This is a genomic window from Enterobacter sp. Bisph1 (assembly GCF_000814905.1).
Taxonomy (GTDB): Bacteria; Pseudomonadota; Gammaproteobacteria; order Enterobacterales; family Enterobacteriaceae; genus Kosakonia.
The window spans coordinates 1-57,436 of the sequence record NZ_JXAG01000031.1 but is presented as its reverse complement, the minus strand read 5'-3'; the positions used below and the strand labels follow the sequence as shown (position 1 = coordinate 57,436).

Below are 57,436 nucleotides of genomic sequence, written 5' to 3'. Positions count from 1 at the left end.
CAGCACGGCGGTAAACGGCATCACTTTCAACATGCCGCACACCACATTGATATTGCGGGTGCCATATTTCAGCAGCACATTGCCGGAGCCGCAAAACAGCAGCGTTTTCACCAAGCTGTGATTAAGGGTATGCAGCAGCGCCGCCAGAATGCCGAGCGGGCCGCCGATGCCCAGCGCCACCGCCACCAGCCCCATGTTTTCGACGCTGGAGTAGGCCAGCAGGCGTTTCATATCCTGCTGCACGAGGATGAAAAACGCCGCAACGCCCACCGACAACATGCCGAAAATCAGCAGCAGCGTATTGGGGAAGCTGTCGCCAATGGCGCGGCAAATAATGATGTAGTAGCGAATCAGCACCAGCAGCGCACAGTTGAGTAGCACCGCCGAAAGCAGCGCGCTCACCGGGCTTGGCGCTTCGCTGTGGGCATCCGGCAGCCAGGCGTGCATCGGGAACAGCCCGGTTTTGGTACCAAAGCCAATCAGCACAAACACAAATGCCAACACCATCAGCGTCGGGTCGAGCAGGCTGCTCTCTTTTAGCACCTCGGTCCAGAAAATGGCGTTCTCCGGTTGCGCCATAAAACTGGCGGCGTTGGCATACACCAGCACCGTGCCGAACAGGCCAAACGCCACGCCGACGGTACAGATAATGATGTATTTCCACGCCGCTTCCAGCGACGAGCGCTGGCCGTAAATGCCCACCAGAAACGCCGAACTGAGGGTAGTGGCTTCAATCGCCGCCCACATCACAATCAGGTTATTACTGGTGACCACCAGCAGCATGGTGAACAAAAACAGATGGAAAAAACCGTAGTAGTTGCACAGCGTCGGTACGCTGATTTCACCGTGATCGACTTCGTGGCGCATATAGCCAATCGAATAGATGCCGGTGATAAAGCCGATAATTCCCAGCAGCGACAGGAACAACCCGCTCAGGCTGTCGATATGCAACCAGCGGTGCGCGGCGAAAATTTCTCCTTCGCGCACCGCTTCAACCACGGTCCACAGGGCGATAATCATCAGCAGGGTGATCCCCACAGCGTGCACCAGCGTGACCAGACTGTGCGCCCCATTGCCCCGCAGACGACAGCTAAAACAGAGGGCGGAAACCAAAAGCGGCGTCAATATTAACAGGGTGAACATCAAGGTATGGCTCATGGTATTACCCCTTCAGCGCCGTGAGTGTGTTCACATCCAGCGTACCGTGGGTGCGCCAGATTTTTCGCGCCAGCAGCACCATCACAATCACCGCAAAGATAGCGTCGGTAGCGATACCGATCTCCACCAGCTCCGGCGCGCGCCAGGCGAGCAGCGCCAGCACCAAATGCGAGCCGTTCTCCATCAGGCAGTAGCCAAAAATTTGCCGCAGGATATTGCGCTGGCTGATAATGCACAGCAGCCCGAGCAGGAAGTGGCCGAGGGCCACCGCCAGCGCCGGTTTTAACGGCGCGAGCATTGGTAACTGCACCGGGCGCACCACAAACCAGCACAGCAGCACAATTGCCGCCGCCATTAGCATCAGCGTCGCCGGGCCAAACAGACGCTCGCCAACATCGGTGGCGGCCATCTTGCGAAACATGTAGCCCATAATCAGCGGCACCAGCAGCACTTTGGTAATCAAGGCGCTGAACGACCACATCAGCAGTTGGCTGGCGTCCAGCAATTGCGAGAGGGTGAAAAATATTGAAACCAGCACCAGTGATTGCAGGGCATACAACCAGCAGGAGACGGAGTAGCGTCTGGCGCAGATCACCAGCAGCGAGGTAAACATCATTAGCCCCGCCAGGTTATTAACAAGCAGTGTTCCTGTCATTCTCGACTCCCTTATCCAAGCCACGCCGCAGCGATCACGCTTGAGCACAGCGACATCACCATCAATATCACCAGCACCAGTTTCATGGCGTAAGGCAGCGGTGCCGCCTGTGCCACCTCTTCACTCGGTTCGCCCGGTACCACGCGCCCGAACCAGTAAATAAACCAGCCAAAGCTGGCCACCGACTCCACCAGCGCCAGAATCATCACCGGCAGCAGCAGCGGATAGTCACTGGAGAGGGAAAACCCGGCGGCGAAGAGGGGGAATTTGCTAAAAAAACCGTTAAACGGCGGCACGCCGGTAATCGCCAGCGCGGCGATGCAAAAGCCGATACCGGCCAGCGGTAACGTGCGCATTACGCCTCTCAGGCGCGGCATCAGACGCGTACCGCAGCTGTAGCTAACGGCTCCGGCCACCAGGAAGAACAGGCTCTTAGCAAAAGCGTGGTTGAAGATGTAAACAATCCCCGCTTTGAAGGCCAGCGGCGAGCCGAGGGTGGAAATAGAGAGCGCCAGAAAAATCCACGCCAGTTGGGAAATGGTCGACCAGGCCAGCAGCCGCTTCATATCTTTTTGCGGCAGGTACATCAAAAAGCCGTACACCAGCGTCAGCGTTGCCATACCGACGCCAATCCAGCTAATGAGGTGCGGGACCTGGCCGCCTTCTGCGATAGCGCGGGCAAAAATGTACACCCCCACCTTCACCATTGACGCAGCGTGTAAGTAAGCGCTCACCGGGGTAGGCGCTTCCATCGCATCCGGCAGCCAGGCCTGTAAAGGCAACTGGGCCGATTTACCCCAGGCGGCAAACAGAATGCCGCCATAGACCAGATATGCCGCCGGGCCCTGCAGCTGGCTGATGGCGCTAAGGGAAAAGGTGTGAGTATTGAGAAACAGCGTCGCCGCCGCCAGGTAAAGCCCCAGCGAGCCAACATGGGTTATCAGCAGCGCCTTCATTGCCGCGCGCTGGGATTTTTCACTCTGGTAGTAGCTGATTAATGCCCATGAACAGCCGCCGGTAATTTCGAAAAACAGCAGTTGACCGAGCAGCGTCGAGGAGAGCACTAAGCCGCTCATCGCGCCGATAAACACTAGCAGAAAGGCGTAGTAGCGATTGCTACCATCGTGGGGATGTTCGCGGTTGCCGCGTGTCAGGTAGCCCGTTGAATAAACCGCCACCAGCAGCCCAAGAAACACCACCACAAACAGGATCAGCGTGCTGATTCGGTCGACTAACAGGCCGAACAGCACCACCTGGCCTACCGCCAGCAGCGGCAGATCCGCCGTTTCGCTCCCCGCCTGGTAAAAACGCCAGGCCAGTAGCACGGTAGCAAGGGTCGAGAGCAGGGCGAAGATCACCGCCATCCGCGGCGCGGTGTTTCGCGGGCAAAGCGAGACGACAAGCGCGCCAATAAAGGGCAACAGCAGCGTCGTCAGAGCAAGAGTTTCCATTATGTTTCCGCGCTCCTTACAGACCGGTTAACCAGAAAACGTAGGACAGCGCAGCCAGACTGAAGCCGAGCCAGGTAAGGTGGTGCGTCAGCAGGAAGCGTCCGCGCGCCAGCGAGTTCTCAACAATCGACGCCAGCACAAACACCACCAGCAGTTTCAGTAGCGTTATCACCAGCGAAAACGCCATCGCGCCCGCCGTCAGCGTGGCGGCATTACCGAAGGGGAAAAACAGCGCCACAAACAGCGAGGCCATCACCACCTGTTTCAGGCCAATACCCCATTTCACCAGCGCCAGATCCGCGCCGGAGTACTCCGTCAGCGGCCCTTCCTGTAACTCCTGTTCGGCTTCCGCCACGTCAAAAGGAATTTTGCCCATCTCAATAAAACAGGCGAAACCGGCCGCCAGCATCGCGAGCAACGTCGCCACCGGTGACAGCCAGCCGGCAGCAAGCGTGTTGCTGATGGTGCTGATTTGCGTGGAGCCTGCCAGTAATGCCAGCACCAGCAGAGAGAGGATTAGCATTGGTTCGACCAGAATCCCCAGCGTCATCTCGCGGCTCGCGCCGAGACCGGCGAAGGGGCTGCCGGTATCGAGACCAGAAAGGGCAAAAAAGAAGCGGAACAGGGCAAAGAGGTAAATCAGGGTGATTAAATCGCCCGCCCCGGCAAAGGGCGAGGTGCGGATAAACAGCGGTAGCGTCATCGCTATCAGCAGCATGCTACTAAGCAGCACCCACGGCATCGCGCGAAACATCAACCCGGATGATGCCGGTGCCACCGCCTGACGTTTAAGCAGTTTTTGTATATCACGGTAATCCTGCCAAATTCCCGGCCCCTGGCGGGAGTGCATACGGGCGCGGATTTGCCGGGAAATACCGGTAAACAGCGGCGTCAGTGCCAGCAGCAGGGCTGACTGGCAGAGGGCGAAAAGCCCCAGTGACCACGCAGAAGTCTGTTCTAACATTGTTCTTCTCTCCTCACAGCGCAATCGTCAATAACAGGACCACCAGCGCGGCGATGACATACAGGCAATAGAGGCGAAAGTCGCCGCTTTGCAGGTATTGCACGACGCGCGCCGTGCGCTGTGTCGCGCTGACCAGCGGGCGAATAATCTTCTCGTCCCAGAACGGTTCCGTACGCGTGGCGGCATGGGTTATACCGGTAAGGCTGCGTTGCAGCGGCTGGGCCGGATCGAGGGTTTTTCGCAGCTGATACAGCGGACCAAACATCACCCGCAGCGGCTGGGTAAAACTGCCTGCCGAAGGCGCCATGCCTTTTTCCCATGCGTAGCCGCAGGCCCAGGCATCGCCGCTGCGGCGAAATCTACCGCGCGTCTGACGGTTGATAAACCACAGCGCGGCGGGCAGCAGCGGCAGCAGCAGGAGCAGCATGAAAACGGCGGAGGGAGTGAGCATCGCCTGTTGCGCATCGCCGGGGATAAGGGTTGCGCCATTGGCCGCAGCGAAGATTGCCGACGGCGTTAAGCTCAGGGCAATCTGCATCAAATGCGGTGCGACCCAGCTTGCGCCTACGCCGAGCACCACGCACAACAGCGCCAAAACCGCCATCGCGGCGACCATCGGCCACGGTACTTCACGCGCCTGGTCAGCCTTTTCGCTGCGCGCGTTGCCGCAAAAACTGATGCCGTAGACTTTGACGAAGCACATCGCCGCCAGCGCCCCGGTAATGGCCAGCATCACAATGGCGATAGGCCCGGCAAGGCGCGGCACAATGGCGTCGATACGCGTCAGAGAGAACAGGGACTGATAGGTGTACCACTCGCTGACAAAACCGTTCAGCGGCGGCATGGCGGAAATGGCGAGGCAGCCCACAAGAAACGCGCCTGCGGTCCACGGCATCCGTTTTGCCAGCGCGCCCATTTTTTCCATATCGCGGGTATGCAGACGAAAGATAATCGCCCCGGCACCGAGAAACAGCAGGCCTTTAAACAGGGCATGATTGAGCAGATGGAACAGCGCGCCGAGCAGACCGACGGCGGCAATCACCGGCTGCTGTAACGCAATGCCCGCCATACCGACGCCGACGCCCAGCAAAATAATGCCGATGTTCTCCACCGTGTGCCAGGCCAGCAAGCGTTTGATGTCATGCTCGGCGAGGGCGTACAGCACGCCAAGCACCGAGGAGACAGCGCCAAACGCCAGCACCAGCACGCCCCACCACAAGGGGATGCCGCTATGGCCGAGCAGGTCGATGCCGACCTTGATGATGCCGAAGATACCGATTTTCACCATCACGCCGGACATTAACGCTGAGGCGTGTGAAGGTGCCGCCGGGTGGGCACGGGGAAGCCAGCTGTGTAGCGGCAGCATCCCGGCTTTGGCACCGAAACCGAAGAAGGCCAGCAAGAACACCGCCGACGCGATGCCCGGCGAGAGCGAGAGTTCGCGGAAACTGGCAAAATCCAGGCTGCCGCTCTGTCGCCACAGCAGGAAGAAGGCGATCATGATCAGCACCGATCCGGCGTGGGCGATAAAGAAGTAGAGCATCCCGGCGTGAATCGACTCTTCATCCTGGTCGGTAATCACCAAAAACCATGAGGCGAGAGACATCATTTCAAACAGCACGATAAACCAGAAGGCGTTATCCATCACCACCAGGCCGACCATCGAGGCGATAAACAGGTTCATAAAGAAGCCCATTGCGCCGACGCCTTTGCCGATATACTCCCGCACATAGGCCAGGGAGTAGAGCCCGCACAGCGTGACCAGCAGCGAGATCACCAGCAGCATAAACGCGCTCAGGCTATCCATACGCACCACAAAGTGGGCGAAATCGAAGGGACCGACTGCGGCAAAGCTGAGAGGAATACCGCCGCGTAAGGCGCTTATGGCGCTGGCAATCCCCAGTATCCCGCCGATCATCGCCGACATGCCCGCGACGTTGATCGCCAACGCCTCGCGGCGGGCCAGCAACAACGAGCAGAAGCCGCCGACAACATACACCACGATTGACCACATCAATAATTGCAGGGCATCCATTAGCGTTGCTCCGGCGTAGAAGGTAGAGGAGGGAAGGTCATCTCTGTCGAACTCAGCGCGGCGAGCTCGCGACGGGCTTTAAGCTGTTTCTGCAGCGCGCTTTCCGTCTCGAGATGCAGCGCGTTGGTCGGGCACGCACGTACGCAGGCGGGGCCTTCCGCCAGGAAATAGCAGAGATCGCATTTCACCGCGATGGCCTGTACGCCCGCGTTCCAGCGTAAAAAAGGGTGCTCGCCGGGGGCGCTGCCGGGGACATCGCGCAGCTGCTCTTCGGGGAGGTGATGTTGGTAGCGGGCTGGCGTATCAAGCGGACGGCTGCCGGCGGGAGTAATCGCACCAAACGGGCAGACCAGCCCGCATAGTTTGCAGCCAATACACAGAGTTTCGTTGAGATAGACGGCATCGCCCTGTAACGAAATGGCATTAACCGGACACACCTGCTGGCACGGCGCGTCATCACAGTGGCGGCAAAGTATCGGCGCAGTTTTGTTTTCGGTGCGCACCAGCGTCAGCCGCGGATGCTGCTGCAGTCCCTGGCTTTTATGCACATCCGAGCAGGCGGCAAGGCAGGTATTGCATCCTATACACCACTCGGGATCGGCAATCACAAAGCGGTTCATTTAGGCTCCCTGAATAGAGGTAAATACATTGAGCCTGCTTTAGCATAAGCTGTGCCAAAGTTATAAAATTAGCTAAATCAAATGGTTAATAGATTTTGGTCCGGCAAGGATGAACAAAAGTGATGGTCAGCGTAGAGCAAAAAATAACCTGTCGGCACAAGTGTCGACATCGTTAAATGAAATGTGATGGGCGTCAAAAAGCAGGGCGGGATCGGTAAAACACAGGGCGAATCCAAACGGCCGCCCTGAGGAAGACGGGAGCGTAATCAGGCGTTTTCTTTTAGCCAGTTAACCACAATGTCGTGGTGGTTGCTGGTTTTGAAGTCGTCAAACACATGTTCGACTTTGCCGTCCGTATCAATAAGGAAGCTAATACGGTGAATGCCGTCGTAGGTTTTACCCATAAAGGATTTTTCACCCCAGACGCCAAACTGCTGGCAAACCTGATGATCTTCATCGGAGAGCAGCGTGAAGTTAAGCAGCTCTTTTTCGGCAAAGCGGGAAAGTTTTTCTGGTTTATCGGTGCTGATACCCAGCACTTCAACGCCCGCTTTCTTTAACTCTTCCATGTTATCGCGCAGGCCACAGGCCTGGACAGTACAGCCTGGTGTCATGGCTTTCGGGTAGAAATAGACCAGAACACGCTGTCCCTGGAAGTCGGCCAAATTTACTTGTTCACCGTCTTGATCGGGCAAGCTAAATTTCGGTGCAATATCACCGGCTTTCAGTGGATTCATTACTTAACTCCATCCTGTTCATCATGCTGAGAATAGTTGACGATGTTTATACTGCCCTGCGCGTTCAGTTCTGTACATAGTGCTTTGAACGCCTGCTCAATATTTGACGCGTCTTGCGACGCGGGGCTGTGAGCGGTTATCTGGATAAATAACGTCGGCGCAACGTCGAGATTGCCGGGCTGCGTGCGGGAGACTAACTCCGCGATATTCATCTTGTGCGCGTCGAAAAGCGCGGTAAAACGTTCAATCAGATGGGGCGAATCAGGGACTTCAACCTGCACCCACACGGTCGCTGGCATATCGGGACGCAGACGAGCATCGGTGCGTTTCATCACTATCAGCAAATCCAGCTCGGCACCTTTTAGCGGCAGCGTAGATTCGATAAGGGTGATGGCGTTCCACGAACCCGAAAGTAGCATTATAAACGTGAACTCTTCCCCCAGCATCGCCAGACGGCTGTCTTCGATATTACAGCCGCAGCTGCTGACGTGGCGTGTGATCGTGTTCACAATGCCTGGCCTGTCGGCCCCCAGCGCAGTGATAACCAAAAAGTGTTGTGATGAGGTTGTCAAACCTGAGCTTCCTGTCAAACATGAGGTAATCATAAGGAAAGCATAAAAAAAACCGGCATACAACCGCCGCAGGGCTTAAGGTCTCTTGCTTTTCTGACGGCACCGCACGTACCATTGAGAATCTTGTTTGCACAGAGGATGGCCCATGTTCACGGGAAGTATTGTCGCGCTTATCACGCCGATGGATTCGCAAGGTAAAGTCTGCCGGTCAAGCCTGAAAAAACTGATTGATTACCATGTCGCCAACGGAACCACGGCGATTGTCTCGGTAGGAACTACCGGTGAGTCCGCCACCCTGAGCCATGACGAGCATGCCGACGTGGTGAAGTTGACGGTAGAGCTGGCCGACGGGCGCATTCCTGTGATTGCCGGAACCGGGGCGAACGCGACGGCGGAAGGCATTAGCCTGACCCAATGCTTCAACGGTAGCGGTGTGGTGGGCTGTCTGACGGTGACGCCTTACTACAATCGTCCGACTCAGGAAGGACTGTTCCAGCACTTTAAAGCTATTGCCGAACATACTGACCTGCCGCAAATTCTGTATAATGTGCCGTCGCGTACCGGCTGCGATATGCTGCCGGAAACCGTGGGCCGTCTGGCTGAAATTAAAAATATTATCGGTATTAAAGAAGCGACCGGGAACTTAAGCCGTGTTCACCAGATCAAAGAGCTGGTTTCAGACGACTTTATCCTGCTGAGCGGCGACGATGCCACCGCGCTGGACTTTATGCAGCTCGGCGGCAGCGGCGTGATTTCAGTGACCAGCAACGTGGCGGCGCGCGATATGGCCGATATGTGTAAACTGGCGGCCGAAGGAAACTTTGCCGAAGCGCGCGTCATCAATCAGCGTCTGATGCCGTTACACAACAAACTATTTGTCGAACCCAATCCGATCCCGGTCAAATGGGCATGTCAGGAGTTGGGGCTTGTAGCAACCGACACGCTGCGTTTGCCGATGACGCCTATCACCGACCACGGTCGTGATGTTGTCCGCACTGCGCTTAAGCATGCCGGCCTGCTGTAAAGTTTAGGGAGATTTGATGGCTTACTCAGTACAGAAGTCGCGCCTGGCGAAGGTTGCGGGTGTTTCACTAGTGATGTTGCTCGCCGCCTGTAGTTCCGATTCACGTTATAAGCGTCAGGTTAGCGGAGACGAATCCTATCTGGATGCGGCGCCGCTTGCTGAACTTCACGCTCCCGCGGGAATGATCCTGCCGGTGCAGAACGGTGATTACACTGTCCCTGTCGGTAACGGCAGCGGTGCCGTAGGCAAAGCGCTGGACATTCGTCCGCCTGCTCAGCCGCTGGCGCTGGTAAGCGGTGCGCGCACCCAGTTTACCGGTGATACCGCAACGCTGATGGTCGAAAACGGCCGCAGCAGTAACCTGTGGCCGCAGGTGGTAAGCATACTGCAGGCGAAAAACTACAGTATCGACAAACGTGACGATGCCGCGCAGTCGCTGACCACCGGTTGGGTTGACTGGAACCGTCTGGATGAAGATCAGCAGTACCGCGGGCGTTATCAAATCTCGGTGAAACCGCAGGGCTATCAGCAGGCGGTTATTGTTAAGCTGGTGAATCTGGAACAGGCGGGCAAACCGGTTGCCGATACCGCATCGCTGCAGCGCTACAGCACCGAAATGTTGAACGCTATCTCCTCCGGTCTGGATAAAACCGCGACCGCTGCGCAAAACGCAGCGGAGAACCACAGCGTTTCAACGCTGAACGTCCAGAGCGCCGCCGATGATACCGGTCTGCCGATGCTCGTCGTGCGTGGGCCGTTTAACGTGGTGTGGCAGCGTCTGCCAACCGTCCTGCAGAAAGTGGGCATGAAAGTGACCGATAGCACCCGCTCCACCGGCAGCATTGCGGTGACCTACAAGCCGCTGTCTGACAGCAGCTGGCAGGAACTGGGCGCGCGCGATCCGGGTCTGGCCTCCGGTGACTATAAACTGCAGGTCGGCGATCTCGATAACCGCAGCAGCCTGCAGTTCATCGATCCGAAAGGTCATACGCTGACACAATCGCAGAACGACGCGTTAGTCGCTGCTTTCCAGGCGGCGTTTAACCAGTAATCCTCAGGGCCGGATATTCCGGCCTTTTTTTATTATGGTGACGCAAACGTGTGCGTCGGCGTAAAATAGTCAAATTAGCCTTGTAATCACACCTGGAGTAATAAAGATGCAAAAGCAAGCTGAGTTGTATCGCGGCAAAGCGAAGACCGTCTACAGTACGGAAAACCCGGATCTGTTGGTGCTCGAATTCCGTAACGATACGTCAGCAGGTGATGGCGCGCGCATTGAACAGTTCGATCGTAAAGGCATGGTGAATAATAAGTTCAACCATTTCATTATGAGCAAGCTGCAGGAAGCGGGCATCCCGACGCAGATGGAAGCGCTGCTGTCTGATACCGAATGTCTGGTGAAAAAACTGGATATGGTGCCGGTCGAGTGCGTGATCCGTAACCGTGCGGCAGGCTCGCTGGTGAAGCGTCTGGGCATTGAAGAGGGCATTGAGCTGAATCCGCCGCTGTTTGATATGTTCCTGAAAAACGATGCGATGCATGACCCGATGGTCAACGAATCTTATTGTGAAACCTTTGGCTGGGTGAACAAAGAGAACCTGGCACGGATGAAAGAGCTGACTTACAAAGCCAACGAAGTGCTGAGCAAATTGTTTGATGACGCCGGGCTTATTCTCGTCGATTTCAAACTGGAGTTTGGTCTGTTTAAAGGCGAAGTGGTGCTCGGCGACGAATTCTCCCCGGACGGCAGCCGCCTGTGGGACAAAGAGACGCTGGATAAGATGGATAAAGACCGCTTCCGCCAGAGCCTGGGCGGCCTGATCGAAGCCTATGAAGCGGTGGCACACCGTCTTGGCGTCAAGCTGGACTAACTTTTTTGCCGCATAATCCCAGGGGATCTTCGCATCCTCTGGATTTCCACCCCCTTTTTCCTGTGCTAATCCTTCCCTCTACGCCTACGATCATATATACACTGAGGCCATTATTGGGATAGTGAGGTAGTTATGCGCTGGCAAGGCCGTCGAGAGAGTGACAATGTTGAAGACCGACGTAATGAGTCGGGCAGGCCGATGATGCGCGGGCCTGGATTCCGTTTGCCCGGAGGCAAAGGCGGAATCATTCTGTTGTGCGTGGTCATTGTGGCAAGTTATTACGGCGTCGATCTGACGGGGTTACTGACCGGACAGCCCGTTAGCTCGCCAACACAGCAACAGCGCGTCGCCAACCCGAATGAAGATGAGGCTGCACACTTTACCCGGGTTATTTTCGCCACCACCGAAGAGACGTGGGGGCAACTGTTTGAAAAAATGGGCCAACATTACACGCAGCCTACGCTGGTGATGTACCGCAATCAAACCCGTACCGCCTGCGGTACCGGGCAGTCGATTATGGGGCCGTTTTATTGCCCGGCGGACAGCAAAATCTATATCGATCTCGCCTTTTATGACGAGATGAAAAACAAACTCGGTGCCGGCGGCGATTTTGCCCAGGGCTATGTGATTGCCCATGAAGTTGGGCATCACGTGCAGAAACTCCTCGGCACCGAAGCGAAAGTACGTAACCTGCAACAAAACGCCAGCAAGCAACAAGTAAACGCGTTGTCAGTACGTCTGGAACTGCAGGCAGACTGCTACGCTGGCGTCTGGGGCCACAGCATGCAGCAGCAGGGCGTGCTGGATCCCGGTGATGTAGAAGAGGCGCTGAACGCCGCGCAGGCGATTGGCGATGACCGCTTACAAAAGCGCAGCCAGGGCGTGGCATTCCCGGATACCTTTACCCATGGCACTTCGACGCAGCGCTATACCTGGTTTAAACGCGGGATGGACAACGGCGACCCGGCGCAGTGCGATACCTTTAGCGGAGCGCTTTAACCTCTCTGATGCAAACGCTAACGGAACTAAGCGTGCGTATGGCGCGGGAAGGCATTCGCCGCTTGCTGGTCATTACCGGCGCGCCCGCATGGTGTGAAGCACAGGCGACAGCCCTGCGCGACGCGCTTCCCGGCGACTGGCTGTGGGTCGGTGAAAAAAGCGACTGGCCGCAGCACTGCAGCCCGCGCGCGTTAACGACGCTGCTGGGGCGGGAATTTCTCCATGCCGTGTTTGATGCCCGCGCAGGGTTTGATGTGGCGGCATTTGCCGCCCTCGGCGGCACGCTAACGGCCGGAAGCTGGCTAGTGTTGCTCACGCCTGATTTTTCCCGCTGGCGAGGGCTGCCGGATGCCGACAGCCTGCGCTGGAGCGATAGCGCCGAGCCCATCGCCAGCCCGGCGTTTGTCGACCATTTTTGCCGCACGCTGCTTAGCGATCCACAAACCCTCATATGGCGCGAAGCGTGCGCTTTAACCCTTCCCGACTTTCCTCCACGTCCTGCGTGGCACGCAGCGACCGGCCAGCCAGCGCACGAGCAGGCGCAGATCCTCGAACAGCTGCGTGATATGCCGCCGGGCGTTGCCGTGGTGACAGCCCCGCGCGGGCGCGGGAAATCGGCGCTGGCGGGGATGCATATTGCCAGCCTGGAGCAACCCACTATCGTTACGGCTCCCGCACGCGCCGCCACCGATGTGCTGGCGCACTACGCCGCAGAGCATTTCAACTTTATCGCCCCGGATGCGCTGTTGCAGCAGATTAAAGAGCAGGGCAGGCAAGCGGGCTGGCTGGTGGTGGATGAAGCCGCCGCTCTTCCTGGTCCGCTGCTGCATGAAATGGTTAGTGCTTTTCCTCGCGTACTGTTACTCACCACCGTGCAGGGATATGAAGGCACCGGGCAGGGGTTTTTGCTTAAATTTTGCGCCGGGTTTCCTGGGTTACGCCATTTCACCCTTGATACGCCGCTGCGCTGGGCAGCGGGCTGTCCGCTGGAGCAGGCCCTTAACGCACTGTTACTGCTGGATTCGACACCGATAAACTCGCCCCCCGGCGGAGAAGTCGTTATCCAGCCTTTGCCTGCTGATGCCTGGCAACAAGCCCCTGCGCAGCCGACGGCTATTTATCGCCTGCTGGCGAGCGCCCACTATCGAACCTCGCCCCTCGATCTGCGCCGCATGATGGATGCCCCCGGGCAACATTTCTGGCAGGCAATGCGGGCTGGCACGCTGGTGGCGGCATTGTGGCTGGTGGACGAGGGTGGCTTAAGCGCCGGATTGAGCCAGGCGGTGTGGGCGGGCTTTCGTCGTCCGCGCGGTAACCTGGTCGCTCAATCTCTCGCCGCGCACGGCGGAAGCCCACTTGCGGCAACGCTTCGCGGGCGGCGCGTCAGCCGCATTGCGGTACACCCTTTTTGCCAGCGCGCCGGTATCGGCAGCGCCTTACTTATCCATGCGCGGGCGCAGCTTACTGAATGTGATTATCTCTCGGTAAGCTTTGGCTACACGCCGCAACTCTGGCGCTTCTGGCAGCGCTGCGGCTTTTCGCTGGTGCGCCTGGGCAGCCACCGGGAAGCCAGCAGCGGCTGTTTTACCGCGATGGCGATAATTCCCCTTACGCCGGCGGGCGAGGCGCTGTTAGCGCGCGAACAGGCACGGCTGGGGCGCGATCTGCCCTATCTTCGTCACTGGCGTGAGGAAAAGCTGGCGCTGCCGGTGATGGGGACGACTACGCTTAATGAAGAGGACTGGCTGGAGCTGGCCGGTTTTGCTTTTGCGCACCGGCCCCTTTCAGCGGCGTTCGGCGCATTATGCCGTTTGCTGGCCCATAGTGATTTGCCGCTGCCCGCGCTGCGCGGTCAGCTGCATGAGGGCGTAAGCGAACAGGCATTGTGTGAGCGTTTATCCCTCAGCGGGCGTAAAGCGCTGCTGGCGCATCAGCGGCAGGAGTGTGCGCAGGCGCTACAAACGCTGGATGAGTCGCGTGGGGCAAACCTAAAAGACAGGGTGCAGAAACTGCAATTTTTTTAACTATCTCATTCAGTTAAATGGCATGGTCATTATTGCTCCCCGGCGTAAACTGCACTCATCAAATGAAGGAGACAACCATGAAACATGACCATTTTGTTGTGCAAAGCCCGCAAATGCCGGCCAAACAACTGCTGCTGTTGTTTCATGGCGTTGGCGATAACGCGGTAAATATGGGCCAGATTGGCCGCTGGTTTGCACCGCAGTTTCCTGATGCGCTGATTGTCAGCGTCGGAGGAATAGAAGCCAGTTCAGCCGCACAGGGCCGTCAGTGGTTTTCCGTGGCCGGTGTGACGGAAGAGAATCGCCAGCAGCGCATTGATGCGGTGATGCCGCAGTTTGTCGATATTGTGCGTTACTGGCAGCAGCAAAGCGGCGTCAACGGGCTGGCGACGGCGCTGATTGGTTTCTCGCAGGGCGCTATTATGGCGCTGGAAGGGTTAAAAGCGCAGCCGGATCTGGCCTCGCGGGTGATTGCCTTCAACGGCCGTTACGCCACGCTGCCGCTGTCGGTTTCAAGCGGGCAGACCATTCACCTGATTCATGGCGGCGACGACCCGGTTATCGATCTGGCCTGGGCGGTGCAGGCGCAGGAAGCGATACAGCTGCTGGGCGGCGATATTACGCTGGATATTGTCGATGATTTGGGGCATGCCATTGATGACCGGAGCATGAGCCTTGCGCTCAATCATCTGCGCTATACCGTACCGAAGCACTATTTTGACGAAGCGTTAAGCGGCGGGAAGCCCAATGATGATGATATTGTTGAGTTTCTTTAAATGAAAAAATTCACCCCCGCAAGGGGGTGGATCGTGAAGCTTACTTTTTCGGCCCATCCTGCTTTGGCCAATTGTCATCGTCATCCCACTTATCGTTGAAATCACGATGCGGCGGCAGATCGGGTTTGTTGGCGAGGAACTTTTTATGATCGACCCGGCTCAGATCTTTGATCACATTAATCAGTACACCCACTAAAAACACCAGTACCAGAATCCACCAATATTTTGCCAGCCAATCCATGTCATCCTCCAGGCCATCAGGCGATGAGTTGTTCCATAATGCGTTGATACATCCGGGCCAGCAGCTGTAAGTCTGCTGCGTTTACACATTCATTAATTTTATGAATGGTAGCGTTCACCGGCCCGAGTTCAACCACTTGTGCGCCCATACGCGCGATAAAACGGCCATCAGAAGTACCGCCCGTCGTTAACAACTGCGGTTTGATCTCATTATAGTGCTCAATCGCATTGACCACCGCATCCACCAGCTTGCCGCGCCCGGTGAGGAACGGCTGGCCGGAAACCCACCACTCCACGCTGTAGCGCAGCTGATGCTTCTCCAGCAGCGTCTCCACCTGCGCTTTGATCATCTCGTCCGTCAGTTCGGTGCTAAAGCGAAAGTTAAACTGTACAAACAGATCGCCGGGGATGACGTTGTTGCTGCCGGTACCGGCTTTGATATTGGCAATCTGCATGCTGGTCGGCGGGAAATAGTCATTGCCATGATCCCACTGAATCGCCACCAGTTCATTAAGCATAGGGGCGGCACGGTGCACCGGGTTATCCGCCAGATGTGGATAAGCGACGTGGCCCTGAACGCCATGAATGGTCAGGTTGCAGGTCATCGAACCGCGACGGCCGTTTTTTACGACGTCACCAACCACTGCGGTACTCGACGGTTCACCGACCAGACAGTAATCCAGGCGTTCGTGACGGGCCATCAGGGCTTCAACGACTTTGACGGTGCCGTTGGTGGCGCTGGCTTCCTCATCAGAGGTAATCAAAAACGCCAGACGACCTTTATGCTGCGGATGCTGGGCGACAAAGCGCTCGGCGGCGACCACCATTGCCGCCAGCGACCCTTTCATATCCGCCGCGCCGCGGCCAAACAGCATGCCGTCGCGAATGGTCGGTTCAAAAGGCGGATTGATCCAGCGATCTGCATCCCCCGCTGGCACCACATCCGTATGGCCGGCAAAGGCCAGGGTTTCGCCCTCACCGCGCCATGCCCAGAAGTTTTGCGTGTCACCAAAATCCATCGGTTCAACGGTAAAGCCGATAGCGCGCAGACGCTCAATCAACAGCGCCTGACAACCTGCATCATTGGGGCTCTGAGAAGGACGACGAATAAGCTGCTGTGTCAGCTCAATAACCGGGCACGACATAAACTACACCTCGTTGATAAACTTCTCATAACTGGATTCATCGAAACCCAGCAGCATAGGCTTACCCGGCGCGCAGAGCAATGGGCGTTTGATGATTGCTGGCATTTCAACCATCAGCGCGACGGCGGCGTCATCGTTAGTAATGCTGGCGCGACGGGCTTCATCCAGTTTGCGCCAGGTCGTTCCCCGGGTGTTTAACAGCGCTTCGCGCCCAAGCGCATTAACAAATGTACGCAGTAAATCTGCATGAATACCGTCGACGCGGTAATCATGGAAGCGGTACTCCACCTGCTGCGCCTCCAGCCAGCGGCGCGCTTTTTTGATAGTGTCGCAGTTTTTGATACCGTACATGACGATCATGGTGAATCCTTTTGTCTCATTTTAGATTATTTGTACAAGAAATTAGAATAACGGATTTTAATAAGTCATTCGTTTGCCTGTTAACTAATTTTTAACGGATATAACCCTGTTGTTCAAGTTTGAATAAACTCTCAGATGTTGCGCATACCATTCCGGTGGTTAAAAAACGGAAACCACATTGTTGATAAAAACCTGTCTTTTCCGGCACCGAATAAATAAATATTTTACCGCACGGTAATAATGTTTTGACAATGTCAGACATCAGCTGTTTTCCATAACTGCGTCCCTGCATCGCGGGCGCGATAACAATATCGGCGACGTAGCTTGCCCAGGTCAGATCGCTGATAGCGCGCGCGGTAGCGACCAGTTCACCATCGTGATAACCAAACCAGCAAAAGGTACTGTTGCGCCACGCCTGCTCGACCTGCTGCGGCTCGCGCTGGTTAAGCCCGCCTGCGGCAAGTAGCGCCGTTAACGCCTGCCAGTTCACCGCTTCAATGGCAGATTTATCAAACAATGTGATCGTCATTTCATTTAGCCCTAAAGTTTTAATGGAATATTGCCGTTATTCACAGTTAATGGCGCAGCATCGGTTCATAGTTATCGCAAGAATTAAAAATACCCCGTTAACAACGATGAGAGCAATTGATTAAAATTTCTTTAAAGTCGTCTAAACGTTGAGTAGAATTGCGAGAATAATAAGAGAGGTTGTTATGATTGAACACGAAGTGGGGAACTGGAAAGACTTTATCGAAGGCATGCTTCGTAAATAATTTCCTGACGAATGATTAAGCAGTGATGGCTTATAAATTGTATTTTTAATCTACACATGAAAAAGGCGACTTGACGGTCGCCTTTTTGTTACGCCCGCATTATTGCCCTCGCTCCTTTAACGGGAAGCGGCGACGCACCAGCACAAAGAACAGCGGCACAAAGAAAATGGCCAGCACGGTAGCGGCAATCATGCCGCCGATAACCCCGGTGCCCACCGCATGCTGGCTGCCGGAGCCTGCGCCGGTGCTGGTGGCCATCGGCAGCACGCCAAATACAAACGCCAGCGAGGTCATCAGGATTGGCCGTAACCGCTGGCGACAGGCATGCAGGGTGGAAGCCAGCAGATCTTCGCCTTTCGCATTCATATCATTAGCAAACTCAACGATAAGAATGGCGTTCTTCGCCGACAGGCCGATTACCGTCAGCAGCCCGACCTGGAAATAGACGTCGTTTTCCAGCCCGCGCATCCACGTTGCCAGCAGTGCGCCAATCACCCCAAGAGGCACCACCAGCATCACCGAGAACGGCACCGACCAGCTTTCATACAGCGCCGCCAGGCATAAGAACACCACCAGCAGAGAAACCGCGTACAGGGCCGGAGCCTGCGCGCCGGAGAGGCGTTCCTGGTAAGACATCGCCGTCCACTCCAGGCCGAAGCCGCCGGGCAACTGCCTCACCAGTTTCTCCATCGCATCCATCGCGGTACCGGTGCTGACGCCGGGAGCAGATTCTCCGACAATCTCTAACGCCGCATAACCGTTGTAGCGTTCGAGGCGCGGCGAGCCGGTTTCCCAGCGCGAGGTGGCAAAAGCCGAGAAGGGCACCATTCTGCCTCTGCTGTTGCGCACGTACCAGAGGTTGATATCGTCCGGCAGCATGCGGTATTTCGCCGCCGCCTGCACATACACCTTTTTGACGCGCCCGCGATCCATAAAGTCATTGACGTAGCTGGAGCCCCAGGCGGTTTTCAGCGTGTCGTTAATATCATCGATCGACACACCTAATGCTTGTGCTTTGCGCTGATCAATATCGATTTGCAGCTGCGCGCTGTCATCAAGGCCATTGTGGCGAACGCGGGTCATGGCGGGATCTTTCGCTGCCAGTTCAAGCAGACGATCGCGCGCGGCCATCAGCGCGTCATGGCCTGCGCCGCCATGATCCTGCAGTTCCATATCGAAACCGGCCGAGCTGCCCAGGCCGCTAATGGCGGGCGGGCTACTGGCGAACACGCGGGCTTCATTAATATGGCGAAACGCTTTCGTCGCACGCTCGATAATAGCAAACGCGCTGCCGCTCTCCGTGTCGCGGTCTTTCCAGTCTTTGAGGCGCACAAACAGACGCGCCACGTTCTGCCCATTGCCGCCAGGGCCGGAGCCGACGGTGGCGAAGACCGATTCGACATTGGCTTTTTCATGGGTAAAGAAATAGTCTTCCACTTTTTGCACCACTTTCAGCGTCTGCTGCTGCGTAGCGCCGCTCGGCAGCTGAACGGAGGTGGCGAACATGCCGCGATCTTCAAGGGGCAGAAACGAAGTGGGCAGCTGCATAAACAGGATAACCATGCCGCCAAGCAGCAGGACATACAGCACAATCCAGCGCAGGCTGCGGTTTAAAAGCTTGCCGACGGCGGTTTTATAGCGTTCGGCATTACGGTCGAAAATGCGATTGAACGCGCCAAAAAAGCCTTTCTGCCCGTGCAGCTCGCCTTTATGCAGCGGCTTGAGTAGCGTGGCGCACAAGGCCGGCGTGAGGATCATCGCCACCAGCACCGACAGCACCATCGCTGACACAATGGTAATCGAGAACTGGCGATAAATCGCACCGGTGGTCCCGCCAAAGAAGGCCATCGGGACAAACACCGCCGACAGCACCATCGCAATGCCCACCAGCGCGCCCTGAATCTGCCCCATCGATTTGCGTGTCGCTTCCCGCGGCGACAGCCCTTCGGTGGTCATAATACGTTCAACGTTTTCCACCACCACAATCGCATCATCCACCAGCAAACCGATCGCCAGCACCATCGCGAACATCGTCAGGGTATTTATGCTGTAGCCAAAGGCGTATAGCACGGCAAAGGTGCCGAGCAGTACCACGGGGACGGCAATGGTCGGGATAAGCGTGGCGCGGAAGTTTTGCAAGAACAGATACATCACCAAAAACACCAGCGCGATGGCCTCAAGCAGGGTTTTCACCACATCGATAATTGACGCTTTTACAAACGAGGTGGTTTCGTAGGCGACTTTATATTCCAGCCCGTGGGGAAAATAGTGCGATAGTTCGTTTAAGCGATTAATGACCAGCTCCGACGTTGCCATCTCATTGGCGCCGGAAGCCAGTTTTACCCCCAGCCCCGAGGCGGGTTTACCGTTGAAGCGGCTTAAATAGTCATATTTCTCAGCGCCCAGTTCGATGGTCGCCACATCGCCCAGCCGCACTTCTGAGCCATCCTGGTTAACCCGCAGCGTGATAGCGCGAAACTGCTCCGGGGTTTGCAATAACGATTGCGCATTAATGGTAGCGTTCAGCGCCTGGCGATCGACAGAAGGGGTGCCGCCAAGCTGCCCGACGGCGATTTGCGCATTTTGTGCCGAAATAGCGCGGGTGACATCCGATGTGGTGAGCTGATAGCTATTAAGCTTTGCCGGGTCGAGCCAGATACGCATCGAATATTGCGAGCCGTAAGCATCAACATCGCCGACGCCGTTTACCCGACTTATGGGATCCTGAATATTACTCGCCACATAGTCGGCGATATCCTGCTTATCCATCGAACCGTCGGTGGAGACAAAGGCGAGGGTCAAAATATTGGTGTCACCGGTTTTGCGCACCGTTACACCTTGCGTCTGCACGGCCTGCGGCAGCTTACGCATCGCCGATTGCAGCTGGTTTTGTACCTGCTGTACGGCTTCATCAGGATCGGTCCCGGCTTTAAAGTTAAGGGAGACGCTGGCCTGCCCGGTGGCGCTGCTTTGCGAGGACATATACATCAAATTATCGAGCCCGGTCATATTCTGCTCGATAATTTGCGTGACGGTATTTTCCAGTGTTTGTGCCGATGCGCCGGGGTAATTCGCACTAATACGCACGTTTGGTGGCGCTAAATTGGGATATTGCTCGACGGGTAAAGAGATAATGGCAAGTGTCCCCGTAAGACAGATCAGAATCGCCAAAACCCATGCAAAAATGGGGCGATCGATAAAAAAATTCGCCATCAGAAATCAAACCTCATATTGCTATGCATCGTTATAGTTACATTACCCGCATCAATGTAACGGTAACAGACAAAGCAATCGTGGAGAAAAAAAGGAGATAATGTAAATTATCATGCCTGAGTAAGGCATAAAGATGCCTCTCGCCGATTAAGACAAACTTCCACATCGTAGAACGTTTTTTACTTTAATTTTTTTACGCTTACTGACCTTTAGCCCATGGCAGATCTCATACGCGAAACATCACCTGCGAACCGCTCGATACCGCGCTAAGCAGTACGCTACTCTTTTCCGACTTTAATGTCGCCTGCCAAAAAACGCTATTGGCACCGGCGTCGAATGAAATAAATTTTCAAAAATCCTGAAATAAATTGATCTGCTACAAGCTGGTGACAAATAGATAACCTTCCTGGGCATTTGAACATTGCCTGCGTGATGCTGCCCCGGTAAATACAAGGGTCAAAGAAAAAATAGGGTTAATGAGTCCAGCAAAGAAGGGTGCCATGAATCGTTTTATTATGGCGAATAGCCAGCAATGTATTGGGTGCCGTGCCTGCGAAGTGGCATGTGTGATGGCGCATAATCATGAGCAACATGTGCTGAGCGCCGATCATTTTCATCCGCGCATCACCGTGATAAAGCAAAAACAGCATCGCAGCGCGGTGACCTGCCATCACTGTGAAGCCGCGCCCTGTGCCCGCAGTTGCCCGAACGGCGCGATTGCGCGTGAAAATAACGCAATCCAGGTTAACCAGCAGAAATGCATTGGCTGTAAATCCTGCGTCGTGGCCTGCCCCTTCGGCACCATGCAGGTGCTGGTGACACCCACGGGCGACGGCCAGGTGAAAGCCAGCGCCCACAAATGCGATCTCTGCCAGGGCCGGGCGGAAGGCCCGGCGTGCGTGCAAAACTGTCCGGCCGATGCGTTAAAACTGGTGAGCAATGACGCGCTGGAGGCGCTGACCAAATCACGTCGTCTGCACACCGCCAGCCAGCAGGCGCAGCCATGGCACAGTATTGCGACCCTCGCGCCCGCGTTTAACGATGGCAAAGTGCGGCAAATGCGTAAAACGCCGCCGCGCGGTGAGCCGGACAAACTGCCGCTGGCGGCACGCAAAACCGGTTTCGATGAAATCTACCTGCCTTTTCGCAGTGAACAGGCCGATCGGCAGGCCGGGCGCTGCCTGAGCTGCGGCGACCACTCAATTTGTGAATGGAGCTGTCCGCTGCATAATCATATCCCGCAGTGGATTGCGCGGGTGAAAGAGGGCGATATCGCGGCGGCGGTCGAGCTTTCCCATCAAACCAACTGCTTGCCGGAAATCACCGGCCGCGTCTGTCCGCAGGACCGGCTGTGCGAAGGTGCCTGTACGGTGCGCGATGAATATGGCGCGGTAACCATTGGTAATATTGAGCGCTATATCTCCGATCGGGCTCTGGCGCAGGGCTGGCGACCGGATCTACAGCATGTGGCTATGACGGATAAACGTGTGGCGATTATCGGTGCCGGTCCGGCGGGGCTGGCCTGCGCAGATGTATTGGCTCGCCACGGCGTTAGCGCCACGGTATTCGATCGTCACCCGGAAATTGGCGGCTTACTCACCTTCGGTATTCCCTCGTTTAAACTCGATAAGTCGCTGTTGGCGCGCCGGCGTGAAATTTTCAGCGCCATGGGCATCCGCTTTGCGCTTAACTGCGAGATTGGCAAAGATATCGCCCTTGATACGCTGCTTGAGGATTACGACGCGGTATTCGTCGGCGTCGGCACGTATCGCTCGATGAAAGCCGGTTTGCCGAACGAAGACGCGCCGGGCGTTTTTGACGCATTGCCGTTCTTGATTGGCAATACCCGGCAATTAATGGGGCTGCCGGAAAGTGCCGATGAGCCGTTTATCAACACTGCCGGGCTTAATGTTGTGGTGCTGGGCGGCGGCGACACGGCGATGGACTGCGTGCGTACCGCCCTGCGCCACGGCGCACAAAAAGTGACCTGTGCTTACCGCCGTGATGAAGCCAATATGCCCGGCTCGAAAAAAGAGGTTAATAACGCCCGCGAGGAAGGCGCTGCGTTTGAATTTAACGTGCAGCCGGTGCAACTGGAGCTGGATAGCAGCGGTAAGGTTTGCGGCATTCGCCTGCTGCGCACCCGGCTCGGTGAACCGGACGCTAAAGGTCGTCGTCAGCCGGTGCCCATTGAGGGCAGCGAGTTTGTGATGCCTGCCGATGCGGTGATTATGGCCTTTGGCTTTAATCCACACGCTATGCCCTGGCTGGAGCGCCACGGCGTACGCGTCGATGACTGGGGGCGCATTGCCGCCAGCGTCGACAGCCGTTATCGCTACCAAACCACCCATCCGAAAATTTTTGCCGGCGGCGATGCGGTACGCGGCGCGGATCTGGTGGTGACCGCGATGGCGGAAGGCCGCCATGCCGCGCAGGGTATGATGGACTGGCTGGGGGTAAGCGCGCCGGGTCAACATTAACCCTTTTATGCTAAACAGGCTTCACGGCACGACGCTTCGCAGCGTAGTATTACGCCATGTTGTTAGCGCCCTGGAGCCTGTATGTCGCTAAAAATTAACGTTATCAAAGATAAAATCCTTTCTGAAAATTACTTTGTCCTGCGCAATATTACCTACGATTTGACCCGTCAAAACGGTGAAGTGGTGCGCCATAAGCGCGAAGTGTATGACCGTGGCAACGGCGCGACTATCCTGTTATACAACCGTGAAAAACAGAGCGTGGTGCTGATTCGCCAGTTCCGTATCGCCAGTTGGGTTAACGGTAACGAAGATGGTCGCCTGATTGAAACCTGCGCCGGGCTGCTCGATGACGACGAGCCGGAAGTGTGCATCCGCAAGGAAGCGATAGAAGAAACGGGATATCAAGTAGGCGAGGTCCGTAAGGTCTTTGAGCTGTATATGTCGCCGGGCGGGGTCACGGAAATTGTCCACTTCTTTATTGCGGAATATCACGACGGGCAGCGCGCGAATAATGGCGGCGGCGTGGAAGATGAAGATATCGAAGTGCTGGAGCTGCCTTTTAAACAGGCCTTAGAGATGGTCAAAAGAGGCGAGATCCGCGATGGCAAAGCGGTGATTTTACTGCAATATTTGCACACATCTGGCTTAATGGACTGAAATGTATAGCGTTAATCCCTGAATTTGCCATCACGCTATGCGACAAATCTGATTGAGTAACCCTGGCGGGAAATAGAACATACACCCGTTATGCATCTTTTCTCCCGGGGTTGTGCCTTCATGCGTTACCGCAGCGTTCTGACTTTGCTCTTCGGCCTACTCGCCGCGCCATGGCTCAACGCTGCGCCCGCGCAACGCTCCTTTTCCGACTGGCAGGTTACCTGCAACAACCAAAACTTCTGCGTGGCGCGCAATACCGGTGCCCATCACGGTCTGGTCATGACCCTGGAGCGCAGCGCCGGTGCGCGTACCGATGCGCGGCTACGCATTGATTACGGCGGTATTGCGGCCCCGGTGACCAAAGAGCCGCCTATCGTCGGGCGCTTACACCTTGATGGTCAGCCATTAACGTTTGCCAGCGAGCGCTGGCAAATTACGCCGTGGCATTTGATGACGGATAACAGCGAAGCCATCACCGCGTTTTTGCAAAAAGTACAGGAAGGGCAGGCGTTAGCATTGCAGGGCAGCCAGAGTGCCATTTCGCTGGTGGGACTGAAAGCGGCGCTGCTGTTTATTGATGCCCTGCAAAAACGGGTCGGCAGTGAAACCGCGTGGATCAAAAAGGGCGATAGCCCGCCGCTGAGCGTTCCTCCCGCACCAGCGTTAAAAAAGGTGGCGCGCGCCCATGCGCTGCCCGCGCCGCTGACACAACAAGAGCTGAACGATCTGCTGGATTACGGTACCTTGCGCATGAACAGCAGCCAGTGTTCGCTGGATCCGTTGCGCCGTCAGGTGCGGGTTAGCGCGCTCTCCGATGATAAAGCGCTGTTGCTGATCGATTGCGAAGCGGGGGCCTATAACATGGTCGAACGCGCCTGGCTGGTCTCGCGGGACAAACCCTTTTCCGCCCGTCTGGTGCGCCTGCAGCTGCCTTTCACGCCGGGGAACGGTGATGATGACATGGAGCTAATGAACAGCGCCTTTGATGAGAAAACCCGCGAACTCACTACCTTATCCAAAGGGCGCAGCCAGGCGGATTGCGGCGTCTCCAGCCGGTGGCGTTTTGATGGTCAACGTTTTCGTCTGGTACGCTACGCCCAGGAACCTACCTGCGATAACTGGCACGGTCCCGATGCCTGGCCGACGCTGTGGGTGACGCGCTAGCCCTTCGCTAACTATAATCCCCCCGACAATTTTACCGGGACGGGAATAATGAAACGTTTTAACCTACTTTGGCTTAGCGCCTGCTTGCTCTTTTTTATGCCAGCGCTGGCGCAGGCTGAGTTGAGTACCAGCGATAAGCAGGCGATTACTCAACTGGTTGAAGGCTGGAATCAGCATCTTAATGGCGGCACTTCACCCGCCGGGCAGGATCTTTACGCTCCGCAGGTCGAATGGTTTGGTCAGCACCTTGAGCGCGACGATGTTCTGCGCCGCCAGCAAGCCTTCACGTCTCACTCCCCGGACTATACGCAGCGCATTATCAGCACGCTGGATATGGTTGAAGATGAGACGGGCCATATTCAGGTTGAATTCGTCAAACAAGCCGGACTGGAGGCCAAACAACTCAAAAATTACCCGGCGCAGCTTACGCTGTCTAAACAGCCAGCGGGTTGGCGGATAAGTGGCGAAACGGATCTGCTTACCCGGCTCAATCAAAAAGAGACCTCGGTTCAGGGCTTGTTGGCCAAAGGCAAGTTTGACGGCAGTAACAAAGATGTGGTCTGGGTCAACGCTCGCGATCCTAAAACCGGCGGCAGCTGCGATGAGGAAGGGGATTGCGATTGCAAACTCTGGAGCAGCAACCCGGAGGTACAACCGGCGGTAGTGCCGCAATGTATTGGCGGTGCGGTAGAAACGCTGTCGCAGCTGGATGATAGCGGGCGAGACAGGGTGGTGGTTTTCCCGCAGTGGTGGACCAGCGCGTGGCGCGTGGTTTATGTTTTTGATATTCAGAAGGGACAATGGACCAAAGCGCTGCCGTCGTTTCCAATGAACATTAATATCCAGGAAGAAGATGACGCCGCGACGCTGGTAAAACGCGATACGCAACACAGTGGCAATGTGCTGGTGAAAAAAGCGCTGTGGGATGAAAAGCAAGAGGATATCGTTACGCCGCAGAAGAGCGAACCCCTGCTGGTGGCGAAATAATACAGCGCGCCGCGTTAAAGGCGGCGCGCCATTGACTTATTTCTTCAGGACCGCTTTGGCTTTGGCGACCACGTTCTCAACGGTGAAGCCAAAGTACGGGAACAGCTTCTCGGCAGGTGCCGATTCGCCATAACCGGTCATACCAACAATCGCCCCTTTCAGGCCGACATATTTGTACCAGTAATCGGCAATCCCGGCTTCGACCGCTACGCGCGCGCTGACCTCAGAAGGCAGCACCGACTCGCGCCATGCTTCATCCTGCGCGTCGAAAATATCCGTCGACGGCAACGATACCACGCGCACTTTATGCCCTTCAGCGGTGAGCTGTTCCGCCGCGTTGACGGTGATTTCCATCTCGGAACCGGTGGCAATCAGGATCAGATCCGGCGTGCCGTCGCAATCCTTGAGAATATAGCCCCCGCGGCTAATGGCCTGCACCTGCTCCGGCGTACGATCCATCTGTGTGAGATTCTGGCGCGAAAGGATCAGCGCCGTCGGGCCATTATGACGCTCAATCGCCAGCTTCCAGCCCACGGCAGCCTCTACCTGGTCACAGGGACGCCAGGTGCTGAAGTTCGGCGTCAGGCGCAGGCTGGCGAGCTGTTCAACCGCCTGGTGCGTCGGTCCATCTTCCCCCAGACCAATGGAGTCGTGGGTATAGACCATTATCTGCCGCGCTTTCATCAGTGCCGCCATGCGCGCCGCGTTGCGGGCATACTCGACGAACATCAGGAACGTCGCGGTATAAGGAACGAAACCGCCGTGATGGGCAATACCGTTAGCAATCGCCGTCATACCAAATTCACGCACGCCGTAGTGAATATAGTTCCCGGCCAGATCCTCTTTTAATGATTTGGAACCGGACCAGATGGTCAGGTTACTGGGGGCGAGGTCGGCAGAACCGCCCAGCAGTTCCGGCAGAACAGGCCCATAGGTATTAAGGGTATTTTGCGACGCTTTACGGGTAGCAATTTTCGCCGGATTGGCCTGCAGATTATTGATCCACTCGCTGGTGGTTTTTTCCCAGCTTTCCGGTAGCCCACCGCTCATGCGGCGTTTAAATTCCGCCGCCAGTTCGGGATACTCTTTTTCCCAGGCAGAGAGTTTATCATTCCATGCCAGTTGCGCTTTGCCGCCGCGCTCGCGGGCATCCCACGCCTGGTAAATCTCTTTCGGGATCTCGAAAGCGGGATATTTCCAGCCCAATTTCTGCCGGGTCAGCGCCACTTCTTGTTCACCGAGGGCCGCGCCGTGCGACTCCTCTTTGCCGGCTTTGTTCGGCGAACCGAAACCAATCACCGTACGGCAGATAATCAGCGACGGTTTGTCTTTCACGCTTTGCGCTTCTTCAATTGCTTTCTTAATCGCTTCCGCTGAATGCCCGTCGATATCGCCAATCACATGCCAGTTATAGGCTTCAAAGCGTTTCGCGGTGTCATCGGTAAACCAGCCTTCCGTTTCACCATCAATCGAGATGCCATTGTGATCGTAAAAGCCGATCAGCTTGCCCAGCCCCAGCGTCCCCGCCAGTGAGCAGACTTCATGAGAGATGCCTTCCATCAGACAGCCGTCACCCATAAACACATAGGTGTAGTGATCGACGATGTCATGGCCGGGACGGTTAAACTGCGCCGCCAGCGTCCGTTCGGCAATTGCCAGCCCGACGGCGTTCGCCAGCCCCTGGCCGAGCGGGCCGGTGGTGGTTTCGACACCCGGCGTGTAGCCAATTTCCGGGTGCCCTGGGGTTTTCGAATGCAGCTGGCGGAAGTTTTTCAGTTCTTCAAGAGGCAGATCATAGCCGCTCAGATGCAGCAGGCTGTACAGCAGCATCGACGCGTGACCATTGGAGAGAATAAAACGGTCGCGATCGTACCAGGTGGGGTCCGCCGGGTTATGGCGCAGAAAATCGTTCCACAAGACTTCGGCGATATCCGCCATGCCCATTGGCGCACCGGGGTGGCCGGAATTGGCTTTTTGCACCGCATCCATACTCAGGGCGCGAATAGCGTTAGCAAGCTCTCTACGAGACATAAATCACTCCATGGCAAAAGTTAAAGTTTAGCGGCGAGCAGATCTTCGAGTTTGCGCTGATCGACGGCGAACTGGCGAATACCGTCAGCCAGTTTCTCAACCGCCATCGGATCCTGATTGTGCTCCCAGCGGAATTCCGCTTCGGTGAGAGGTGTCGGGCGATTGAAGGTTTGACGCGAAGGCACCAGTTTGCGCTCAATGGTCCCTTCCTGCGCCTGCAGATCTTTAAGCAGCGCCGGAGAGATAGTGAGTCGGTCGCAGCCCGCCAGCGCGAGGATCTGCTCGGTGCGGCGGAAACTGGCACCCATCACAATGGTTTGATAGCGATGCTGTTTAAAATAGTCATAGATATTACGCACCGATTTCACCCCCGGATCTTCATCCACCACATACGGGTCGAGGGGTTTGCGATCGTTATACCAGTCGTAAATACGCCCAACGAATGGCGAGATCAAAAAGACGCCCGCTTCGGCGCAGGCGCGCGCCTGGGCAAAGGAGAAGAGCAGCGTCAGGTTACAGTTGATGCCCTCTTTTTCCAGCTCTTCTGCGGCGCGGATCCCTTCCCAGGTTGACGCAAGCTTAATCAAAATACGCGACTTATCGATGCCCTGCTCCTGGTACAGTTCCACCAGGCGATGGGCTTTGGCGATACTCTTCTCTTTGTCGTAGGAGAGGCGGGCATCCACTTCAGTAGAGACGCGACCCGGGATGCTTTTCAGAATTTCCGCACCAATATTGACCGCCAGTTTGTCGCTGGCTTCCGCGACTTGCTGTTCTTGCGTGGTGCCGCGCGATTTACCGTAGGCGATAGCATCGTCAATCAGATGGGCAAAGTGGGCCAGTCCCGCTGCCTTCAGCAGCAGAGAGGGGTTGGTGGTCGCATCTTCCGGCTGATAGTGACGAATGGACTCTATATCGCCGCTGTCGGCGACCACTGTGGTGAATTGTTTCAGGCCGTCTAAATGATTCATTAAAATAACTCCTTTAAAACAACGGATTACGCGAGTGCTTTGGTTCGCACTTTTGTGAGGATGAGAGGTGCATAACAAAAAAGCATAGCAGACGCGCCCCGGCTGTGCGTTTTGCTACGGGTAACAAAATTGCGATAAGTTGATAACAATTTTGTTTATTTGATGGCGAGAGTTTGGCTATGTTCAAAGTTTAGGCCGCCGACAGAGGCCATACTAAGCGCCGCATCGGGATAGAAAATGCACGTTTTACTTTGCAAACAACGTGAAAGGAACCTCTAATGGATGACCAATTAAAACAAAGTGCCCTCGATTTTCACGAATTTCCCCGTCCGGGAAAAATTCAGGTCTCGCCAACAAAACCGCTGGCAACCCAGCGCGATTTGGCACTGGCCTACTCGCCAGGCGTTGCCGCACCGTGCCTCGAAATAGAAAAAGATCCGCTGGCGGCCTACAGATACACCGCGCGCGGCAACCTCGTCGCCGTGATATCCAACGGTACGGCGGTACTCGGCCTCGGCAATATTGGCGCGCTGGCGGGTAAACCGGTCATGGAAGGCAAAGGGGTACTGTTCAAGAAATTTGCCGGTATTGATGTTTTCGATATCGAAGTCGACGAGCAGGATCCGGACAAATTAATTGATGTCGTCGCCGCGCTGGAGCCGACGTTTGGCGGTATCAATCTCGAAGATATCAAAGCGCCAGAGTGCTTCTATATTGAAGCGAAACTGCGCGAGCGCATGAACATTCCGGTCTTTCATGATGACCAGCACGGCACGGCGATTATCAGCACCGCCGCCATTCTTAACGGCCTGCGGGTGGTAGAAAAGAATCTCTCTGATGTGCGTATGGTGGTTTCGGGTGCAGGTGCGGCGGCCATCGCCTGTATGAACCTGCTGGTGGCGCTGGGCATGCAGAAACACAACATTGTGGTCTGCGACTCCAAAGGGGTCATTTACACAGGCCGCGAGCCCAACATGGCGGAAACCAAAGCCGCTTACGCCGTGGAAGATGACGGCAAGCGCACGCTGGCGGAGGTGGTGGCCGGTGCGGATATCTTCCTCGGCTGTTCAGGGCCGAAAGTGCTGACGCCGGAAATGGTAAAAGAGATGGCGCGCCAGCCGCTGATCCTTGCGCTTGCCAACCCGGAGCCGGAAATTCTGCCGGATCTGGCGAAAGCGGTGCGCCCGGACGCCATTATCTGCACCGGGCGTTCCGATTACCCGAACCAGGTTAATAATGTGCTGTGTTTCCCGTTTATCTTCCGTGGCGCGCTTGATGTGGGCGCAACGGCGATTAACGAAGAGATGAAGCTGGCGGCGGTCAATGCCATTGCCGAGCTGGCTCACGCCGAGCAGAGCGAAGTGGTGGCGTCGGCCTATGGCGATCAGGATCTGAGCTTTGGCCCGGATTACCTGATCCCGAAACCTTTCGATCCGCGTTTGATCGTTAAAATCGCCCCAGCCGTGGCCAAAGCGGCGATGGATTCTGGCGTCGCCACGCGACCGATCGCCGATTTTGACGCCTATATCGAGAAGCTGACGGAGTTTGTCTACAAAACCAATCTGTTTATGAAGCCTATTTTTTCCCAGGCCCGCAGTGCGCCGAAGCGCGTGGTGCTGGCGGAAGGGGAAGAGCCGCGCGTGCTGCATGCCACGCAGGAGCTGGTGACGCTGGGTCTGGCGAAACCTATCCTGATTGGCCGCCCAAGCGTTATTGAAATGCGTATTCAGAAACTCGGTTTGCAGATCCGTCCGGAAATTGATTTCGAGATCGTTAATAACGAGTCCGATCCGCGCTTTAAAGAGTACTGGATGGAGTACTTCAACATCATGAAGCGCCGCGGCGTTACCCAGGAGCAGGCGCAGCGCGCGGTGATCGGTAATACCACCATTATCGGCGCGATTATGGTTCACCGGGGCGAAGCGGATGCGCTGATTTGCGGCACCATCGGCGATTATCATGAGCATTTCAGCGTACTGCAGCCGATCTTTGGCTATCGCGAAAATGTGCATGTCGCCGGGGCGATGAATGCGCTGCTGCTGCCAAGCGGTAACACCTTTATTGCCGATACCTATGTCAATGAGGATCCGAGCGCGCAAGAGCTGGCGGAAATTACCGTTCTGGCGGCGGAAACCGTGCGCCGCTTCGGCATTGAGCCGCGCGTGGCGCTGCTGTCCCATTCGCAGTTTGGTTCATCAAACGCGCCTGCGGCAGTAAAAATGCGCGAGACCTTAGCGCTGGTGCGTGAGCGCGCGCCGGATCTGATGATCGACGGTGAAATGCACGGCGATGCGGCTCTTGATGAGAGTATTCGTCAGGAACGTATGCCGGACAGCCCGCTGAAAGGGGCGGCGAATATTTTGATTATGCCAAACGTGGAAGCGGCGCGAATCAGCTACAACCTGCTGCGTGTCTCCAGTTCAGAAGGGGTGACCGTTGGTCCGGTGCTGATGGGCGTGTCGAAACCGGTACATGTGCTGACGCCTATCGCTTCGGTGCGGCGTATCGTCAATATGGTGGCGCTGGCGGTAGTGGAGGCGCAGACGCAGCCGCTGTAACGTTAGTGGCCGGGCTTGGCCGGCCGCTGTTCAGATCCATTCCCGCACTTTAATAAACTCGCTGAGGGCGGCTTCCGGGCTGCCTTCTGTGGGCTGATAGTTATACTCCCAGCGCACCAGCGGCGGCATGGACATCAAAATCGATTCGGTGCGCCCGCCAGTCTGTAAGCCAAACAGCGTGCCGCGATCCCACACCAGATTAAACTCCACATAGCGGCCACGGCGATAGAGCTGAAAGTCACGCTCACGCTCGCCATACGCAATCTCTTTGCGGCGCTCAACAATCGGCAGGTAGGCGTCGAGATAGCCGTTGCCCACCGCCTGCATAAAGTCGAAGCAGTGGTCGAAATCGGGGGTATTAAGATCGTCAAAAAACAGCCCGCCAATACCGCGCTGTTCATCGCGATGCTTCAGGTAGAAGTAGTCGTCGCACCACTTCTTATAACGCGGATACACCTCGTCACCGAAGGGCAGACAGATATTGCGCGCCGTACGGTGCCAGTGAATGGCGTCCTCTTCAAAACCATAAAAGGGCGTTAAATCAAAGCCGCCGCCAAACCACCATACCGGATCCGCCCCGGGTTTCTCGGCGATAAAGAAACGCACATTGGCATGGCTGGTGGGCACATACGGGTTACGCGGATGCACCACCAGCGAAACGCCCATCGCTTCAAAACTGCGTCCCGCCAGCTCCGGGCGGTGCGCGGTGGCCGAAGCGGGCATCGCCTCGCCATGCACATGGGAGAAATTAACCCCCGCCTGTTCAAACACGCCGCCGTCGCGCAGTACGCGGCTGCGTCCGCCGCCGCCTGCGGCACGCGTCCAGGCATCTTCAACAAACCCGTTGCCATCAATGGCGCTTAGCTGCTGACAAATTTTATCCTGCAGGCTCAGCAGGGCGTTTTTTACCGGGTGAATATCAGGGGTGGTCATCCGCGTCTCTTGGTATGGGCTTTGTGATTATCGAACCAGCTAAAGTAGCTGAGAATGCCGTCGGCAATGGCGTTAGCGATTTTCTGGCGAAACGCCGCCGTGCCGAGCAGCTTCTCTTCCGCCGGGTTGGTGATAAACGAGGTTTCTACTAAAACCGACGGGATAGAGGGAGATTTTAGCACCACAAAAGCGGCCTGTTCCGTATTGCGGCTGTGCAGACGGTGTACCGGCTTGATCTGCTTAAGAATATGCGAGCCGAGAGTCAGGCTGTTTTTGATGGTGTCGGTTTGCACCAGGTCGAACAGTACTTGCTGAAGCAGGTGATCTTTGTCCCGCGCTTTTTTCCCTGCCAGATCGTCGGCGGCGTTCTCTTTATCGGAAAGATATTTAGCCATCGCGCTACTGGCACCGCGGTTGGAGAGGGCAAAAACCGACGCGCCCGCCGCGCTCGGGTTGGTAAAACCGTCGGCGTGAATCGACATAAACAGATCCGCGCCGTGCTGATGGGCAATCTCCACGCGATCGTAGAGCGGGATAAAAGTGTCGCCGCTGCGCGTCAGCCGCGCGTCAATGCCTTGAGCACGCAGCTGGGCGCGGACGTTTTTAGCAATCGCCAGCACCACGTGTTTCTCTTTTGAACCATTGTGACCAATGGCCCCGGTATCAATCCCCCCGTGGCCCGGATCGAGCATCACAATGCGTTTAGCGCCGGCTTTTTTGGCTTTCGGTTTGCTATGCCCGGTGGTGGTTTTCAGCGGCGTCTCTTCTTTCGCAATGGCCCGAGACATACCCGTTAAGGTGAGGGCGGCCAGGCCTGCTTTCAGCACCTGGCGACGCGAGGTGAGTATTTTTAAAGGTTTTGAGGTGCTCATACGCCTGAGTTGTCTTATTCGTGGTCTGAGGTGTTATATCGTATCGCGTTAGCCGTTACGACTATCGCTGGAGAACAAATGTTTTACTTTTCATTTCAATACGTGACAGAGTGACATTATGCCAAATTTCCGCGTTAAAAAGGCTGGATATTGGCGACGAGGGCGCTTAGGGCCATAATCACGGTTTACACAGCTGAAAATGACGGGGAATACCATGGAGATACGCGTTTTTCGCCAGCAAGATTTCGAAGAAGTGATCACCTTGTGGGAGCGCTGTGAGCTGTTGCGACCGTGGAACGATCCGGAAATGGATATCGAACGCAAAGTGAATCACGATGTGAGCCTGTTTCTGGTGGCGGAAGTGGCCGGCGAAGTGGTGGGCACGGTGATGGGGGGCTACGACGGCCATCGCGGTTCGGCGTATTACCTTGGCGTGCATCCCGAGTTTCGCGGACGCGGTATTGCCAACGCCTTGTTAAACCGGCTTGAGAAAAAGCTTATCGCCCGCGGCTGCCCGAAAATTAATCTGATGGTGCGTGAAGACAACGATATGGTCATCGGCATGTATGAACGTATCGGCTACGAGCATATGGATTCAGTAAGCCTCGGTAAGCGTTTGATTGAAGATGAAGAGTACTGAGATCTCCCCCGCCGATTACGACAGTCACGGTCGACTTAAACTCCCTTTCCTGTTTTGGTGCGTGTTGCTACTGCAGGCGCGCACATGGGTGCTGTTTGTCATTGCCGGTGCGTCGCGCGGGCAGGGCGACGCGCTGCTGGCGCTGTTTTACCCCGATCACGATGACTTCTGGCTGGGCTTGCTGCCGGGCCTTCCGGCGGCCTTCGCCTTTGTACTGAGCGGTCGTCGCGATCGGTTTCCCCGTTTATGGCGTACGTGCCGTTCGCTGCTAATGCTGGCGCAACTGGCGCTCATGCTGCTGCAGCTCTGGCGCTGGCTTAACGGCGAAGCGCTCTCCGGCGTGGGGATTTTGTTGGTTATCCTCGATATTTTTGCGCTGTGGTGGCTGGCGACCAACCGCCGTCTACACGCCTGTTTTTCTCTTGCTCATCTTTGAGCGGCACTTTTTTCGCATCCGGGACTCCAACTGGCGTTCAATGAATAAAAGGAAGCATCTATGAAATCCCTGCGTACCGTTATCTGTGTTATGCCGCTGCTGTTAACCGGCTGCTCGACGCTCTCTTCCGTAAACTGGTCGGCGGCGTATCCGTGGAACTGGTTTGGCTCATCGATTGAGATGAACGAAAACGGCGTCGGTCAGCTCAACGCCAGCACGCCCCTTAACGAACAGGCGATTAATGACGCCTTAGGCGGGGATTATCATCTGCGTAGCGGAATGAAGACGGAAAAGGGCGCTATCGTTCGCTATTTTGAAGCCTTAAAAAGTGAGCAACTGGCGCTGGTGGTCAACGGCGAGAACGGCACCGTCAGCCGCATTGATGTGCTGGACCACGATATCGCCACCGATAAAGGGGTTAAAATCGGCGCGCCGTTCAATAGCCTGTTTGATAAAGCCTTTGGTAACTGCGTCAAAGGCGCGGGCGATGACAATGTGGGCGTCGAATGTAAAGCTCCAGGCAGCCAGCATATCAGCTATCTGTTTACCGGCGAGTGGAGCGGCCCACAAGGGTTGATGCCGTCTGACGATGCGCTTAAAAACTGGAAAGTAAGCAAGCTTATCTGGCGTCGTTAATTTGATCTCAACTCGCTGCCGCTGGGTTAAAAACAGGTACAATAGCGCGATTATTGCCACGGTTTTGTGGTCTGTTTTTTCCAGGAGGAGTAATGTCCCAGGTTCAAAGCGGCATTTTGCCAGAACATTGCCGGGCGGCGATTTGGATTGAAGCCAGCGTGAAAGGCAACCCCGATGCCCTGCGTGCGGCGAGCCGCATGTTCGCCGATAAGCTGACGACCTTCCAGTTAACCTTTCCTGATGCGGCGCTGGGCGCGACGGTGGCCTTTGGCAATAACACCTGGCGCGCCCTCAACGGCGAAGAAAGCGCGCAGGAGCTGAAAGATTTTCCGGGGTACGGTAAAGGTCTCGCGCCCGCCACGCAGCACGACGTCTTAATCCATATTCTCTCTTTGCGCCATGATGTGAATTTCTCCGTGGCCCAGGCCGCGCTGGCGGCATTTGGCGACGCCATTGAGGTGAAGGAAGAGACCCACGGTTTCCGTTGGGTAGAAGATCGCGATTTAAGCGGCTTTGTCGACGGGACGGAAAACCCGGCAGGCGAGGCGATACGCCGTGAAGTGGCGATTATTCAGGACGGTGTCGACGCGGGCGGTACTTATGTGATGGTGCAGCGCTGGGAGCATAACCTTAAGCAGCTTAACCGCATGAGCGTTGGCGATCAGGAGATGATGATTGGCCGTACCAAAGAAGCTAACGAAGAGATTGACGGTGACCAGCGTCCTGTGACTTCGCATCTGAGCCGCGTCGATCTTAAAAAGCAGGGAAAAGGGCTGAAAATTGTGCGCCAGAGCCTTCCCTACGGCACCGCCAGCGGCACGCATGGCCTCTACTTTTGTACCTATTGCGCCCGTCTTTACAACATTGAGCAGCAGTTGCTGAGCATGTTTGGCGATAGCGACGGTAAGCGTGACGCGATGCTGCGTTTTACCCGCCCGGTGACCGGCGGCTATTACTTCGCACCGTCGCTGGATAAGCTGCTAACGCTGTAATTAACTCTTCAACATTAACAGTACGATGAAGGGCGAATGCCTGATGGCATTAAGCAAACCAAAGCGCCTTCATCGTGTTGTTATGCACCTTTTGCCAACGGTTGTGCTGTTTTCATCACGCTGTCCCTGCGCCTATTAAATGCTTCTTATTATCCCGATCCGCACCTTTAATGCACGCCAGCACGGCGAAGCAAAGTCGTGTCGAGACGGCATTCGCAACAGTCATTCCCCGGCAATACTGTGTGCACACCTCGCTAAAATGTATTCCTGCAAACGTACCTGTATTGGTAGCCATCATTAATATAAGAAAATAGATTAATGCTGATTATTACTTAATGGTTTTTAAACGAATGCTGATGGTTGCTGCATTCATTTTTTTTCACATGACTAACCGCATTGCTGTCTGTAAAAAATAATCTAACTCTTTTATTTAATAAAGGTTTACATTCATGTTTAAGTTTTTATCGAGCTGCGGTCGTCAATTAAATAAGATAGATCGAATATTGACAAAACGCGCGTTAGGGCAAAATGAAATATGTTCACCCACTCTGGGTTATGTACCTTATTTTAGACAGTCAGGAGGAGGCGGTTGCTTTGGGGCATCGCTTTATTGGGTCTCTAATGTGTTAAAAAAAAGCCGCAAATCGGCTTTGCCATTTAAAGTGCAAAAGAGTGCATCAGGAAAGTATGTTGGGAACACTATCAGCACCGATTTTTACAATTTAAGTCTGAATCTCCAGGATGCTTATGTTTTCATTTTTGATAAAGAAAAAAGTGTTGATGCAGTAATAAATTTATTAAATGACCAGGAGAGAAGGTTATACAAATATTTAAAAAAATCAGAACCGTTGCTACGTTACAAACGTGTTATGGTAGACAGAACTATTGAAGTAGTAGAACAGATGCTTTTAAAAAATATTCGCTACCAAAATAGTGCTATTATATTGTCAACATCATTAGAAAAAATGACGGCGAGGGGGAATAAAGGACATGTGTCGGTGCTTTTATATTACGCTAACGATCTCTACTTCTTTGATGTCAACTGTGGGGTTTATTATATTGCGGAGCCTGAAAATTTACACTGGTCAAGTCTGGTTTTAACGATAGCAAAAAATATGGGGATCGGTGATTCAGAAGATAATAAGTATCAATTAGATGATGAAAGTAATATTTTTATTAGAATCACCGCTTAGCAGCATAGTATGTTCATCGTAATAAATAAAATATTTATGAACGATAAAGTGTAATAAATACCATAAGGTGACTTACCTGATTTTTTGTCATCGCAATGCGTTTCTGAAAGTTGTTGATTTCATATTTATTCACATAACTCCCTGTATTTGTCTATATAGAAAACGGCAATGCTATTTTGAATGATAAAGGAATATATAAATGCAAAAAAAACCAGATGAAAGTGCTACCGAGGCCCCATCGGTAAGTGCCGTTGAATTCGATAACACTGGACAGCTTTTTTTCAAAAGAGCGCTGGTAAGCGAAGATATATGTTCTTCGACGGAGGGCTATTTTCCTTTTATTCAACGTAACAAGGGAGGGATATGCTTCGGAGCCGCGCTTTATTGGATTTCTGATTCATTTAAAAAAATCAGGGAAAATGCATCGCCACTTTACGTTAGTAATGACGGGCAGGGGCCTGATATGCTCAAAAAAATGGACGTTAAATTTTATGATTTCAGCCATGGTTTACAAATGGCATATGAGCATCTTTATATTAAAACACTGTCCATGGAGTTAATAGTAAATAACCTCAATGCGCAGGAAGAATTTTTATTTGCTTCTTTAAAAGAGAAACAACCGAGATTGCATTATTCATCTGTTAATCGTGTTAACGCGGTAGAAATAGCACAGCGTATCCTTTTAAAAAATGAAAGCTACCAAAATACTGCCATTATTTTATCAACTTCTCTGGAATACAGTATAAGGAGGGGACCCTGGCGGCACTCAACGGTACTGATGAATTATAAAGGGCGTCTTTTTTTCTTTGATGCTAATAAAGGTATTTATTTTATCTCCGGAAAGCAAACCTTGCACTGGACAAGTTTATTGTCCACCTTAACAACAACACTTGGACTTAATGAGTTGAAAGATAACCATTATGGAATAGATGATAATTGCAATATCTTTGCCAAAATCGTTGGCTAGCCGATCGCAATAGTCATAACATTTATATTGCAGCCTAAAGTGAGCAAATAATAGCTTCTAATATCGTTTATACGCTGTCTGCACAATATCTTAACCCTGATACTGCTTTTAATATCGGTTAGTAATATGGCCGCTCCCCCTCACGGATGAGTACAGTGAGTAATAATCGAAAGAGGGATTTTTATGAATTATTTTCAATCACTTAGTGAGTATGAGTTTGCAACAAATGGACGTATCTTCATTAGAAGAGCACTGGATAGCGAAGAGTTATGTGTCTCAATGGAGAATTATCACGCCTATTGCGATCGTTATAATCTGCCGGGACTCTGCTTCGGTACAGCACTATGTTGGGTGTCTCATTCATTGAGGGATATCAAAGAAAATCCATTGCCATTTAATGTCGGGCAGACAGGAGTGCGGTTCTATGATCTCGGCAAGTTTGACGATAATTTTTTTTATTTTAGTGCTTATGTACAAAAAGCATACACTGAGATTGTAGTAAAAACAAAGTCGCTAGCTGCCGTAGTCCAAAGTATAAATGCGCAGGAAAAATTTTTATCTTACTCAGCGAAAAGCACATCTTCAGTTTTACACTATTCCTGGATTGTTGATGATAGAATGGCTCAGGATATTCTCCAGTCCATGCTGTTGAATTATACTGGATATAAAAATACTGCTATGTTGTTATCGACTTCTGTGGAGGATAGTTCAGAGAAAGAGCGTTACTTCCACACTACTGCACTGATTAATTATAACGGGAAGTTATTTTTCTTTGATGCTAATAAAGGTATTTATCATATTTTTAATCCTCATAAATTACACTGGTTAAGTTTTCTTACTACCATAACGGAAGGGTCTGGAATGAGTGACGAATTGATGCAGAAATATGTCCTGGACACCCACTCCAGTATCTTTGTTACCCTCTCGAAATAGTCTTTTTTATAACTTAATAATTTTTGCAGGGATGAGGATTTTTTATTATTTTCATGGCAATTTATGGGTAAATGAGAATTATTATACTGGACACGTTTGCTTTAACTATTGTTAAAGAATAGGGGGTATAAATCTGAGGAGTAATGTGTGCATCCTTAACCCCGATGTTGATATGTTTATCGAGAGTGTCAGTGCTAATTCGCTATGCTCGGTTAAATAACAGTAGATTAGATTCGAATTAGTTTCAGATTTATTTTGTTTTGTTTAATGTGAAGGATGATTTTCATTACTAATGACTGTTTTTCATTTTTAATCATATGACTCACTACGCTGATGTTTGTAATGATATGCACTCCGGATATTTCTAAATAGAGGAGTGCTCAAATGAAAGGACATCCATCCATTTCCTCGAATACGGTTGTGGGCCAGGGTAAGGGCTTGATAAAAAGAGCGCTGGATGATAAGGAGATCTGTGCGCCAACGGTGGGGTATGATCGTTTCTTGTTCGAAAACGCTTCTGAGGGTATCTGTTTTGGTGCAGCGCTTTTTTGGGCTACACAATCATTAAAGAAGGTCAGGACACATAAACTTCCATATTGTGTAAAAACGAAAAAACCTACAGAATTGACCCCGACGAAGTTTAAATTAGAATTCTACGAATTTTGCGCCAACTTACAATATTCATTTGATAATGGCTTTGTGAAGCAGTTGGGAGCACAAAAGCTTGTCAAGCTACTCAATCAACAGGAAGAGCGCTTACAGCGTAATTGTAAAAAAAGGTTAAAGAAACCTGCTTCCCGGTTACATTATACCGGTGTAAACCCGCAGCGGGTGGCAGAAATAGCAGAGGGTATGTTTAATAACAAACTCATTTACAGTAATAGTGCTCTTATTTTATCGACGGCGCTTAAGCTTCCTGTTACCAGTGAAAAGATGGAGCATGCTTCGGTACTCTTGCATTTCAATAAGCGCCTGTTTTTCTTTGATGTCAATAAAGGTATTTACTATATTGTCCATCCGGAAAGATTGCACTGGACAAGTTTGTTATTAACCCTTGCCGAAAACTTCGATATTGCTGAACCCTATCAGGAGGATTATTTAATCGCTCCTCTTTATAATATCTTTATTAAGGTTAATTAAATTAACCGCAAAGGAATAACATCAGCAGCTGTCGTTAAGCAATCTGGTTTAATGATCAGAGCAGAGCATTAAATAGGTAATAATCACTATTCGTTATCACAGTCGGCTGCTGACTCATAGAAAAATTATGAGGAGACATCATAGCCAGAAAAACAGACTGATAGTTAATAGCCAAAATAAGAGTAACGAATATTCATTCACACTAGCCTTTATGCCCGGCTAACTTACCGACAGCATTGCTGTAAGGCTTGAACATCCCTGGCTCGGAGATAGACGACGCAACTGTTGTGCTAACGAAAGCCCTGCCCATATCAATGACGAGAATCTTACCGACGACCGGGAGAACGTCAGCGGCATTTCATCCCTGGCGAAAGCCTGCATCCGTCTCTTACGATGGTACATCACAGGCTTTGTACTCGCGACAGGCCATCAACCTGCCACCGGGCCGCAGTCTTATTCCCTTTTCTGCTTCCAAATCACCAAACGGTATATAAAACCTGTACGCCTAACCAGAGCGTTATAAATATTATGTTCATAAGATAGTCATCACATAAATAAGGGCGCGCAATGGCCGTTACTGTACTGAACAAAGCATCGCTGGCGCTGGCGGGTTTACTGCTCATGGCGCAGGCACAGGCGACCGAGCTGCTGAACAGCTCCTATGATGTTTCCCGCGAACTGTTTGCCGCCCTTAACCCGCCGTTTGAACAGCAGTGGGCGCAAGAGAACAACGGCGACAAATTGACGATTAAGCAGTCTCATGCCGGATCATCCAAGCAGGCGCTGGCAATTTTGCAGGGTTTGAAAGCGGATGTCGTCACCTATAACCAGATTACCGATGTGCAGATCCTGCATGACAAAGGCAAGCTGATCCCGGCGAACTGGCAGAGCCGCTTACCCAATAACAGCTCGCCGTTCTACTCGACGATGGGTTTTTTGGTGCGTAAAGGAAACCCGAAAAATATTCACGACTGGAGCGACCTTGTGCGTTCTGATGTGAAGCTGGTTTTCCCGAATCCAAAAACCTCCGGTAATGCGCGCTATACCTACCTGGCGGCATGGGGCGCGGCGGACAAGGCGGACGGCGGCGATAAAGCCAAAACCGAAGCCTTTATGACGCAGTTTCTGAAAAACGTCGAAGTATTTGATACCGGCGGACGCGGCGCAACCACCACCTTTGCCGAACGCGGGCTGGGCGACGTACTGATTAGCTTTGAGTCAGAAGTGAATAACATCAGCAAGCAGTACGCTGATCAGGGTTTTGAGGTGGTGATTCCAAAGACCAACATCCTGGCTGAATTCCCGGTGGCGTGGGTGGATAAAAACGTTGCCGCCAACGGCAGCGAGAAAGCGGCGAAAGCCTATTTGAATTATCTCTATAGCCCGCAGGCGCAAACGATCATTACCGATTACTACTATCGCGTAAACAACCCAGAACTGATGGACAAGCTGAAAGATAAATTTCCGCAGACCGACCTGTTCCGCGTGGAAGAGAAGTTTGGCAGCTGGCCGGAGGTGATGAAAACGCACTTTAGCAGCGGCGGCGAGTTAGACAAACTGTTAGCGGCGGGGCGGAAGTGATGTTTGCTGCGTCAAAACGCGTGCTGCCCGGTTTTGGTTTAAGCCTCGGCAGCAGCCTGTTTTTTGTTTGCCTGATATTACTGCTGCCGCTGAGCGCGCTGGTGATGCAGCTCGCCCAGATGAGCTGGTCGCAGTACTGGGAAGTGATTAGCAATCCGCAGGTAGTGGCGGCCTATAAAGTCACGCTGCTCGCGGCCTTTGTCGCCTCCATTTTTAATGGCGTATTCGGCCTGCTGATGGCGTGGATTTTGACACGCTACCGTTTCCCGGGCCGCACGCTACTGGATGCGCTAATGGATTTGCCCTTTGCGCTGCCGACGGCGGTGGCGGGTCTTACGCTGGCCTCGCTCTTTTCCGTTAACGGTTTTTACGGCGAATGGCTGGCGAAGTTTGATATCAAAGTGACCTATACCTGGCTTGGCATTGCAGTGGCAATGGCCTTTACCAGTATTCCGTTTGTCGTGCGGACCATCCAGCCGGTACTGGAAGAGTTAGGGCCGGAGTATGAAGAGGCGGCGGAAACCCTTGGCGCGACGCGCTGGCAAAGCTTTCGCAAAGTGGTGCTACCGGAACTCTCTCCGGCGCTGATGGCGGGCGTGGCACTATCGTTCACCCGCAGCCTGGGCGAATTTGGTGCGGTGATCTTTATCGCCGGGAACATCGCCTGGAAAACCGAAGTCACTTCGTTGATGATTTTTGTGCGACTGCAGGAGTTTGATTACCCGGCGGCAAGCGCGATCGCCTCGGTGATCCTCGCGGCCTCTCTGCTGTTGCTGTTTTCCATTAACACCCTGCAAAGTCGCTTTGGTCAACGTGTGGTAGGTCACTAATGGCGGAACTTACTGAATTGAAACGCTATGACAAGCCGCAGGTGAACTGGGGCAAATGGTTTCTTATCGGCACGGGCGTCGTCGTTTCGGCGTTTATCCTGCTGGTGCCGATGATCTACATCTTTGTGCAGGCCTTTAGCAAGGGGCTGTTGCCGGTGCTGCAAAATCTCGCCGATGCCGACATGCTGCACGCTATCTGGCTGACGGTGCTGATTGCGCTGATCTCGGCGCCGGTCAATCTGGTGTTTGGCACGCTGCTGGCCTGGCTGGTAACACGTTTTAACTTCCCCGGCCGCCAGCTACTGTTGACGCTGCTGGACATTCCGTTTGCGGTTTCGCCGGTGGTCGCCGGTCTGGTCTACCTGCTGTTTTACGGCTCCAACGGCTCGCTGGGCGGCTGGCTGGATACTAATAACCTGCAAATTATGTTTGCCTGGCCGGGCATGGTGCTGGTCACCGTGTTTGTCACCTGTCCCTTTGTGGTGCGTGAACTGGTGCCGGTGATGTTAAGCCAGGGCAGCCATGAAGATGAAGCCGCGATCCTGCTGGGCGCGTCGGGCTGGCAGATGTTTAAGTGCGTCACGCTACCCAATATTCGCTGGGCGCTGCTTTACGGCGTGGTGCTCACCAACGCGCGCGCGATTGGCGAGTTTGGCGCGGTGTCGGTGGTCTCCGGCTCGATTCGCGGCGAAACCCTGTCGCTGCCGTTGCAAATTGAATTACTGGAGCAGGATTACAATACGGTGGGTTCGTTTACCGCCGCGGCCCTGCTGACCTTAATGGCTATTTTGACGCTGTTTTTAAAGAGTGCGTTGCAGTGGCGTTTGAATAATCAAGAAAAACGCCAGCAACAGGAGGGAAATCATGAGCATTGAGATTGCCAATATTAAGAAATCTTTTGGTCGCACCCAGGTGCTGAACGATATCTCACTGGATATCCCTTCCGGCCAGATGGTTGCGCTGCTGGGGCCCTCCGGCTCCGGTAAAACAACTCTGCTGCGTATTATTGCCGGTCTGGAGCATCAGAGCAGCGGGCGTATTCGCTTTCACGGCACCGATGTCAGCCGTCTGCATGCCCGCGAACGTCGCGTCGGTTTTGTATTCCAGCATTACGCCCTGTTCCGCCATATGACGGTATTCGACAATATTGCTTTCGGCCTGACGGTGCTGCCGCGCCGTGAACGCCCGAATGCAGCGGCGATCAAAGCAAAAGTGATGCAACTTCTCGAGATGGTGCAACTGGCCCATCTGGCGGATCGTTTCCCGGCGCAACTCTCCGGCGGTCAGAAACAGCGTGTGGCGCTGGCCCGTGCGCTGGCGGTGGAACCACAAATTTTGCTGCTCGACGAACCCTTTGGCGCGCTGGATGCGCAGGTGCGCAAAGAGTTGCGCCGCTGGCTGCGTCAGTTACATGAAGAGTTGAAGTTTACCAGCGTGTTCGTCACCCACGATCAGGAAGAAGCGACGGAAGTCGCCGATCGCGTGGTGGTGATGAGCCAGGGCAATATCGAACAGGCGGATGCGCCGGATCAGGTGTGGCGCGAACCGGCAACGCGCTTTGTACTGGAGTTTATGGGCGAAGTGAACCGCCTGAAAGGCACCGTGCGCGGCGGGCAGTTCCACGTTGGCGCGCATCGCTGGCCGCTTGGTTATACGCCCTCTTACCAGGGTGATGTCGATCTGTTCCTGCGACCGTGGGAAGTGGACGTGAGCCGACGTACCAGCCTTGACTCGCCGCTGCCGGTGCAGGTGCTGGAAGCCAGCCCGAAAGGCCATTACACCCAACTGGTGGTGCAGCCGCTGGGCTGGTACACAGAACCGTTAACGGTGGTGATGCGCGATGATCCGGCACCTCAACGCGGCGAACGCCTGTTTGTCGGTTTGCAGCATGCCCGCTTGTATCACGGCAATGAGCGCATCGAAGGCCGCGCGGAACTTGCTCTGGCAGAATCTGCCTGATAGGTTAAACAGACGTGGTTTCTGCTGGATAGCTTTAGGCTTATCCGGCTCTCAAGCCCGGTATGCAACGTGCGACCGGGTTTTTTATTGGACAGCGATCGTGAACACATTAGAACAAACCATTGGCAATACGCCGCTGGTCAAATTGCAACGCCTGACGCCGGATAACGGCAGTGAAATCTGGGTCAAACTGGAAGGCAATAATCCGGCTGGCTCGGTAAAAGACCGCGCCGCGTTATCAATGATTGTGCAGGCGGAAAAACGCGGTGAGATCAAACCCGGCGACGTGCTGATTGAAGCCACCAGCGGCAATACCGGCATCGCGCTGGCGATGATCGCCGCGCTGAAAGGCTATCGCATGAAGTTACTGATGCCGGACAATATGAGCCAGGAGCGCCGGGCCGCCATGCGCGCCTACGGTGCCGAGCTAATTCTGGTCAGTAAAGAGCAGGGGATGGAAGGCGCGCGGGATTTAGCCCAGGCGATGGCCGAGCGCGGTGAAGGCAAGCTGTTGGATCAGTTCAATAACCCGGATAATCCCTACGCACATTACACCACCACTGGCCCGGAAATCTGGCGGCAGAGTGCCGGGCGCATGACCCACTTTGTCTCCAGCATGGGCACCACCGGCACCATTACCGGCGTCTCGCGTTTTCTCCGTGAGCAAGCATCAAACGTGACCATCGTCGGCCTGCAGCCGGAAGAGGGCAGCAGTATTCCCGGTATTCGCCGCTGGCCCGCTGAGTATATGCCGGGCATCTTTAACGCCGCGCTGGTGGATCAGGTACTGGATATCCACCAGCGCGAAGCGGAAAATACCATGCGTGCGCTGGCGGTGCAGGAGGGGATCTTTTGCGGCGTCAGCTCCGGCGGTGCGGTTGCCGGCGCGTTACGGGTGGCGAAAGCGCAGCCCGGTGCGGTGATCGTGGCGATTATTTGCGATCGCGGCGATCGCTACCTTTCTACGGGCGTATTTGGCGAAGAGAGTTATTCGCAGGGGGCGGGGATTTAACCCGTTAAGGAGATCCAATGGAGATGATCCTGTTCAGGGATAAAAGCCGGGCGCAGCAGGCCGATATTATCGCCGTGCAGTCGCAGGTGGTTTACGGCAGCGTCGGCAACAGTATTGCGGTGCCGAATATTCGCCAGCACCAGTTGAACGTGCTGGCCGTGCCGACGGTATTGTTTAGCAACACACCGCACTATGACACTTTTTACGGCGGGGTGATCCCCGATGAGTGGTTTAGCGGCTATTTGCAGGCGCTGGAAGAGCGTGATGTTCTGCGTGAGGTGAAAGTCGTGACCACCGGTTATATGGGCAGCGCCAGCCAGATAAATTTGCTGGCGCAGTGGCTTAAAACACTGCGCGAAAAGCATCCGCAGCTGGTGATTCTGGTCGATCCGGTGATCGGCGATACCGACAGCGGCATCTATGTAAAAGAAGAAATTCCTCAGGCTTATTGCGAGCATCTGCTGCCGCTGGCGCAGGGGATCACGCCGAATGTGTTCGAGCTGGAAGTGCTGAGCGGTAAACCCTGCCCGGATCTGCAAAGCGCGATTGCGGCGGCGCAAAGCCTGTTGTCAGACACCCTGCGCTGGGTAGCGATTACCAGCGCGCCGGTGGAGTCGCAGGATGGCAACATTCATGTTGTGCTGGTGACCGCCGATTCGGTGCAGGTAAGCGGCTATGCGCGCGTCGCGACGGATCTGAAAGGGACCGGCGATCTGTTTTGTTCGGAATTAGCCAGCGGCATTGTGCAGGGGAAAGCGCTTGATGCGGCAATTCGGGCCGCAGGCGATCGCGTAGTAGAAGTGATGGCTTATACCCTGGAGAAGGGTTATGACGAGCTGATTCTGCCTTTGCAGTAGAAACAAAAATGGCGCCTTGCGGCGCCATTTTCTTATGCATTACGCATTACTTTTTGATGCGGATCACCGGGGTTTCGCCCACGGTTACGCTACCAGAAAGTTTGATAAGCTCTTTGATTTCGTCCATGTTGGAGATAACAACCGGCGTCAGCGTTGACTTGGCTTTCTCTTCCAGCAGCGGCAGATCAAATTCGATTACCGGATCGCCAACTTTAACGCGCTGGCCTTCTTCTGCGATGCGTTTGAAACCTTCGCCTTTCAGTTCAACGGTGTCGATACCGAAGTGAACGAACAGTTCGATGCCGCTATCGGATTCGATAGAGAAGGCATGATTGGTTTCAAAGATTTTGCCGATAGTCCCATCAACCGGCGCAACCATTTTGTTACCGGTCGGTTTGATAGCAATACCATCACCAACGATTTTCTCAGCGAACACAACATCCGGTACATCTTCAATGTTGACGATATCGCCAGAAAGCGGGGCAATAATCTCAATGGTTCCGGTGTCTTTTTTATCATCAGAAACCAGAGATTTCAGTTTATCGAAAAAACCCATGATCTTCTCCTAAGCAGTAATTTGGGCGCATCTCGTGGATTAGCAGATTGTTTTTTCTTCAATGAACTTGTTAACCAGCGTCATTAACTCGTCCGTCGTCGGTTGAGCAAGAGCCTGCTCTGCTAACACCTTCGCATCTTCGAAGTTCGTGTTACGAATAATCTTCTTAATGCGCGGGATAGAAATGGCGCTCATACTGAATTCATCCAGACCCATCCCCAGCAACAGAAGTGTAGCACGTTCGTCGCCTGCAAGCTCACCACACATGCCGGTCCATTTACCTTCAGCATGAGAAGCATCAATAACTTGCTTGATAAGGGTAAGTACAGACGGCGACATCGGCTGGTACAGATGTGAAATCATATCATTACCACGGTCAACCGCCAGGGTATACTGCGTTAAATCATTGGTACCGATACTAAAGAAATCAACTTCTTTTGCCAGATGGCGTGCAATCGTCGCGGCGGCCGGGGTTTCAACCATCACGCCGATCTCAATGCTCTCGTCAAACGCTTTGCCTTCGTCACGCAGCTCTTGTTTGTAGATCTCAATCTCTTTGCGCAGCGCGCGCACTTCTTCTACAGAGATGATCATCGGGAACATGATACGCAGCTTGCCGAAAGCGGATGCGCGCAGGATAGCGCGTACCTGGTCGCGCAGGATCTCTTTGCGATCCATGGCGATACGAATCGCGCGCCAGCCCAGGAACGGGTTCTCTTCTTTCGGAAAATTCATGTAAGGCAGCTCTTTGTCGCCGCCGATGTCCATGGTACGAACGATCACCGCCTGAGAACCGCAGGCTTCAGCCACGGCTTTATAGGCTTCAAACTGCTCTTCTTCCGTCGGCAGTGCGTCGCGATCCATAAACAGGAATTCAGTACGGTACAGACCAACACCTTCAGCGCCATTGCGCTCTGCGCCCGCGATATCGCGAACGGTACCGATGTTGGCGCACACTTCTACCTGGTGACCATCGAGGGTGATCGCCGGCAGATCTTTCAGTTTCGCCAGTTCGGCTTTCTCTTCAGCAACCTGAGCCTGCGCCGCGCGCAGCGTCTCGATCTCTTCATCGCTCGGGTTAACGTACACTTTATTGTTAACCGCATCGAGGATCAGGAAGTCGCCGTTTTTCACCTGGCTGGTCACGCTACCGGTACCCACAATCGCAGGCAGTTCAAGGGAACGCGCCATGATAGAGGTATGCGAGGTGCGACCACCGATATCGGTGATAAAACCGAGCACTTTTTTCAGGTTCAGCTGTGCGGTTTCAGACGGCGTCAAATCAACCGCCACCAGCACCACTTCGTCCTGGATAGCGCTCAGGTCGATAATAGGCATACCGAGGATGTTACGCAGCAGACGCTTACCGATGTCGCGTACGTCAGCGGCACGCTCTTTCAGGTATTCGTCGTCTAACTCTTCCAGGGCTGTTGCCTGACCTTCGATAATTTCATGAGCCGCCGCATCGGCAGTCATGTTCTTATCTTTAATCAGGGCTATGATTTCCTGCTCCAGCTCCTCATCTTCCAGCAGCATAATATGCCCTTCGAAGATGGCTTCTTTTTCTTCACCGAAAGTTTCACCCGCTTTCGTTTTGATCGTTTCCAGCTGTGCCGATGCTTTGGCACGACCGCTCAGGAAACGCTCAACTTCCTGGTCAACCTTGTCGGCAGAAATTTTCTTCCGGTCGATGACGATCTCGTCTTCTTTCAGCAGCAGTGCTTTGCCGAAAGCGATACCCGGGGATGCTAAAATGCCTGAAATCATAACCCTACCTTTACTTGTGCCTGATCTTGAAAAGAACTAGTAAGAAAAACTTACTCAAGTTCTGCCATCAGTTTAACCAGATGCTCAACTGCTTTTTGCTCGTCTTCGCCTTCAGCGGTCAGCGTAACAACGGTACCCTGGGTCAGGCCCAGCGTTTGCAGTTTGAACAGGCTTTTCGCACTCGCGCTTTTGCCGTTGGAAGTCACAGTGATTTCAGAAGAGAAGCCTTTTGCTTCTTTAACAAACTGAGCAGCAGGGCGGGTATGAAGACCGTTCGGAGCGGTAATGGTAACTTCTTGCTGGAACATTGTATTTCCCCAACTTATAGGTTTAGTGTTGTGGAACTAAAGTCTAGCCTGGCGGCTCGACTTTAGCCTGTATTGTTAGCGCCGGCGCAACGGGACAAACTCCATTAAGCCTGCCAGGCACAGCCAAACGGTGTCGCTCTATGGCTGCTGACGTTTCGCTCGTCATTAAACATTATGCAGCGAAAGGCAGAATTGAACCAAATCATAAAATCGATTCAGCTAGTCGAAATATGCCTTCGATTAATTTCGCGCATCAAAATAAATATGCAGGTTAAATACCAGACCGGGAGGTTTCAGGCAATGCCAGGTAGGGTAAAAATTTGATATACGCCACAAAAAAGCACCTTGAAGGGTGCTTTTTTGTACTGATTTAACAATCTGGCATCACTGTTGCAATTCTTTCTCAGTAAACAGATCGGCAAACAGGGCGGTGCTCAAATAACGTTCGCCAGAAGAGGGCAGGATAACCACAATGTTCTTATTGGTAAAGGTTTCGTCCTCTTGCAGTTTCAGTGCCGCCGCGACGGCCGCACCTGAAGAGATACCCGCCAAAATACCTTCCTCTTCCATCAGACGACGCGCGGTACTGATGGCTTCTTCGTTGGTGATTTTGACAACTTTATCGATCAGTTTCAAATCCAGGTTGCCCGGAATAAACCCGGCGCCAATACCCTGAATTTTATGCGGGCCCGGCTTCAGCTCTTCGCCTGCCAGCGCCTGGGTAATCACCGGCGAATCCGTCGGTTCAACCGCAACGGTGATCAGATCCGTTTTACCCTTAGTATTTTTGATATAGCGCGTCACGCCCGTCAGCGTACCGCCGGTGCCGACGCCGGAGATAAACACGTCAACCTGACCATCGGTATCTTCCCAGATTTCCGGGCCGGTGGTTTTTTCATGAATTTCCGGGTTCGCCGGATTGCTGAACTGCTGCAGCAGCAGGAACTTCGCCGGATCGCTGGCGACAATTTCTTCCGCTTTCTGAATCGCGCCCTTCATGCCTTTGGCACCTTCCGTCAGCACCAGATTGGCACCCAGCGCTTTCAGCAGCTTACGGCGCTCAATACTCATGGTTTCCGGCATCGTCAGAGTCAATTTGTAGCCGCGCGCTGCCGCGACGTAAGCCAGCGCTATGCCGGTATTACCGCTGGTCGGCTCCACCAGCTCAACGCCCGGTTTCAGTACGCCCCGTTTTTCGGCATCCCAAATCATATTGGCACCAATACGGCATTTTACGCTGAAGCTTGGGTTGCGGGATTCGACCTTCGCCAGGATGCGGCCGTTACCGATGCGGTTCAGTCGAACCAGCGGCGTATGACCTATCGTCAACGAGTTGTCTTCAAAAATCTTACTCATAGCCCGTCCTTAACTGTATGAAATTTGGGAACCACCTCAGCATACCCACTTACCGTAGAGGGGGAAGTAAGGAAATAGCATATCTATATGCTGAGGCGAAATAATGCTAAGCAGTATGGAATAAGAAACGGAATAATTCCTTATCGCCAGACGGCATGCTTGTCCCGGTAACAATCGACCCACATTGCCGTTGCACCGCAGACAGCGACCGGCATCACCACCAGGTTTAGCAGCGGAATCATGGTAAACAGGCTGGTGAGGGCACCAAACTGCATATTGATAACCTTGCGTTCGCGCAGGGAAGCGCGCATCGCTTTAAACGGCACTTTATGGTTATCAAACGGATAATCGCAGTACTGAATCGCCAGCATCCACGCGCTGAACAAGAACCATAATACCGGGGCGACGGTTTGCCCGATGCCGGGAATAAAATAGAGCATCAGCAGCAGCAACGCGCGGGGCAGATACCAGGCCAGTTTTTGCCATTCGCGCTTCATGATGCGTGGCACATCTTTCATGATGCCAAATACGCCGACATCCGGCGGCGTTGCGCCCGTCAGCCGCGCTTCCAGCTGTTCCGCCAGTAACCCATTAAAAGGGGCGGCAATCCAGTTGGCGATAGTCGAGAAGAAGTAGCCAAACACTAGCAGAATCGAGATAACCGCAATCGGCCAGAGTAAATAGCTCAGCCACTGCAGCCAGCTCGGCACATGGCTCATTAGTGAAGGGATCCAGCTATCGAGCCGGGTAAACAGCCACCAGAAAGCGCCGCCCATCAGCAAAATATTGATTAACAGTGGCAGGACAACAAAGCGGCGAATGCCTGGAAGCGTGACCAGTTTCCAGCCCTGTGAAAAGTAAAACACGCCGCTGCGCTGAGCAGCCGGGGACGATGCAACCATATGAGGGTGTTACTCCTTTCATCAATACGTTCATACCTGCGAAAAGTGCAGCTTATAATATTCGTCTCATGGGGGGAACCCGTTCGGAAATGTTCGAAAAAACAGCAAAAAACACAATTTAGTTCATCTTTATGTGGTGAAAGAGTCGCGCGCACTTGCACTTGACGTAAGGGACAAATACTCTTAGTGAGTAAATGTTTGCCGTGGTGGCAAGGTGTTAGAACAACAGAGAATATAATGATGCAGGATTTGCGTCTGATATTAATCATTGTTGGCGCGATCGCCATAATTGCTTTGCTGGTTCATGGGTTTTGGACCAGTCGCAAAGAACGTTCCTCTATGTTCCGGGATCGCCCAATAAAACGCATGAAATCGCGACGTGACGACGACGAGTTCGACGATGAGGAGAGCGAAGACGACGACGGCGTGGGAGAAGTTCGCATTCATAAAGTGAACACCGCACCGAAAGCGGGTAGCGAACAGGACGCGCCGCGTCAGCAGCCGCAGCATCAATATCAGCCGCCTTATGCGTCGGCACAACCGCGCCCGTCGGCGCAGCCGCCGGTGCAACCGGTAGAATCTCCGCACCACGCGCAGCCACCTCATTCCCAGCCGCATCAGCCGGAACGCCCTGTGCAGGCACCTGCGTTTGAAGCCCAGCCGGAACGCCCGGCTGTGCAGCAGCCCATAGCGCCGCAGCCCGCGACCCAGTATCCGCCGCAAGAACCGGCACCGCAGCCTGAGCCAGAACCGGTTGTGGAAGCGCCGGTTGAAAAACCGCAGCGCAAAGAGACGGTGATTATCATGAACGTCGCCGCTCATCATGGCGCGGTGTTAAATGGCGAAGTGCTGCTGAACAGCATTTTGCAGGCAGGTTTCAAATTCGGCGATATGAACATTTTCCACCGTCACCTTAGCCCGGACGGCAGCGGCCCGGCGCTCTTTAGCCTGGCGAATATGGTTAATCCCGGCACGTTTGACGTGGAAACGATGGGCGAAATGGCAACGCCCGGCGTGACTATCTTTATGCAGGTGCCCTCTTATGGCGATGAACTGCAAAACTTCAAATTGATGCTGCAATCCGCGCAGCATATCGCCGACGAAGTAGGCGGTGTGGTCCTTGACGATCAACGCCGGATGATGACGCCGCAAAAATTACGTGAATACCAGGATCGTATTCGCGAAGTCAAAGACACTAACGCGTAACGGTGTAAAAAACCTGTTTCCTTCCAGAACCCCCGCCAGTCGGGGGTTTTTTATCATTGATGGTGCGATATGGACTCAATTGAACAACAACTGACAGAACTGCGAACCTCTCTTCGCCATCATGAACATCTGTACCACGTTATGGACGCACCGGAGATCCCCGATGCCGAGTACGATCGTCTGATGCGCGAGCTGCGCGAGCTCGAAGCGCAGCGCCCGGATTTGATCACCCCCGATTCGCCGACCCAGCGCGTTGGCGCAGCGCCCTTAACCGCCTTTAGCCAGATACGTCATGAAGTGCCGATGCTGTCGCTGGATAATGTTTTCGACGAAGAGAGCTTCCTGGCCTTTAACAAACGCGTGCAGGACCGGTTAAAGAGCACCGATGCGCTGATCTACTGCTGTGAGCTGAAACTTGATGGCCTGGCGGTAAGTCTGCTGTATGAGAACGGCGTGCTGATGCGTGCGGCCACCCGCGGCGACGGTACTACCGGTGAGGATATCACCACTAACGTGCGGACCATTCGCGCGATTCCGCTGAAGCTGCACGGGGACAATATTCCCGCACGCCTGGAAGTGCGTGGCGAAGTGTTTTTGCCCCAGTCCGGATTTGAAAAAATCAACGAAGATGCGCGCCGCACCGGCGGAAAAGTGTTTGCTAACCCGCGCAACGCCGCAGCAGGTTCCCTGCGCCAGCTCGATCCGCGCGTCACCGCTAAACGTCCGCTGACCTTCTTCTGCTATGGCGTTGGCATTCTGGAAGGCGGCGAACTGTCGCGCAGCCATCTCGGCCGCCTGCAGCAGTTTAAAGGCTGGGGCTTGCCCGTCAGCGATCGCATCCGTCTGTGCAGCACGCCGGAAGAGGTGCTGGATTTCTACCACCAGGTCGAAGCGTCTCGCCCAACCCTCGGTTTTGATATCGACGGCGTGGTGATCAAAGTCGACTCGCTCGATCTGCAAGAACAGCTGGGCTTTGTCGCCCGCGCGCCTCGCTGGGCGGTGGCGTTTAAATTTCCGGCGCAGGAGCAGATGACCTTTGTGCGTGATGTGGAGTTCCAGGTTGGGCGTACCGGGGCGATCACGCCCGTTGCCCGGCTTGAGCCAGTGCATGTTGCAGGGGTTCTGGTGAGTAACGCCACTCTGCATAACGCCGACGAAATTGACCGACTGGGTCTGCGCATCGGTGACAAAGTAGTGATTCGCCGCGCCGGGGATGTTATTCCGCAGGTCGTTAATGTGGTGGTTTCCGAACGCCCTGAAGAAACACGCGAAGTGGCTTTCCCAACGCACTGCCCGGTTTGCGGTTCTGACGTTGAGCGTGTCGAGGGCGAAGCCGTGGCCCGCTGTACCGGTGGCTTAATTTGTGGTGCGCAGCGTAAAGAGTCGTTAAAACACTTTGTCTCGCGCCGCGCGATGGATGTTGACGGCATGGGCGACAAAATCATCGACCAGCTGGTGGAGAAAGAGTATGTCCATACGCCAGCGGATCTGTTCCGACTGACGGCCGGGAAACTCACCGGGCTGGATCGTATGGGACCTAAATCGGCGCAAAATGTCGTGAATGCGCTGGAAAAGGCGAAAGAGACCACCTTTGCCCGTTTCCTTTATGCGCTGGGCATTCGCGAAGTCGGCGAAGCCACGGCGGCCGGTCTGGCGGCGTATTTTGGTACGCTCGATGCGTTAATGGCGGCCTCCGTTGACGAGTTGCAAAAAGTGCCGGATGTCGGGGTCGTCGTCGCCAAACACGTTGATAACTTCTTCAATGAAGAGAGCAACCGCGAGGTGATTCGCCAACTGCTGCAGGAAGTGGGGATTTGCTGGCCTGCGCCGGTAATCGTTAAGGCCGAAGAGATTGACAGCCCGTTTGCCGGTAAAACTGTTGTCCTGACCGGCAGCCTGAGCCAACTCTCCCGTGATGAAGCTAAAGAACGCCTCACGGCGTTAGGGGCTAAAGTGGCGGGCAGCGTCTCGAAGAAAACGGATCTGGTGATTGCTGGCGAAGCGGCGGGTTCTAAACTGGCGAAGGCGCAAGAGCTGGGTATTGAGGTGATTGACGAAGCCGAAATGATTCGCCTGTTGGGAGCATAAATGGAAAAGGAGCAGCTGGTCGAGATTGCTAATACCCTCATGCCGTTTGGTAAATATCAGGGGCGGCGGTTGATCGATCTGCCTGAAGAGTATTTGCTGTGGTTCGCCCGCAAAGAGACTTTTCCTGCCGGGCGGCTCGGAGAATTATTGCAAATCACCTTAATTATCAAAACGGAAGGGCTGAGCCATCTGGTTCAGCCCCTCAAGCGCGGTTAAGCTTTCGCCGCGTGCTGCGCCTGCTGCTGCTCCGTTTGATGTTTATACCGGCGCGCCAGTACGGCGCAGACCATCAACTGAATCTGGTGGAAAATCATCAGCGGCAACACCATCATGCCAACAGAAGCGGCTGGGAAGAGAATATTCGCCATCGGAATACCGTTGGCGAGGCTCTTTTTCGAGCCGCAGAACACAATGGTAATTTCATCGGCTTTGTTAAAGCCGCATTTGCGCGCCACCACCACATTCACCACCAGCACGATCGCCAGCAACACCAGGCTTGCCACGACAATAAACAGCAGCGAGCCGATGCCTACTTTGTGCCAGATGCCGTTGACCACCGCTTCACTAAAGGCGGAATAGACCACCAGCAGAATTGACGTCTGGTCGGTTTTTGCAATCCACTTCTTATGTTTCGCCACAAACGCGCCGGTCCACGGGCGTGAAAGGTGCCCGAGCACAAACGGCAGCAGCAGTTGCAGCATGATTTTACCGACCTGCTCAAGGCTGCCAGCGGCACCGTGCAGGTTCATTAACAGACCGACCAGCAGCGGCGACAGAAAAATGCCGAGCAGGCTGGAGGCGGAGGCTGAACAGACCGCTGCGGCTACGTTTCCACCGGCGAGGGAGGTAAAGGCAATCGCCGACTGAACCGTAGCAGGCAAAATACAGAGATAGAGAAAACCGCTATACAGCTCCTGGCTGACATTGATCGGCGACCACCAGACAAACAGCACCCCCAGCGCCGGGAAGAGCACAAAGGTGCTGCACATCACCCACAGGTGTAAGCGCCAGTGGCTGCCGCCCGCGATAATCGCCTCGCGCGAGAGTTTAGCTCCGTGCATAAAAAACAGCAGCGCAATCGCGGCGGTGGTCAGCCCTTCAAAAAACGGCACAAACCCGCCGCGCGCCGGGAAAAAAGAGGCCAGCAGAACGACACACACCAGCGTGAGCGTAAAGGGATCAAGGATACGAAAAAGTTTCATGAGCACTCCTGAAAGTCGGTTTCGCTATTGTGCTGATTCTGCTTTGAGAAATAAAATTGATTTATTGCATCCATTAATGAATTTATCAGATGAATTACTCCTTACGGCAGTTACGCGTGTTCGTCACCGTTGCGCAGGCAAAAAGTTTTAGCCGCGCCGGTGAGATAATTGGCCTAAGCCAGTCAGCCGTCAGCCACAGCGTCAAAGAGCTGGAGCTGCAAACCGGCGTGCGGCTTCTCGATCGCACCACCCGCGAAGTGGTGCTCACGGAAGCGGGTCAGCAGCTGGCCGGTCGCCTTGAGCGGCTGTTAGATGAGCTTAGCAGCACCCTGCGAGAAGCGGGGCGGGTAGGGCAGCAACTGACTGGCACCGTGCGCGTGGCGGCAAGCCAGACTATTTCAGCGCACCTGATCCCTCAGTGCATTGCCAGCAGTAACCTGCTTTATCCGCAAATTGATTTTGTGCTGCACGACAGGCCGCAACAGTGGGTGCTGGAGAGTATTCGTCAGGGAGAAGTTGATTTCGGTATTGTTATCGATCCCGGCCAGGTGCATGACTTGCAAAGTGAAGAGATCCTCGCGGAGCCGTTCTTTTTGCTGTGCCGTAACGATCATCCGTGGGCGCAGCGCGCGGCGGTGCCGTGGTCGGCCCTTAATGATGCGCGTCTGGTGGTGCAGGATTATGCTTCCGGCAGTCGGCCGCTTATTGACGCCGCGCTACGCCATTTTGCCGTGAGCGCAACAATTGTGCAGGATATTGGTCATCCGGCGACACTCTTTCCGATGGTTGAAGCGGGGATCGGCATCAGCATTCTGCCGGCACTGGCGCTGCCGTTGCCGCAGGGAAATGCGCTGACGGTGAAAAGATTAGTCCCGCAGGTGCAGCGCAAAATTATGCTGGTGCGGCGAAAAAAACGCTCATTATCGGGCGCGGCGCAGGCGTTGTGGGAAGTGGTCAGAGAACAGGCCCGGTTGTTAAACCAGGCCCGGGAGGACGATCCATTATTTACTCAGATGTAAATATCAACCTGATGATCGTCGGAAGGGTTATTCACCCCTTCTGGTTTTACCAGCGCCTTTTGCTCGCGTTTCTGCTCCGCTTCTTCGGCCTGTTTGCGCTGCAGCTGCGCCAGTTGCGCTTCCAGCTGTTCAATTTGCGTCTGAATCAACTCTTGTTGTTTCTTTTTATCTTCCGTTGAGCCACTGCCGTTCGCTATCTCTTTCAGCTGCTGGGTCAGCTTGGTGATCTGCTGGCTAATGCGGCTGATTTGCGACGCGATATCGTTGCTGGCGGATGAAGAACTGTTACTACCGCCGGTTTGAAGTGACGCGGTTGTGGTCGTAATGGTGGTCATTGCACTCTCCTTTTTGCCGTAAAAGATCGTTATCGGCCGTAACTATCAACTTCTTTAATGGGGGCAATTGGTCACCGCGCGCCAGACGGTTTTAGCGGCGCGTAAGTGTAATTATTTAGCTGAAAAGGACTGATTAAGCTTGAGGGCAAACCGGTTAAAGGAATGAATAGATGAAGCTGGAGTGGAAAGCAGATAGCAAAAAAGCGCCTTTAGGGCGCTTTTTTACATTGGTGGGTCGTGCAGGATGACTC

General features: G+C 54.1%; 54 protein-coding genes (1 of these 54 cut by a window edge). 30 read left to right on the top strand and 24 right to left on the bottom strand.

The genetic code is table 11. The annotated features are described in order from the left end of the window. From hyfF to RW65_RS06260, 8 genes are all read right to left on the bottom strand, one after another. On the bottom strand, positions 1–1,158 hold the 5' portion of the coding sequence (gene hyfF, locus RW65_RS06295) for a hydrogenase 4 subunit F (protein ID WP_039055841.1). Its footprint begins 426 nt before the window's first position; 1,158 of the gene's 1,584 nt are visible here — the first part of the coding sequence; it begins with the start codon at positions 1,156–1,158; its stop codon lies beyond the left edge, outside the window. 4 nt (positions 1,159–1,162) lie between these two features. Then, positions 1,163–1,813, bottom strand: coding sequence for a hydrogenase 4 membrane subunit (gene hyfE / locus RW65_RS06290; protein ID WP_039055840.1), 651 nt, complete (start codon positions 1,811–1,813; stop codon positions 1,163–1,165). A gap of 11 nt (positions 1,814–1,824) precedes the next feature. Next, positions 1,825–3,264: a hydrogenase 4 subunit D gene (locus tag RW65_RS06285; protein ID WP_039055839.1), complete on the bottom strand. Its 1,440-nt coding sequence runs from the start codon at positions 3,262–3,264 to the stop codon at positions 1,825–1,827. 16 nt (positions 3,265–3,280) lie between these two features. Beyond that, positions 3,281–4,228 (bottom strand): respiratory chain complex I subunit 1 family protein, encoded by a 948-nt coding sequence (locus tag RW65_RS06280; protein ID WP_039055838.1) that lies wholly within the window; start codon positions 4,226–4,228, stop codon positions 3,281–3,283. 13 nt (positions 4,229–4,241) lie between these two features. Then, on the bottom strand, positions 4,242–6,263 hold the full coding sequence (hyfB, locus tag RW65_RS06275) for a hydrogenase 4 subunit B (protein ID WP_039055837.1): 2,022 nt from the start codon (positions 6,261–6,263) through the stop codon (positions 4,242–4,244). Then, a complete protein-coding gene (locus RW65_RS06270; RefSeq protein ID WP_039055836.1) occupies positions 6,263–6,883 on the bottom strand; it encodes a 4Fe-4S dicluster domain-containing protein in 621 nt (206 codons plus the stop codon). Before RW65_RS06270 ends, hyfB begins: the two co-directional genes overlap by 1 nt. Positions 6,884–7,149: 266 nt before the next feature. Then, a complete protein-coding gene (gene bcp, locus RW65_RS06265; protein ID WP_039055835.1) occupies positions 7,150–7,620 on the bottom strand; it encodes a thioredoxin-dependent thiol peroxidase in 471 nt (156 codons plus the stop codon). Continuing rightward, positions 7,620–8,192, bottom strand: coding sequence for a glycine cleavage system transcriptional repressor (locus RW65_RS06260; RefSeq protein ID WP_039055834.1), 573 nt, complete (start codon positions 8,190–8,192; stop codon positions 7,620–7,622). The genes bcp and RW65_RS06260 overlap by 1 nt, the downstream gene beginning before the upstream one ends. 145 nt (positions 8,193–8,337) lie before the next feature. On the opposite strand from RW65_RS06260, the gene dapA reads away from it, so the two are divergent. From dapA to ypfH, 6 genes are all read left to right on the top strand, one after another. Then, positions 8,338–9,216: a 4-hydroxy-tetrahydrodipicolinate synthase gene (gene dapA, locus RW65_RS06255; protein ID WP_039055833.1), complete on the top strand. Its 879-nt coding sequence runs from the start codon at positions 8,338–8,340 to the stop codon at positions 9,214–9,216. A gap of 16 nt (positions 9,217–9,232) precedes the next feature. After that, positions 9,233–10,267, top strand: coding sequence for an outer membrane protein assembly factor BamC (bamC, locus tag RW65_RS06250; protein ID WP_039055832.1), 1,035 nt, complete (start codon positions 9,233–9,235; stop codon positions 10,265–10,267). A gap of 106 nt (positions 10,268–10,373) precedes the next feature. Further along, positions 10,374–11,087, top strand: a complete 714-nt coding sequence (gene purC, locus RW65_RS06245) for a phosphoribosylaminoimidazolesuccinocarboxamide synthase (RefSeq protein ID WP_039055831.1) — start codon at positions 10,374–10,376, stop codon at positions 11,085–11,087. 132 nt (positions 11,088–11,219) lie between these two features. Then, a complete protein-coding gene (gene ypfJ / locus RW65_RS06240) occupies positions 11,220–12,086 on the top strand; it encodes a KPN_02809 family neutral zinc metallopeptidase (RefSeq protein WP_039055830.1) in 867 nt (288 codons plus the stop codon). 8 nt (positions 12,087–12,094) lie between these two features. Further along, positions 12,095–14,110 carry a tRNA(Met) cytidine acetyltransferase TmcA gene (locus RW65_RS06235; protein ID WP_039055829.1) on the top strand — a complete coding sequence of 672 codons (2,016 nt, stop codon included), beginning with the start codon at positions 12,095–12,097 and terminating at the stop codon, positions 14,108–14,110. Positions 14,111–14,187: 77 nt separating this feature from the next. After that, on the top strand, positions 14,188–14,886 hold the full coding sequence (ypfH, locus tag RW65_RS06230) for an esterase (RefSeq protein ID WP_039055828.1): 699 nt from the start codon (positions 14,188–14,190) through the stop codon (positions 14,884–14,886). 40 nt (positions 14,887–14,926) lie between these two features. Here ypfH and RW65_RS06225 read toward each other — a convergent pair whose 3' ends face one another. From RW65_RS06225 to RW65_RS06210, 4 genes are all read right to left on the bottom strand, one after another. Continuing rightward, positions 14,927–15,127, bottom strand: coding sequence for a YpfN family protein (locus RW65_RS06225; protein ID WP_039055827.1), 201 nt, complete (start codon positions 15,125–15,127; stop codon positions 14,927–14,929). A 16-nt stretch (positions 15,128–15,143) separates the two neighbouring features. Next, positions 15,144–16,271: a succinyl-diaminopimelate desuccinylase gene (dapE, locus tag RW65_RS06220; RefSeq protein WP_039055826.1), complete on the bottom strand. Its 1,128-nt coding sequence runs from the start codon at positions 16,269–16,271 to the stop codon at positions 15,144–15,146. A 3-nt stretch (positions 16,272–16,274) separates the two neighbouring features. After that, positions 16,275–16,631 carry an ArsC family reductase gene (locus RW65_RS06215; RefSeq protein ID WP_039055825.1) on the bottom strand — a complete coding sequence of 119 codons (357 nt, stop codon included), beginning with the start codon at positions 16,629–16,631 and terminating at the stop codon, positions 16,275–16,277. A 91-nt stretch (positions 16,632–16,722) separates the two neighbouring features. Beyond that, positions 16,723–17,160 (bottom strand): GNAT family N-acetyltransferase, encoded by a 438-nt coding sequence (locus RW65_RS06210; protein WP_039055824.1) that lies wholly within the window; start codon positions 17,158–17,160, stop codon positions 16,723–16,725. Between the two features lie 184 nt (positions 17,161–17,344). Between RW65_RS06210 and ypfM the strand changes: the two genes are divergently transcribed. Then, positions 17,345–17,404 carry a protein YpfM gene (ypfM, locus tag RW65_RS22580; RefSeq protein ID WP_156123976.1) on the top strand — a complete coding sequence of 20 codons (60 nt, stop codon included), beginning with the start codon at positions 17,345–17,347 and terminating at the stop codon, positions 17,402–17,404. Positions 17,405–17,503: 99 nt separating this feature from the next. On the opposite strand, the gene acrD is transcribed toward ypfM, so the two are convergent. After that, complete coding sequence (gene acrD / locus RW65_RS06205) at positions 17,504–20,617, bottom strand: multidrug efflux RND transporter permease AcrD (RefSeq protein ID WP_039055823.1); 3,114 nt, start codon at positions 20,615–20,617, stop codon at positions 17,504–17,506. A 500-nt stretch (positions 20,618–21,117) separates the two neighbouring features. Between acrD and aegA the strand changes: the two genes are divergently transcribed. From aegA to RW65_RS06185, 4 genes are all read left to right on the top strand, one after another. After that, entirely contained in the window at positions 21,118–23,097 is a 1,980-nt protein-coding gene (gene aegA / locus RW65_RS06200) for a formate-dependent uric acid utilization protein AegA (protein WP_039055822.1), read from the top strand. Positions 23,098–23,178: 81 nt separating this feature from the next. Beyond that, positions 23,179–23,754, top strand: a complete 576-nt coding sequence (gene nudK, locus RW65_RS06195; protein ID WP_039055821.1) for a GDP-mannose pyrophosphatase NudK — start codon at positions 23,179–23,181, stop codon at positions 23,752–23,754. Positions 23,755–23,874: 120 nt separating this feature from the next. Continuing rightward, on the top strand, positions 23,875–24,918 hold the full coding sequence (locus RW65_RS06190; RefSeq protein WP_039055819.1) for a DUF1176 domain-containing protein: 1,044 nt from the start codon (positions 23,875–23,877) through the stop codon (positions 24,916–24,918). Between the two features lie 48 nt (positions 24,919–24,966). Continuing rightward, positions 24,967–25,905 carry a hypothetical protein gene (locus RW65_RS06185; RefSeq protein WP_039055818.1) on the top strand — a complete coding sequence of 313 codons (939 nt, stop codon included), beginning with the start codon at positions 24,967–24,969 and terminating at the stop codon, positions 25,903–25,905. 36 nt (positions 25,906–25,941) lie between these two features. On the opposite strand, the gene tkt is transcribed toward RW65_RS06185, so the two are convergent. Further along, the gene (gene tkt / locus RW65_RS06180) at positions 25,942–27,936 is read right to left on the bottom strand and encodes a transketolase (protein ID WP_039055817.1); all 1,995 of its coding nucleotides are present in this window, start codon (positions 27,934–27,936) and stop codon (positions 25,942–25,944) included. A gap of 20 nt (positions 27,937–27,956) precedes the next feature. Beyond that, positions 27,957–28,907, bottom strand: a complete 951-nt coding sequence (gene tal, locus RW65_RS06175) for a transaldolase (protein ID WP_039055816.1) — start codon at positions 28,905–28,907, stop codon at positions 27,957–27,959. Positions 28,908–29,185: 278 nt separating this feature from the next. On the opposite strand from tal, the gene maeB reads away from it, so the two are divergent. Then, complete coding sequence (maeB, locus tag RW65_RS06170) at positions 29,186–31,465, top strand: NADP-dependent oxaloacetate-decarboxylating malate dehydrogenase (protein WP_039055815.1); 2,280 nt, start codon at positions 29,186–29,188, stop codon at positions 31,463–31,465. Positions 31,466–31,495: 30 nt separating this feature from the next. Here maeB and hemF read toward each other — a convergent pair whose 3' ends face one another. After that, a complete protein-coding gene (gene hemF / locus RW65_RS06165) occupies positions 31,496–32,398 on the bottom strand; it encodes an oxygen-dependent coproporphyrinogen oxidase (RefSeq protein WP_039055813.1) in 903 nt (300 codons plus the stop codon). Continuing rightward, the gene (gene amiA, locus RW65_RS06160; protein ID WP_039055812.1) at positions 32,395–33,270 is read right to left on the bottom strand and encodes an N-acetylmuramoyl-L-alanine amidase AmiA; all 876 of its coding nucleotides are present in this window, start codon (positions 33,268–33,270) and stop codon (positions 32,395–32,397) included. The genes hemF and amiA overlap by 4 nt, the downstream gene beginning before the upstream one ends. A 214-nt stretch (positions 33,271–33,484) precedes the next feature. Here amiA and RW65_RS06155 point away from each other — a divergent pair, with 214 nt between their 5' ends. From RW65_RS06155 to pdxK, 14 genes are all read left to right on the top strand, one after another. Further along, positions 33,485–33,910 (top strand): GNAT family acetyltransferase, encoded by a 426-nt coding sequence (locus RW65_RS06155; RefSeq protein WP_039055811.1) that lies wholly within the window; start codon positions 33,485–33,487, stop codon positions 33,908–33,910. Beyond that, a complete protein-coding gene (locus RW65_RS06150; RefSeq protein ID WP_039055810.1) occupies positions 33,897–34,346 on the top strand; it encodes a DUF2919 domain-containing protein in 450 nt (149 codons plus the stop codon). Before RW65_RS06155 ends, RW65_RS06150 begins: the two co-directional genes overlap by 14 nt. A 60-nt stretch (positions 34,347–34,406) precedes the next feature. Then, positions 34,407–34,982, top strand: a complete 576-nt coding sequence (locus RW65_RS06145; RefSeq protein ID WP_039055809.1) for an RpoE-regulated lipoprotein — start codon at positions 34,407–34,409, stop codon at positions 34,980–34,982. A gap of 92 nt (positions 34,983–35,074) precedes the next feature. After that, on the top strand, positions 35,075–35,974 hold the full coding sequence (locus tag RW65_RS06140) for a Dyp-type peroxidase (protein WP_039055807.1): 900 nt from the start codon (positions 35,075–35,077) through the stop codon (positions 35,972–35,974). Positions 35,975–36,423: 449 nt separating this feature from the next. After that, positions 36,424–37,167: a hypothetical protein gene (locus RW65_RS06135; protein WP_039055806.1), complete on the top strand. Its 744-nt coding sequence runs from the start codon at positions 36,424–36,426 to the stop codon at positions 37,165–37,167. A 199-nt stretch (positions 37,168–37,366) separates the two neighbouring features. Next, positions 37,367–38,134 carry a hypothetical protein gene (locus RW65_RS06130; protein WP_039055805.1) on the top strand — a complete coding sequence of 256 codons (768 nt, stop codon included), beginning with the start codon at positions 37,367–37,369 and terminating at the stop codon, positions 38,132–38,134. Positions 38,135–38,317: 183 nt separating this feature from the next. Beyond that, on the top strand, positions 38,318–39,067 hold the full coding sequence (locus RW65_RS06125) for a hypothetical protein (RefSeq protein WP_039055804.1): 750 nt from the start codon (positions 38,318–38,320) through the stop codon (positions 39,065–39,067). Between the two features lie 384 nt (positions 39,068–39,451). Next, positions 39,452–40,207 carry a hypothetical protein gene (locus RW65_RS06120; protein WP_039055803.1) on the top strand — a complete coding sequence of 252 codons (756 nt, stop codon included), beginning with the start codon at positions 39,452–39,454 and terminating at the stop codon, positions 40,205–40,207. Between the two features lie 567 nt (positions 40,208–40,774). After that, on the top strand, positions 40,775–41,788 hold the full coding sequence (locus tag RW65_RS06115) for a sulfate ABC transporter substrate-binding protein (protein ID WP_039055802.1): 1,014 nt from the start codon (positions 40,775–40,777) through the stop codon (positions 41,786–41,788). Continuing rightward, positions 41,788–42,618: a sulfate/thiosulfate ABC transporter permease CysT gene (gene cysT, locus RW65_RS06110; protein ID WP_039055801.1), complete on the top strand. Its 831-nt coding sequence runs from the start codon at positions 41,788–41,790 to the stop codon at positions 42,616–42,618. The genes RW65_RS06115 and cysT overlap by 1 nt, the downstream gene beginning before the upstream one ends. Next, positions 42,618–43,493, top strand: coding sequence for a sulfate/thiosulfate ABC transporter permease CysW (gene cysW, locus RW65_RS06105; RefSeq protein ID WP_039055800.1), 876 nt, complete (start codon positions 42,618–42,620; stop codon positions 43,491–43,493). The genes cysT and cysW overlap by 1 nt, the downstream gene beginning before the upstream one ends. Then, a complete protein-coding gene (gene cysA, locus RW65_RS06100; protein WP_039055799.1) occupies positions 43,483–44,577 on the top strand; it encodes a sulfate/thiosulfate ABC transporter ATP-binding protein CysA in 1,095 nt (364 codons plus the stop codon). Before cysW ends, cysA begins: the two co-directional genes overlap by 11 nt. Positions 44,578–44,677: 100 nt before the next feature. Next, the gene (gene cysM / locus RW65_RS06095) at positions 44,678–45,589 is read left to right on the top strand and encodes a cysteine synthase CysM (protein ID WP_039055798.1); all 912 of its coding nucleotides are present in this window, start codon (positions 44,678–44,680) and stop codon (positions 45,587–45,589) included. A gap of 17 nt (positions 45,590–45,606) precedes the next feature. Further along, positions 45,607–46,446 carry a pyridoxine/pyridoxal/pyridoxamine kinase gene (gene pdxK, locus RW65_RS06090; protein ID WP_039055797.1) on the top strand — a complete coding sequence of 280 codons (840 nt, stop codon included), beginning with the start codon at positions 45,607–45,609 and terminating at the stop codon, positions 46,444–46,446. 46 nt (positions 46,447–46,492) lie between these two features. On the opposite strand, the gene crr is transcribed toward pdxK, so the two are convergent. The 5 genes from crr to cysZ form a co-directional block, all read right to left on the bottom strand. Beyond that, positions 46,493–47,002: a PTS glucose transporter subunit IIA gene (crr, locus tag RW65_RS06085; protein WP_020454651.1), complete on the bottom strand. Its 510-nt coding sequence runs from the start codon at positions 47,000–47,002 to the stop codon at positions 46,493–46,495. A gap of 39 nt (positions 47,003–47,041) precedes the next feature. Then, positions 47,042–48,769: a phosphoenolpyruvate-protein phosphotransferase PtsI gene (gene ptsI / locus RW65_RS06080; RefSeq protein ID WP_039055796.1), complete on the bottom strand. Its 1,728-nt coding sequence runs from the start codon at positions 48,767–48,769 to the stop codon at positions 47,042–47,044. Positions 48,770–48,819: 50 nt separating this feature from the next. Then, positions 48,820–49,077, bottom strand: coding sequence for a phosphocarrier protein Hpr (gene ptsH, locus RW65_RS06075; RefSeq protein ID WP_007370907.1), 258 nt, complete (start codon positions 49,075–49,077; stop codon positions 48,820–48,822). 384 nt (positions 49,078–49,461) lie between these two features. Further along, positions 49,462–50,433, bottom strand: coding sequence for a cysteine synthase A (gene cysK / locus RW65_RS06070; protein ID WP_039055795.1), 972 nt, complete (start codon positions 50,431–50,433; stop codon positions 49,462–49,464). A 140-nt stretch (positions 50,434–50,573) separates the two neighbouring features. Next, a complete protein-coding gene (gene cysZ, locus RW65_RS06065; protein WP_039055794.1) occupies positions 50,574–51,335 on the bottom strand; it encodes a sulfate transporter CysZ in 762 nt (253 codons plus the stop codon). A gap of 237 nt (positions 51,336–51,572) precedes the next feature. Between cysZ and zipA the strand changes: the two genes are divergently transcribed. The 3 genes from zipA (at position 51,573) to RW65_RS06050 (ending at position 54,845) form a co-directional block, all read left to right on the top strand. Beyond that, the gene (gene zipA, locus RW65_RS06060; RefSeq protein ID WP_039055793.1) at positions 51,573–52,541 is read left to right on the top strand and encodes a cell division protein ZipA; all 969 of its coding nucleotides are present in this window, start codon (positions 51,573–51,575) and stop codon (positions 52,539–52,541) included. A 69-nt stretch (positions 52,542–52,610) separates the two neighbouring features. Continuing rightward, complete coding sequence (gene ligA / locus RW65_RS06055) at positions 52,611–54,629, top strand: NAD-dependent DNA ligase LigA (RefSeq protein ID WP_039055792.1); 2,019 nt, start codon at positions 52,611–52,613, stop codon at positions 54,627–54,629. Continuing rightward, positions 54,630–54,845 carry a DUF3820 family protein gene (locus tag RW65_RS06050; RefSeq protein ID WP_039055791.1) on the top strand — a complete coding sequence of 72 codons (216 nt, stop codon included), beginning with the start codon at positions 54,630–54,632 and terminating at the stop codon, positions 54,843–54,845. Here the strand turns inward: RW65_RS06050 and RW65_RS06045 are convergent. Further along, positions 54,842–55,831, bottom strand: coding sequence for a bile acid:sodium symporter family protein (locus tag RW65_RS06045; protein WP_039055790.1), 990 nt, complete (start codon positions 55,829–55,831; stop codon positions 54,842–54,844). The genes RW65_RS06050 and RW65_RS06045 overlap by 4 nt on opposite strands. An 89-nt stretch (positions 55,832–55,920) precedes the next feature. Between RW65_RS06045 and RW65_RS06040 the strand changes: the two genes are divergently transcribed. Then, complete coding sequence (locus RW65_RS06040) at positions 55,921–56,850, top strand: LysR family transcriptional regulator (RefSeq protein WP_039055789.1); 930 nt, start codon at positions 55,921–55,923, stop codon at positions 56,848–56,850. On the opposite strand, the gene RW65_RS06035 is transcribed toward RW65_RS06040, so the two are convergent. Further along, positions 56,841–57,185: a FlxA-like family protein gene (locus tag RW65_RS06035; protein WP_039055788.1), complete on the bottom strand. Its 345-nt coding sequence runs from the start codon at positions 57,183–57,185 to the stop codon at positions 56,841–56,843. The two genes, RW65_RS06040 and RW65_RS06035, sit on opposite strands and share 10 nt — an antisense overlap. Between the last annotated feature and the right edge of the window lie 251 nt (positions 57,186–57,436).

What these genes read in the sequence shown, in the direction of transcription:
- dapE (WP_039055826.1), bottom strand. Translation starts at nt 16,271, where the DNA reads ATGTCGTGCCCGGTTATTGAGCTGACACAGCAGCTTATTCGTCGTCCT.
- ypfH (WP_039055828.1), top strand. Translation starts at nt 14,188, where the DNA reads ATGAAACATGACCATTTTGTTGTGCAAAGCCCGCAAATGCCGGCCAAA.
- RW65_RS06115 (WP_039055802.1), top strand. Translation starts at nt 40,775, where the DNA reads ATGGCCGTTACTGTACTGAACAAAGCATCGCTGGCGCTGGCGGGTTTA.
- RW65_RS06150 (WP_039055810.1), top strand. Translation starts at nt 33,897, where the DNA reads ATGAAGAGTACTGAGATCTCCCCCGCCGATTACGACAGTCACGGTCGA.
- RW65_RS06040 (WP_039055789.1), top strand. Translation starts at nt 55,921, where the DNA reads ATGAATTACTCCTTACGGCAGTTACGCGTGTTCGTCACCGTTGCGCAG.
- RW65_RS06215 (WP_039055825.1), bottom strand. Translation starts at nt 16,631, where the DNA reads ATGATCGTCATGTACGGTATCAAAAACTGCGACACTATCAAAAAAGCG.
- ptsH (WP_007370907.1), bottom strand. Translation starts at nt 49,077, where the DNA reads ATGTTCCAGCAAGAAGTTACCATTACCGCTCCGAACGGTCTTCATACC.
- RW65_RS06125 (WP_039055804.1), top strand. Translation starts at nt 38,318, where the DNA reads ATGAATTATTTTCAATCACTTAGTGAGTATGAGTTTGCAACAAATGGA.
- RW65_RS06270 (WP_039055836.1), bottom strand. Translation starts at nt 6,883, where the DNA reads ATGAACCGCTTTGTGATTGCCGATCCCGAGTGGTGTATAGGATGCAAT.
- RW65_RS06185 (WP_039055818.1), top strand. Translation starts at nt 24,967, where the DNA reads ATGAAACGTTTTAACCTACTTTGGCTTAGCGCCTGCTTGCTCTTTTTT.
- tal (WP_039055816.1), bottom strand. Translation starts at nt 28,907, where the DNA reads ATGAATCATTTAGACGGCCTGAAACAATTCACCACAGTGGTCGCCGAC.
- hemF (WP_039055813.1), bottom strand. Translation starts at nt 32,398, where the DNA reads ATGACCACCCCTGATATTCACCCGGTAAAAAACGCCCTGCTGAGCCTG.
- RW65_RS06225 (WP_039055827.1), bottom strand. Translation starts at nt 15,127, where the DNA reads ATGGATTGGCTGGCAAAATATTGGTGGATTCTGGTACTGGTGTTTTTA.
- RW65_RS06280 (WP_039055838.1), bottom strand. Translation starts at nt 4,228, where the DNA reads ATGTTAGAACAGACTTCTGCGTGGTCACTGGGGCTTTTCGCCCTCTGC.
- zipA (WP_039055793.1), top strand. Translation starts at nt 51,573, where the DNA reads ATGATGCAGGATTTGCGTCTGATATTAATCATTGTTGGCGCGATCGCC.
- ptsI (WP_039055796.1), bottom strand. Translation starts at nt 48,769, where the DNA reads ATGATTTCAGGCATTTTAGCATCCCCGGGTATCGCTTTCGGCAAAGCA.
- RW65_RS06190 (WP_039055819.1), top strand. Translation starts at nt 23,875, where the DNA reads ATGCGTTACCGCAGCGTTCTGACTTTGCTCTTCGGCCTACTCGCCGCG.
- cysT (WP_039055801.1), top strand. Translation starts at nt 41,788, where the DNA reads ATGTTTGCTGCGTCAAAACGCGTGCTGCCCGGTTTTGGTTTAAGCCTC.
- cysW (WP_039055800.1), top strand. Translation starts at nt 42,618, where the DNA reads ATGGCGGAACTTACTGAATTGAAACGCTATGACAAGCCGCAGGTGAAC.
- RW65_RS06285 (WP_039055839.1), bottom strand. Translation starts at nt 3,264, where the DNA reads ATGGAAACTCTTGCTCTGACGACGCTGCTGTTGCCCTTTATTGGCGCG.
- maeB (WP_039055815.1), top strand. Translation starts at nt 29,186, where the DNA reads ATGGATGACCAATTAAAACAAAGTGCCCTCGATTTTCACGAATTTCCC.
- RW65_RS06120 (WP_039055803.1), top strand. Translation starts at nt 39,452, where the DNA reads ATGAAAGGACATCCATCCATTTCCTCGAATACGGTTGTGGGCCAGGGT.
- aegA (WP_039055822.1), top strand. Translation starts at nt 21,118, where the DNA reads ATGAATCGTTTTATTATGGCGAATAGCCAGCAATGTATTGGGTGCCGT.
- crr (WP_020454651.1), bottom strand. Translation starts at nt 47,002, where the DNA reads ATGGGTTTTTTCGATAAACTGAAATCTCTGGTTTCTGATGATAAAAAA.
- cysZ (WP_039055794.1), bottom strand. Translation starts at nt 51,335, where the DNA reads ATGGTTGCATCGTCCCCGGCTGCTCAGCGCAGCGGCGTGTTTTACTTT.
- acrD (WP_039055823.1), bottom strand. Translation starts at nt 20,617, where the DNA reads ATGGCGAATTTTTTTATCGATCGCCCCATTTTTGCATGGGTTTTGGCG.
- hyfE (WP_039055840.1), bottom strand. Translation starts at nt 1,813, where the DNA reads ATGACAGGAACACTGCTTGTTAATAACCTGGCGGGGCTAATGATGTTT.
- RW65_RS06130 (WP_039055805.1), top strand. Translation starts at nt 37,367, where the DNA reads ATGCAAAAAAAACCAGATGAAAGTGCTACCGAGGCCCCATCGGTAAGT.
- RW65_RS06035 (WP_039055788.1), bottom strand. Translation starts at nt 57,185, where the DNA reads ATGACCACCATTACGACCACAACCGCGTCACTTCAAACCGGCGGTAGT.
- bcp (WP_039055835.1), bottom strand. Translation starts at nt 7,620, where the DNA reads ATGAATCCACTGAAAGCCGGTGATATTGCACCGAAATTTAGCTTGCCC.
- cysA (WP_039055799.1), top strand. Translation starts at nt 43,483, where the DNA reads ATGAGCATTGAGATTGCCAATATTAAGAAATCTTTTGGTCGCACCCAG.
- RW65_RS06050 (WP_039055791.1), top strand. Translation starts at nt 54,630, where the DNA reads ATGGAAAAGGAGCAGCTGGTCGAGATTGCTAATACCCTCATGCCGTTT.
- purC (WP_039055831.1), top strand. Translation starts at nt 10,374, where the DNA reads ATGCAAAAGCAAGCTGAGTTGTATCGCGGCAAAGCGAAGACCGTCTAC.
- ligA (WP_039055792.1), top strand. Translation starts at nt 52,611, where the DNA reads ATGGACTCAATTGAACAACAACTGACAGAACTGCGAACCTCTCTTCGC.
- amiA (WP_039055812.1), bottom strand. Translation starts at nt 33,270, where the DNA reads ATGAGCACCTCAAAACCTTTAAAAATACTCACCTCGCGTCGCCAGGTG.
- hyfB (WP_039055837.1), bottom strand. Translation starts at nt 6,263, where the DNA reads ATGGATGCCCTGCAATTATTGATGTGGTCAATCGTGGTGTATGTTGTC.
- pdxK (WP_039055797.1), top strand. Translation starts at nt 45,607, where the DNA reads ATGGAGATGATCCTGTTCAGGGATAAAAGCCGGGCGCAGCAGGCCGAT.
- RW65_RS06155 (WP_039055811.1), top strand. Translation starts at nt 33,485, where the DNA reads ATGGAGATACGCGTTTTTCGCCAGCAAGATTTCGAAGAAGTGATCACC.
- RW65_RS06235 (WP_039055829.1), top strand. Translation starts at nt 12,095, where the DNA reads ATGCAAACGCTAACGGAACTAAGCGTGCGTATGGCGCGGGAAGGCATT.
- nudK (WP_039055821.1), top strand. Translation starts at nt 23,179, where the DNA reads ATGTCGCTAAAAATTAACGTTATCAAAGATAAAATCCTTTCTGAAAAT.
- RW65_RS06135 (WP_039055806.1), top strand. Translation starts at nt 36,424, where the DNA reads ATGTTTAAGTTTTTATCGAGCTGCGGTCGTCAATTAAATAAGATAGAT.
- ypfJ (WP_039055830.1), top strand. Translation starts at nt 11,220, where the DNA reads ATGCGCTGGCAAGGCCGTCGAGAGAGTGACAATGTTGAAGACCGACGT.
- RW65_RS06140 (WP_039055807.1), top strand. Translation starts at nt 35,075, where the DNA reads ATGTCCCAGGTTCAAAGCGGCATTTTGCCAGAACATTGCCGGGCGGCG.
- RW65_RS06210 (WP_039055824.1), bottom strand. Translation starts at nt 17,160, where the DNA reads ATGACGATCACATTGTTTGATAAATCTGCCATTGAAGCGGTGAACTGG.
- RW65_RS06145 (WP_039055809.1), top strand. Translation starts at nt 34,407, where the DNA reads ATGAAATCCCTGCGTACCGTTATCTGTGTTATGCCGCTGCTGTTAACC.
- dapA (WP_039055833.1), top strand. Translation starts at nt 8,338, where the DNA reads ATGTTCACGGGAAGTATTGTCGCGCTTATCACGCCGATGGATTCGCAA.
- cysK (WP_039055795.1), bottom strand. Translation starts at nt 50,433, where the DNA reads ATGAGTAAGATTTTTGAAGACAACTCGTTGACGATAGGTCATACGCCG.
- RW65_RS06045 (WP_039055790.1), bottom strand. Translation starts at nt 55,831, where the DNA reads ATGAAACTTTTTCGTATCCTTGATCCCTTTACGCTCACGCTGGTGTGT.
- bamC (WP_039055832.1), top strand. Translation starts at nt 9,233, where the DNA reads ATGGCTTACTCAGTACAGAAGTCGCGCCTGGCGAAGGTTGCGGGTGTT.
- tkt (WP_039055817.1), bottom strand. Translation starts at nt 27,936, where the DNA reads ATGTCTCGTAGAGAGCTTGCTAACGCTATTCGCGCCCTGAGTATGGAT.